The organism is Pseudomonas putida, from assembly GCF_028682175.1.
Lineage (GTDB): Bacteria > Pseudomonadota > Gammaproteobacteria > Pseudomonadales > Pseudomonadaceae > Aquipseudomonas > Aquipseudomonas putida_AD.
Window position 1 is genome coordinate 1 of record NZ_JANHKS010000037.1, and the last position, 56583, is coordinate 56583.

Here is a 56583-nt window from a genome sequence, read left to right on the forward strand (position 1 = left end):
CTCTTCCGATCTCGCCCCCGCCGGCAAGCCGTGCTGCTACGAGTTGTCAGGGGTACGTCAGGCAGTCAGGGCCTTGTCCAGCTGGCGCGCCACTTCGGACTCGATGGTGCTGCTCATCGCCGACAGGAAGAAATTCAGTTCGATGTTGACCCGCACCAGCGCTTCTTCCACCTGCACCGTGCCTTTGGCGCCCTTGCCTTCCAGCGACACGGTGTCGCCGTTCCAGCTGTGCTCGATGCCATATTTTTCGCCCAGCTTCTCGGCCAGCAATTCGGCCTTCTCGCGGGCCTTGTCCTTGCCCAGCGTGTGCGGGCGTTCCACGGTAATTCGGGCCATTGGCAGGCTCCTTCATCGAGGTAAATCGTCGGGCCACTATACCAGTGCCATCCCTTGAAGAAACTGTTCACCCTAACCCTTGTCAAGACAAAGCCAGCCCCGACGATTAGAATGGCCGCACTTTATTCCGGTGACAGCGATATGAACGATCCGCGCAAAGGCAGCGATGCCGAACCCACCACCCACTTCGGTTACAAAACCGTGGCCGAAAGCCAGAAGGCGGAGAAAGTCGCCGAAGTGTTCCACTCCGTTGCAGCCAAGTACGACCTGATGAACGACGTGCTGTCCGGTGGCATGCACCGCCTCTGGAAGCGCTTCACCATCGAGCTTTCCGGCGTTCGTACTGGCAACCGCGTGCTGGACATCGCAGGCGGCACGGGCGACCTTGCGAAGAAATTCTCCCACCTGGTCGGCCCTACCGGCGAAGTGGTACTGGCAGACATCAACGCCTCGATGCTCAAGGTCGGTCGCGACCGCCTGCTCGACCGCGGCGTGGCCGGCAACATCAAGTTCGTCCAGGCCGACGCTGAAAAGCTGCCGTTCCCGGACAACCACTTCGATTGCGTGACCATCGCCTTCGGCCTGCGCAACGTGACGCACAAGGAAGACGCCATCCGCTCCATGCTGCGCGTGCTCAAGCCGGGCGGCCGCCTGCTGGTGCTGGAGTTCTCCAAGCCGACCAACAAGGTCATGTCCAAGGTCTACGACGCCTACTCGTTCGCCTTCATGCCGCTGGCCGGCAAGCTGATCACCAATGACTCGGAAAGCTACCGTTACCTGGCCGAATCGATCCGCATGCACCCGGACCAGGAAACCCTGAAGTCGATGATGGTAGAGGCCGGTTTCGACCGCGTGACCTACCACAACATGACCTCCGGCATCGTCGCCCTGCATCGCGGTATCAAGCCCTGATGCTGATCAGCGGCTTGCTCGCCAGCGCCGAGCACGGCATCAATCGTGTGCTGCAGATGGACAGCACGGCGCTGCCACGCCTGGATCGCCTTAGTGGCAAGATCATCGCGGTGCAATGCACCAGCCCTGCGTTCGACCTGCACATCCTGCCCAGTGACGAAGGCCTGATGCTGGCCTCGACCTGGGAAGGCGGCGCCGACGTGACCCTGCGCGCACCGGCCGCCAGCCTGATGCGCCTTGCCACAAGCCGCGACAAGAATGCCGTACTGCACAGCCCCGAAGTCGAACTGGACGGTGAAAGCGCCGTGCTGCTGGAGCTGGTGGGCGTGTTGCAGGATCTCGATCTGGACTGGGAATACGAGCTGCAACGCTGGCTGGGCCCGGTGGCCACGCCGTTGATCGGCGGTCATCTGCGCAAAAGTGCGCGCATGACCCGCGACACGATCGCCAGCCTCTCCCACAACCTGGCCGAGTACCTGGCTGAAGAATCCCGCACACTGGTCGGCAAGCGCGAGGCTGAAGCGCGCTTCGCCGAACTGGATCAGACCAAACAAGACCTGGAACGCCTCGAAGCCCGCTTCGAGCGTCTGGCCCAATCTCTCAAACCCAGCGATAACGCATGAGCCTGCTTGCCGTCCGCCGCCTGTTTCGCATCCAGCGGGTCGTCATCCGCTACCGCCTGGATGACCTGCTGTTCGCCCTGCCCCTGCCCTGGTGGCTGCTCGCCGTCCGTTTCGTACTGCCCTGGCGCTGGTTCCCCAGGCGCAAGAGTGAACTGACCCGAGGCGCGCGCCTGCGCCTGGCACTTCAGGACCTGGGGCCGATCTTCATCAAGTTCGGCCAGTTGCTCTCGACCCGCCGGGACCTGTTGCCCGAAGACATCGCCGACGAGCTGATGCTCCTGCAGGATCGCGTGCCGCCGTTCGAGTCCGAGAAGGCCATCGCCCTGATCGAATCCCAGCTGGGGGCGAAGATCAGCGACGTGTTCAGCCGTTTCGACGTCGCGCCCCTGGCCTCGGCTTCGGTGGCGCAGGTACACGCCGCGCGCCTGAAGACCGGCGAGGAAGTGGTGGTCAAGGTCGTGCGTCCGGGGCTCAAGCCGATCATCGGTTCGGACCTGGCCTGGCTGTTCATCCTGGCCAGCATCGCCGAGCGCCTGTCCGCCGACGCCCGCCTGCTGCACCCGGTGGACGTGGTCGCCGACTACGAAAAGACCATCTACGACGAACTCGATCTGTTGCGCGAGGCGGCCAACTCCAGCCAGCTGCGACGCAACTTCGAAGGTTCGACCATGCTCTACGTGCCGCAGGTCTACTGGGACTGGTGCCGGCCGAAAGTGCTGGTCATGGAGCGCATCTACGGCGTACAGGTCACGGATCTCGCGACCCTGGCCGACCAGCGCACCGACATGAAAAAGCTCGCCGAGCGCGGCGTGGAGCTGTTCTTCACCCAGGTGTTCCGCGACAGCTTCTTTCACGCCGACATGCACCCCGGCAACATCTTCGTCAGCACCGTGGCACCCTGGGATCCGCAATACATCGCCATCGACTGCGGCATCGTCGGCAGCCTCACCCCGGAAGACCAGGATTACCTGGCGCGCAACCTGTTCGCCTTCTTCAAGCGCGACTATCGCCGTGTGGCGCAGTTGCACATCGATTCGGGCTGGGTGCCGGCAGAAACCAAGCTCAACGAATTCGAAGCGGCGATCCGCACCGTGTGCGAGCCGATCTTCGAGAAGCCGCTCAAGGACATTTCCTTCGGCCAGGTGCTGATGCGCCTGTTCCAGACGGCCCGCCGCTTCAACATGGAAGTGCAGCCGCAACTGGTGCTGTTGCAGAAAACCCTGCTCAACATCGAGGGCCTGGGCCGGCAGCTGTACCCCGAGCTGGACCTGTGGAGCACCGCGCAGCCGTTCCTGGAGCGCTGGATGCGCGAGCGCGTCAGCCCCAAAACGCTGATCGGAAACTTGCAGTCACAAGTTGAGCAGATCCCGCATCTGGCCAACATGACCCGCGATCTGCTGGAGCGTCTGTCCCAGCCGCACACCTCCGATCCACCGCCGCCCTACAGCCACAAGGGCGACCACTGGGCCCTGCGGCTGCTGGGCGCGTGCCTGCTGGCCGGTGGCGTAGTGCTGGCAACCGCCCATACTCAATCAGGTGGCGAGTTGATCGCGATGAGCGCCTGGCCTTCGGTGCTGATGCTGGTCGCGGGGCTCTATCTGGTTGTTCGCCGATAGCCAGCAGCGCCTGCCGCTGGCACACTAACCCCCTTCAACACAGCGGCCGGAGCCGACGATGAAAGACTGGCTGGACGAGATCAAGTGGGACAGCGACGGTTTGGTCCCGGCAATTGCCCAGGATCATAAAACCGGGCGTGTCCTGATGATGGCCTGGATGAACCGCGAAGCGCTGAGCCTGACCGCCGCCGAAAACCGCGCCATCTACTGGTCGCGTTCCCGTGGCAAACTGTGGCGCAAAGGCGAAGAATCGGGCCATGTGCAGAAGCTGCACGAGTTGCGCCTGGACTGCGACGCCGACGTCATCATCCTGATGGTCGAGCAGATCGGCGGCATCGCCTGCCACACCGGCCGCGAAAGCTGCTTCTATCGCGTCTATGACAACGCCGGCTGGAAGACTGTCGAGCCGGTGCTCAAGGACCCCGAAGCCATTTACCACGCAGGACACTGAACATGACTGATACCTTGTCTCGCCTGGCTCAGGTGCTCGAAGAGCGAAAGGGCGCGGCGGCGGACTCCTCCTACGTGGCCAGCCTCTATCACAAGGGGCTGAACAAGATTCTGGAGAAGGTCGGCGAAGAGTCGGTCGAAACCATCATTGCCGCCAAGGATGCCGCCGTCAGCGGTGACTGCAGCGATGTCATCTACGAAACAGCCGATTTGTGGTTCCATAGCATGGTCATGCTTTCAGCACTGGGCCAGCATCCACAAGCCGTACTCGATGAACTGGATCGCCGTTTCGGGTTATCGGGCCACGCCGAAAAAGCGGCGCGCCCTACTGAATAACGCGTCCGGCTGAATAAACCGAGGGCCAAGGGGCCCCGAATACCTTGTGAGGAACGCGTCATGGGCATTTTTGACTGGAAACACTGGATCGTCATCCTGGTTGTCGTGGTATTGGTCTTCGGCACCAAGAAACTCAAGAACCTGGGCACTGACGTCGGCGAGTCGATCAAGGGCTTTCGCAAGGCCATGAACGACGACGAAAAAGGCCCTGAGCAGCCGCCTGTGCAACCCCAGCAGACCGCGCAGCCAACCCCGCCGACCCAGCCGCTGCATCAGCCGCACACCATCGACGGCACTGCGCAGAAAGTCGAAGAGCCCATCCGCAAAGACTAGGTCCTGACGCATGTTTGGTATCAGCTTCTCTGAATTGCTGCTGGTCGGTCTCGTTGCCCTGCTGGTACTGGGCCCCGAGCGCCTGCCGGGAGCCGCGCGCACTGCCGGGCTTTGGGTCGGGCGTCTGAAACGCAGCTTCAATGCGATCAAACAGGAAGTTGAGCGCGAAATCGGTGCCGACGAGATTCGTCGTCAACTGCACAACGAGCACATTCTTTCGCTGGAAGAAGAAGCGCGCAAAATCATGCAGCCCCAGGCCCGCGCAGTTGCGCCGGAGCCTGCGCCTTCAGCGCTGGATGCAGCGCCGACACCCGAGGCGCAAAACGCCCCCGCGCCTGCTGCCGAACCGGCCCCGGTCAGCACCGGGGTGATCTCGGAGCCCGTGGTGGTCGAACCGGTTTCGCCGCCTGCAACGGCGCCCGCGCCTGTCGCGCCTGCTCCTGCCGCCGCTGTGCCGAGCACACCTTCCGCCAACGATTCGACACAGCCACCACGAGCCCCATGAGCGAAATCCCGGAAAATGACCAGCAGATGCCGCTGGTCTCGCACCTGACTGAACTGCGTTCGCGCCTGCTGCGTTGTGTGCTGGCGATCTTCGTGATCTTCGGCGCGCTGTTCTACTTCACGCAGAAGATCTACACCTTCGTCTCGGCGCCGCTGCGCAAATTCCTGCCCGAAGGCGCAACGATGATCGCCACCGACGTGGCTTCGCCGTTCCTGACGCCGTTCAAGCTGACGATGATGGTCGCGCTGTTTCTGGCGATGCCGGTGATCCTCTACCAGATCTGGGGTTTCATCGCGCCGGGCCTGTACAAGCACGAAAAGCGCGTGGCGGTGCCGCTGCTGATTTCCAGCATCATTCTGTTCTACGCCGGGATGGCCTTTGCCTATTTCCTGGTATTCCCGCTGATTTTCCACTTCTTCGCCAGCGTGACGCCCGAGGGCGTGTCGATGATGACGGACATTTCCAGTTACCTGGATTTCGTCATGACTCTGTTCCTGGCCTTTGGCGTGGCGTTCGAGATTCCCGTGGCCGTGGTGCTGCTGGTGTGGATCGGCATCGTCGACGTCAAATACCTGAAGAAGATTCGCCCCTATGTGGTGATCGGTTGCTTCGTGGTCGGCATGATCCTCACGCCGCCTGACATCTTCTCCCAGACGCTGCTGGCGGTGCCCATGTGGCTGCTGTTCGAAATCGGCGTGCTGTGCAGCTCGATGGTCACCAAGCGCGGTGACCACGAAGACGACGAGAACGCCGAAGACAAGCAAGACCAGCCGCCAGCGACCCAGCCGTGAACCTGCTGTTGCTGGAAGAGGCCGACTTCATTTCGGCCGACCGGGTGATCCTGCGCGACCGGCGCCTCAAGCACATGCAAGAGGTGCATCGCTCGGAAGTGGGCGACAGCCTGCGGGTCGGGCGCGTGGGTGGCCTGCTGGGCAGTGCCGAGCTGCTGCGCCTGGAGCCCCGCGAGGCGGAACTGTCCGTCAGCTTCGACCGTGAACCGCCGGCCAAACTGCCGCTGACGCTGGTGCTGGCCCTGCCCCGCCCGAAGATGCTGCGCCGGGTCTTCCAGACCGTGGCGACCATGGGCGTGCCCAGAGTCATTCTGGTCAACAGCTATCGCGTCGAGAAAAGCTTCTGGCAGACCCCGTTTCTCACACCTGCGTCGATTCGCGAAAACCTGATTCTGGGGCTTGAACAGGCCCGGGACAGCGTGCTGCCGGAAATCGTCATCGAGAAACGCTTCAAGCCGTTCGTCGAGGACCGGCTGCCAGCTATCGTGGACGGTACCCTGGGCCTGGTCGGCCATCCCGGCGACTTTCCCGCCTGTCCGCGTGCGGTCAAACAGCCGGTCACCCTGGCCATTGGCCCCGAAGGCGGCTGGATTCCCTACGAGGTCGAACTGCTGCGCGCATCGGGCCTGAACCCGGTGCAACTGGGCGAGCGCATCCTGCGCGTCGAAACCGCCGTCACCGCCCTCCTCGCCCGCCTGTTCTGATCCCGTAGCAGCACGGCTTGCCGGCGGGAGCGGTGTGTCAGTCAACCCATCCGTTACAGACACACCGCTCCCGCCGGCAAGCCGTGCTGCTACGGACAAACTAGACGGCTCCTGCGCCATTTCCGCCCAATGGCGTTGCAGTTCACATTTTGTGTGCCGATAACCCGGCATCGATAAAAACAACGCGCAAGGAATCCACATGTATCGCTGGTTTGCCCAACGTCTCGGGAACGTGAGTGTGAGTCGCAAACTCGCCATCGGCTTCGGCCTGGTGCTGTTGATGACGCTGGTCATTACTGCCACGGGCTGGTCTAGCCTGGGCTCGTTGATCGAGCGCGGCGACAAGCTGGCGAACATCTCGCAGATCAGCGAGCAGACCCTGGACCTGGGCACCGCGCGCATGCGCTACGAAGCCCAGTACAGCGCCGAAGCCGCGACGGGTGTCATGACCGCGCTGGACAAGCTCGACGGCTACCTCAAGAAAGCTCGCGGCAAGATCGTAAGCCCAGGCGACCTGCAACTCCTCGACGGCCAGATCCAGGCCGCCGCCGACTACCGCCGCGCCTTCGACGACATGACCCGCGCCATCGCCGCACGTGAAGCCAGCCGCACCAACCTGGGTGCGACAGCGGACGCTGCGGTCGAGGAAGTCAACAAGATCGAGGAAGCGCTGATCCAGCACGACAACATCCTGCAATTCAACAGCGCGGTGGGCGTCAGCAAGCAGATCCAGCAAGCACGCTTTCAGGTGCGCGGCTACACCTTCAGCGGCAATCCTGACTTCGAGAAGAACGCCAACGCCGCCATCGACGAAGCCATCGTCGGCGTGAACACACTGGCCGGCGACGTTTCTTCGCAGTACATCCCGCAACTGCAAAAAGCCAACCTGGCACTTAAGGGCTATCGCGCGGCCGTTGGGCAATACCGCGATGCGCAGCAGGTCAGCCGTCAGGCCATGGAAAAAATGGCCGGGCTGGGCCAGCAACTGCGCGACCTCAGCGACCAGCTGACCGCCTCGCAGAACGCCAAGCGCGACGCCGACAGCCAGCAGGCGCAGTCGATGCTCGGCATCGCGACCGTGATCGCCCTGCTGTTTGGCGTGCTGGCCGCATGGGCCATCACCCGCCAGATCACCCTGCCGTTGAAACAGACACTGATTGCCGTGGACCGCGTGGCATCCGGCGACCTGACGCACAACCTCAAGGTCGACCGCCGCGACGAACTGGGCCAGCTGCAAGGTGGCATGCAGCGCATGACCCTGAGCCTGCGCGAGTTGATCGGCGGCATCGGCGACAGCGTCACCCAGATCGCCAGCGCTGCCGAAGAGCTGTCGGCGGTGACCGAACAGACCAGCGCCGGGGTCAACAGCCAGAAGGTCGAGACCGATCAGGTCGCGACCGCCATGCATCAGATGACTGCAACCGTGCAGGAAGTGGCGCGCAACGCCGAGGAAGCCTCTGAGGCGGCTGTGGCGGCCGATCAGCAGGCCCGCGAGGGTGACAAGGTGGTCAACGAGGCCATCGCCCAGATCGAGCGCCTGGCTCGCGAGGTGGCTCATTCCACCGAGGCCATGGGCGAACTCAAGCGCGAGAGCGACAAGATTGGCAGCGTGCTGGACGTCATCAAGTCCGTGGCCCAGCAGACCAACCTGTTGGCGCTGAACGCCGCCATCGAAGCTGCTCGTGCTGGCGAAGCCGGTCGTGGTTTTGCGGTGGTGGCCGACGAAGTTCGCAGCCTGGCCCAGCGCACGCACAAATCCACCGAGGAGATCGAGGAGCTGATCCTGGGCCTGCAGAACGGCACGCAACAGGTGGCGTCGATCATGGACAGCAGCCGCGAACTGACGGCCAGCAGCGTGGACCTCACCCGCCGCGCCGGTGGCTCGCTGGAAAGCATTACCCAGACCGTGTCGGCGATCCAGGCCATGAACCAGCAGATCGCTGCGGCCGCCGAGCAACAGAGCGCCACCGCCGAAGAGATCAACCGCAGCGTGCTGAACGTGCGCGACGTGTCTGAACAGACCTCGGCGGCCAGCGAAGAAACCGCGGCGTCGAGCGTGGAGCTGGCGCGGCTGGGCACGCACCTTCAAGGGCTGGTAGGCAAGTTCCGGATCTAACCCCGCCCCGTAGCAGCACGGCTTGCCGGCGGGAGCGGTGTGTCATTATACATTTTGGTGGCTGACACACTGTGGTCGCGGGCAAGCGCGCTCCTACAGGGCGTTTCTGTCAGAGATGGGTTGATTGACACACCGCTCCCGCCGGCAAGCCGTGCTGCTACGAAAGCTTTTGTGAACTGCCTCACCCCCTTCCTCGCTTCGGAAATCTCCTACACCCTCCTCAGGTCATGAGCCCGGCCACCCTGCCGATGCGCGTTTATCGCCCATCCGCAGGAGACGCATCATGCTGCAAGGAATCAACCAGGCGCTGGCCAACAGCAGCGTCAAGCTCAAGCTCTCGCTGGGTTTCGGCCTGGTGCTGGTACTCACACTGGCGATCACGGTGACCGGCTGGCTCGGGCTGGACACCATGATCGTGCGCTCCGAATCCCTCAGCGCCATCGCCCAGCTCAGCGCCCTGACCAAGGACCTGCGGGCCGAGCGGATCATCTTTCGCATCGAAAACACGCCCGAGAGCGCAAGCCGGGTTTCCGCGCGCATCAGTGAAATCGAAGCGCACCTCAAGGGTCTGCGGGACGATGACAATCCCGCCGACGTGCTGCAGATGCTCAACAAGCAGAGCGAAGACGCACGCTCCCTGGGCAGCACGTTCGCCAATCTGGGGCAGTTGCTGCAGAGCCGGGATGACTCACGGGTGCAGATGAAAAGCCTGTCGGAAACTGTCATCGCCGCAGTCGATCAGGTCGAGGCCGATGTGCTCAAGGCCGTCAGCGAGGAACAGGGCAACACAGAGAAGCTCGACGAGTTCACCAATATCCTGCAACTGCGTCGGTACATGCAGGCGGCCCTTTCCGCCTCCCAGGCGTACCTGTACAGCGGCCAGGAGACGTTCGAGGCAGCCGCCGTCAAGGCCACCGAAGGGGCGCTGGCGGAGATCCAGGAGATCGTCTCAAGCCCCTCCAATACCAGCGCCTCCATTCTGGACACTGCGCGCAAGGCGATCGAGGACTACCGCAACCAGCTCAACCAGCTCAAGGCATTGCAAATCAAGACAGAAGCGGCCCATGAGTCGATGGAAGCGATGGGCGACAGCCTGCTCACCTCCACGGCCGACACCAGCACCCTGCAAACCCAGCGCAGGGACGGCGAAGCAGACCGGTCGCGGCAGATGCTGATCGGCGTGGCCATGCTGGCGATCGTACTGGGGCTGCTGGCTGCCTGGCTCATCACGCGGCAGATCATCGTTCCGCTGCAACAGACCCTGCAAGCCGCGCAGCGCATTGCCAAGGGCGACTTGAGCGTGGACATCGACATCAGGCGCCATGACGAGATGGGCCGCCTGCAACACAGCATGCAAGACATGACTGTTAGCCTGCGAACGCTGATTTCCGGGATTGGCGACGGCGTGACGCAAATCGCCAGCGCCGCCGCGCAGTTGTCTGCGGTCACCGAGCAGACCAGCACAGGGGTCAACAATCAGAAAAGCGAAACCGATCAGGTCGCCACCGCCATGAATCAGATGACCTCGACGGTCATGGAGGTGGCGCGCAATGCCGAGGAAGCCAGCGAAGCCGCCCGGCAGGCCGACCTGCAGGCAAGGGAAGGCGACCGGGTGGTGGCCGATGCCATCGGTCAGATCGAGCGCCTGGCGGTGGAGGTGCACAACTCGACCCGGGCCATGGGCGATCTGAAGCAGGAGAGCGACAAGATCGGCGGCGTGCTGGATGTCATCAAGTCCGTGGCGCAGCAGACCAACCTGCTGGCGCTCAATGCCGCCATCGAGGCGGCACGGGCCGGCGAGGCCGGGCGCGGCTTTGCTGTGGTGGCCGACGAAGTGCGGGGCCTGGCCAAGCGCACCCAGGAATCGACCGAGGAGATCGAAGTATTGATTGCCGCCCTGCAGAACGGCACCCAACAGGTGGTCAGTACGCTGGATGCCAGCCGCAACCTGACCGACAGCAGCGTGGAACTCAGCCGCCGCGCGGGTAGCTCGCTGGAGAGCATCACCCGTACGGTGTCGACGATCCAGAGCATGAACCAGCAGATAGCCACGGCGGGAGAGGAACAGACGGTGGTGGCCGAGCAGATCAACCGCAGCGTGCTCAATGTGCGCGACATCTCCGAACAGACCGCCGCCGCCAGCGACCAGACCGCAGCATCAAGCGCCGAACTCGCCCGCCTCGGCGCGCAGTTGCAGGAGCTGGTGGGCCGGTTCCGGGTGTAACACGCCCCGTAGCAGCACGGCTTGCCGGCGGGAGCGGTGTGTCAGTTATAGATGATCTGACTGAAACACCGCTCCCGCCGGCAAGCCGTGCTGCTACGGGGTGGAGGGTGGTGATAAACAAAAACGCCGCCAGAGATTGCTCTCTGGCGGCGTTCTTGTTTCAGCGGATCACTCAGGCATTGGCCAGCGATGGCGCAGTCAGGTGCGTTGCCGGCTGCAATGGCAGCAGCGGCGCATGGGGATCGGCTTTCACCGAGGCCCGCCAGGCGTCCAGCCACGCGGCATTGCCTTCGGCCCACACCAACTCGTGCAGCCGCGCCAGGGCAACCGGGTCGCTCAGCAGTTGCAGGCGCTCGTGGTTGCTCAGGTGCTCAGGCCCGCCCTTGATCGCATGACGTACGCGTTCGATACGCATCCACTCGATCGGCTCGGCCTCACGGTGACGCGAAGTCGCCAGCGCGCACGCCAGGGCGTTCTGCTGCGGATCGACCACTGCCCGCACGAAGCCGTCGTTCAGCGCATGCCAACGGTTTTCGTGGGTGTACTGATCGGTAGACACCAGCTCTTGCGGCGGCGTGTGCTCTTCCGGAATCAGGAACAGGTTCTCGTCGCGCGCTTTGAGACCCAGGTTGGTGCGGCTGGAGATCACCGAAACCGGGATCGACAGGATCAGCGAACCAACGATAGGCGTCAGCCACCACAGGAAGCTCGGATTCAGCCAGGCCACCAGCGCAGCCCAGGCAAAGCCCAGCAGGGTCTGCGGACCATGACGCTTGACGGCTTCGCTCCACGGCGTGGAGTCGTCATCACGTTGCGGCGAGTTCCAGGTCGCGGCCCAGCCCAGGAACGCGGCCAGAACGAAACGGGTGTGGAAAATCATCCGCACCGGCGCCAGCAGCATGGAGAACAGCATCTCCATCAGCATCGACAAGGTGACCTTGATCCGGCCACCGTAGCCGGTCGCACCCTTGGCCCAGATCAGAATGATACTGAGCAGCTTGGGCAGGAACAGCAGGACGATGGTGGTCGAGAACAGCGCGACGGCTTTTTCCGGGTGCCACTGCGGCCACAACGGATACAGCTGGCGAGGCTCCAGGAAGTAAGTCGGCTCCATCAGCGTGTTGACCGCCAGCAGCGCCGTCGACAACACCAGGAACAGGAACCACAACGGCGCCGACAGGTACGACATCACGCCCGTGAGGAACACCGCGCGGTGAACCGGGTGCATACCCTTGACCAGGAACAGGCGGAAGTTCATCAGGTTACCGTGGCACCAGCGACGGTCACGCTTGAGTTCGTCCAGGAGGTTCGGCGGCAGTTCTTCATAGCTGCCCGGCAAGTCGTAGGCAATCCACACGCCCCAGCCTGCACGGCGCATCAGCGCTGCTTCAACGAAGTCGTGGGACAGGATCGCACCGGCGAATGCGCCTTTACCGGGCAACGGCGCCAGGGCGCAGTGCTCGATGAACGGCTTCATCCGGATGATCGCGTTGTGACCCCAGTAGTGGGATTCACCCAGCTGCCAGAAGTGCAGGCCTGCGGTGAACAGCGGGCCGTAGACGCGGGTGGCGAACTGCTGCATGCGCGCATACAGGGTGTCCATGCCCGAGGCTTTTGGCGCGGTCTGGATGATACCGGCGTCTGGCGTGGCCTCCATCAGGCGTACCAGACTGGTCAGGCACTCGCCGCTCATCACGGAGTCGGCGTCCAGCACGACCATGTAGCGGTAGTCCCCGCCCCAGCGACGGCAGAAGTCGTCGAGGTTGCCGCTTTTGCGTTTTACGCGACGGCGGCGGCGACGGTAGAAGATCTTGCCGAAACCACTGGTCTCGCGGCACACGTCCAGCCACGCCTGTTGCTCGGCAACGGCGATGTCGGTTTCGTTGGTGTCGCTGAGCACGAAGAAGTCGAAGCGATCCAGATCACCGGTGGCCGCAACGGATTCGAAGGTGGCGCGCAGACCTGCGAACACCCGAGGCACGTCTTCGTTGCAGATCGGCATCACCAGCGCGGTGCGGGCACCGGCTTCGATGGGCTCGTTGCCGGCGCTGGCACCGGAAATGCGGTATTTGTCGCGACCGGTCAGCAGCTCCAGGAAGCCCATCAGCGCGGTCCAGAAACCGGCCGACACCCAGCAGAACAGAATCCCGAACATCAACAGAATGCTGGTTTGCAGTGCGTAGGGCATCACTTGGACAGCGGTCTGCCACAGGGTCTGGTGGCTGATTTCGTCGAACGAGACCAGCGACCAGCCCTGGTACGGCAGGATGCCTTTCATGTAGAAGCCGGCGACGATGGTCTGGCCCAGCATCAGGATTAGCAGGATGTAACGGCGGATCGAACCGACGGTGCGCCAGCGCGACTTGGGCAAGTCACGGGGCAGATCGTCCTTGGTCGGCTTGGGCGGGTTGGTTTTCCCGGTCAGGCGACGCCAGCCGCGGTGCAGCACGTTGGTGCGCCACGGCTCGGGCACGACCTTGGTGCGACGGATCGGCGGCGCAGCCTTGAGGCACACGCGACCGCTGGCGTCCACGGCGAGCATTTCAGCCTCGTGCAGCTCGTCAGCGGTAGTCAGCGTCAGGCGACGGCCCACCGAAGCCTGGGCGGCCTCGGCAGGATCGGTGACGGTTTGCGCCGAAAGGCGCTCATGCAGCTCGGCGAACGAGGTGCAGCTGGCAAGTTCTGCCCGCTGCTCGTCGCTCATGGGTAGATGTGCCAGGTACTCGCTGAGCGATTCTGTCGAAGATCCTGGCACCGCGTGTGAATTACTCATCGGCTGGCAACTGGTAGCTCCAGGTCTCGGTCAGGATCTGTTGATTCATGGCCGGGCCCTGTTGGGTGGATGCAGCCGCTGCAGCTGGCTGCTGGGTTTCTTTACTGCCTTTGTTGGCCTTGGCGGCGTCGCCCAGGGCGGCTTCAGGACGCGAAGCTTCGTCGGACCTGGCTTCGGCTACCTTGGCGGCATCCGCAGGCTTGGCGGCGTCGGCCTTGTCAGCCTTGGCGTCTACCTTGGTGTCCGCTTTCGCATCGGCCTTGGCGACCTTGGCGTCTTTCGGGTCCTTGGCATCACCGGCCTTCACGGCGTCGGTCTTGACGATTTCGGCCTTCTCATCCTTCGGCGCGGCAGCTGCGACAGCGGCCTTGGCGTCGGCTTTTTTCTCAGGCTTCTTGTCTGATTTGTCAGCAGTAATCAGCGCAGGTTCCTTGCCAGGTTCGACCGGGGTCTCGCGCAGCAGGTAAGCGCGCAGTTCCACGTTCTTGCTGGTGTCCTTGACCTTCAGGCGCAGCGTCAGGCGCCAGCCTTTGGTGACAGGGTTGTAGCGCAGGTTGTTTTCCACCAGGTCGGTGTTGTCGTCAGTGGTGACCTGGCTGCGGATGGCCGGGTCTTCACCCAGTTTGGCCAGGGTCGGGCCGACGAAATCGACTAGGTAGGCCACGCTGCCGTCTGGCTGGCGGATCAGGTTGGACTGCTTCACGTCACCGGTCGAGCGCAGGGTCTGCTTGACCCAGCCCAGATCAGGCGAGTGGATGGAGTCTTCGTCCATGGTCCAGTGCAGGCGATAGTTGAAATCGACGGACTGGCCCGGCTCTGGCTGGGTTTCAGGCTTCCAGAAGGCAACGATGTTGTCGTTGGTTTCGTCGGCGGTCGGAATCTCGACCAGGTCTACAGTGCCCTTGCCCCAATCGCCTTTAGGCTCGATCCAGGCGCTTGGACGCTTGTCGTAGCGGTCATCCAGATCTTCGTAATGGCTGAAGTTGCGGCCGCGTTGCAGCAGGCCGAAACCACGCGGGTTTTCCACCGAGAAGCTGCTGACAGCCAGGTGTTTAGGGTTGTTCAGCGGACGCCAGATCCACTCGCCATTGGCTGCCTGGATCGACAGACCGCTGGAGTCGTGCAGCTCGCGACGGTAGTTGAGGACTTTCGACGGCTGGTTGGCGCCGAACAGGTACATGCTGGTCAGCGGCGCAACGCCCAGTTTGCCGACCTTGTCACGCAGGAACATGCGCGACTGCACGTCGACCAGGGTGTTGGTGCCCGGACGCAGGGTCAGCTTGTAGGCGCCAGTGGCGCGCGGGGAGTCGAGCAGCGCGAAGATCACCAGGTGGTTTTCATCGGCGTTCGGCTTCTCGATCCAGAACTCGGTGAAACGCGGGAATTCTTCACCCGACGGCATCGCAGTGTCGATGGCCATGCCACGAGCGGACAGGCCGTAGACCTGACCTTTGCCGATGACGCGGAAGTAGCTCGCGCCCAGCATGGTCATGATTTCGTCCTGCTTGTCATCCTTGTTGATCGGGTAGGTGACACGGAAGCCGGCCCAGCCGAGGTTTTCGGTCGCTTTAGGGTCGAACTTCACGCCGCCGAAATCGAAACGGTTGGGGTCGTACTTGATTTCATTGACGGTGGTCGCGGTCACTTCGTTGATCTTCACCGGGGTGTCGAAGTGCATGCCCTGGTGATAGAACGAAATCTTGAAGGGGGTACGGTCGGCGGCCCACTCGGCCTTGTCCTGCAGAAAACGGATTTTCTGGTAGTCGGCAAACTTCATGTCGCGGAATTCCGCTGGAAGGTTGCTTTTCGGAGCGACGAACTTCTGCCCGGCCAGATCTTTGGCCTTTGTCGCCACGTCGTCCAGATCAAATGCCCAAAGCTGACCGGCGCCGAACAGACAAAACAAAGCCGACCCGGCCAACAAGGCGCTGCGCAGGCGCTTGCCAGAGGTCTTTGGTGCATTACATGGACTAACAATCACGAGCAACCCTCGCCGAAAACAGATGAAGAAACCAACGGCCAGCTATCAAATGCCGGGTTGGCGAGCATTGTTCCGACTGCGAAAGGGGCCAATGATTCCCCAAACGTTGTCGGACCAGTTTGCGTTTGTACTGATTGGACGGGCATTTACCCATCTTTGTAGCGCGCGATTATCTAGCAGCCTGCGTTACAACGCATCAGGGGAAACAAAGTATTTATGGCTTTTTGCCTAATAAATTCGGGTCCCCCGGGCAAAATCGCGGATTTAGCTTTCCAGCAAAAATGTCACAGGGCCATCATTGACCAAATGGACCTGCATATCCGCACCAAATTGGCCCGCGGCGACCTTCTCGTGCGTGGTTTTAGCCTTTTCCAGCAAATAGTCAAACAATTCAGCACCAAGGGCCGGTGGCGCCGCTTTCGAGAAGCTGGGGCGCATGCCGCTTTTGGTATCGGCCGCCAGGGTGAACTGTGAAACCAGCAGCAAACCGCCGCCCACATCGCTCAACGACAGGTTCATCTTGCCGTCAGCGTCGCTGAACACCCGATAGTTAAGCAGCTTGTGCAGCAATTTGTCGGCGCTGGTACGGGTGTCATGGGGCTCGACGCCGACCAGCACCAGCAGACCTTGGTCAATGGCGCCGACGGTGGCGCCCGAAACATCAACGCGCGCACTGCTGACGCGTTGCAGTAAGCCTTTCATTCAAACCCTCACTCAGAAACGCAACGGACCCCGTAGCAGCACGGCTTGCCGGCGGGAGCGGTGTGTCAGTCGACTCATATGTGACAGATACACCGCTCCCGCCGGCAAGCCGTGCTGCTACGGGGCAACTGTATTTATGCCTCTTCAGGCGGCAGATCGAGCAAACGCCGCGCCACCTGGGACGCTGCGCGCACCAGCGCGTCGGTAATGCCCGGCTCGGACGCCGCATGACCGGCATCGCGAATCACCTGCAACTCGCTGTTCGGCCAGGCCTGATGCAGCTCCCAGGCGTTGTCCAGCGGGCAGATCACGTCGTAGCGGCCGTGCACGATGATGCCCGGCAGGTGGGCGATCTTTGGCATGTCGCGGATCAGCTGGTTTTCTTCAAGGAACGCATTGTTGGTGAAGTAATGGCACTCGATGCGGGCGATGGACAACGCGCGCTGAGGCTCGGAGAAGCGATCGACCACCAGCGGATTCGGACGCAGCGTCGCGGTGCGGCCCTCCCAGGTGGACCAGGCCTTGGCGGCGTGCATCTGGGCGATCTGGTCGCTGCCGACCAGGCGCTTGTGGAACGCAGTCAGCAGATCGCCGCGCTCGTCCTGAGGGATCGGCGCCAGGTAATCCTGCCAGTAGTCAGGGAACAGACGGCTCGCGCCTTCCTGATAGAACCATTTGATCTCCTGCGGGCGGCACAGAAAGATGCCGCGCAGGATCAGCGCATGAACCCGGTCGGGGTGGGTCTGGGCGTAGGCCAGCGACAGCGTCGAGCCCCACGAGCCGCCGAACAGCACCCATTTGTCGATGCCCAGGTGCTTGCGAATGCGCTCCAGGTCTTCGACCAGGTGCCACGTGGTGTTGTTTTCAAGATTGGCGTGGGGCGTGGAACGGCCGCAGCCGCGCTGGTCGAAAGTAATGATGCGGTACAGGTTCGGATCAAAATAGCGACGGCTCTGCGCATCGCATCCCGCCCCCGGCCCGCCGTGAATGAACACCACCGGCAAACCCTCGGGCGAACCGCTTTCATCGACATACAGCACATGCGGCTCTTCCACTGCCAGATCGTGCCGGGCATAGGGTTTGATCTGCGGGTACAAAGTCTGCATAGGTGCTCCATAAGTCCAATTCAGGGGCTTCTATCTATCTGCCGTCGGGCATCATAAACCCGATTCGGTCAATCGGCATGCTTGCCTGTTTCTGCCGGCCTGTCACCCCTGATTTGATGAACAGGCACACGAGCACCGATCAGTGTAGGAGCGCGCTTGCCCGCGACGAACTTATGACGCGGCCATTCTGTAACACCCTGTTGTCACCATCGCGGGCAAGCGCGCTCCTACAACCGTTCAGCGAAACTGGAACGATCAATGCAAGCGTTCAGGCATTGCCCGGCGAGGTGAATCCTCTGCGAACCTGAGCGCCGTACCCGAGTCGAACCGTGGGTCGTGCAACCGGATATTTACTGTCATACGCAGGAAATAACCGGCAGCACACCCTACAGTCAATCAACCCCATTTAATCGTCCAACCAACTTGAGGTCGTACCCGATGTCTCCGGAACCCAACGTTCGTGACGCTGAAGTGGCAGCCTTTCGTGAAGCTGTGCTGAACAAGCTCGAGTATGCCGTCGGCAAGGACGCCGACCATGCGTTCGACCATGACTGGTTCATGGCCATTGCCCTGGCCACCCGCGACAAGATGGCCGAGCGCTGGATGAACCACACGCGCTACATCTATCGCCAGGAACGAAAACGCGTCTATTACCTTTCACTCGAGTTCCTGATCGGACGCCTGATGTTCGACAGCCTGAGCAACCTCGGCATCCTGGAAACCGCCCGTGAAGCACTCAAGGGCCTGAACGTCGATCTGGAAAGAATCCGCTCGCTCGAACCCGATGCCGCGCTGGGCAACGGTGGTCTGGGGCGTCTGGCGGCCTGCTTCATGGAAAGCATGTCGACCTTGGGTATCGCTGGGCACGGCTATGGCATTCGCTACGAGCACGGCCTGTTCCGCCAGGCCATCGTCGATGGCTGGCAGCAGGAACAGACCGAGAACTGGCTGGATTTCGGCAACCCGTGGGAGTTCGAACGTCCGGAAGTGATTTACCAGATCGGTTTTGGCGGCAGCGTGCAGCCGGTGCTCGACGTGACCGGTGCGCCGGTGCTGGATGCCTCGGGTGAAACACGCCAGAGCTGGACCGCCGGTGAAACCGTGCGGGCGATTGCCTATGACACCCCGGTGGTCGGCTGGCGCGGCAAGGCGGTGAACACCCTGCGCCTGTGGCGTGCCCGGGCCGTGGAAGACCTGCACCTGGAGCGCTTCAACGCCGGCGACCACGTGGGTGCGGTGGCGGAAGTCGTGCGCGCCGAGAGTATTTCCCGCGTGCTGTACCCCAACGACAGCACCGAAGCCGGCCAGGAACTGCGCCTGCGCCAGGAATATTTCTTCGTCTCGGCCTCGCTGCAAGACCTGCTGCGCAGGCACAAGAACATGGGCTACGAGATCAACAGCCTGCCGGAACACGCGGCGATCCAGATGAACGACACGCACCCCTCGATTGCCGTGGCCGAGCTGATGCGCATCCTGATCGACCTGTACGACGTGGAGTGGGACGAAGCCTGGCGCATCACCGTCGGCACCCTGGCGTACACCAACCACACCCTGCTGCCCGAGGCGCTGGAGACCTGGTCCGTTGGCCTGATGGAGCGGATGCTGCCGCGCCACATGCAGATCATCTACATGATCAACGCCCAGCACATCGACGAAGTGCGCGTGGAGCACAAGGACGACCCGGACCTGTTCGGCCTGCTGCGCTCGGTGTCGCTGATCGAAGAAGAGAACGGCCGCCGCGTGCGCATGGGTAACCTGGCGTTCCTGGGCTCCCACAGCGTCAACGGCGTATCGGCGCTGCACACCCAACTGATGCGCAAGACGGTGTTCGCGCAACTGCACAAGCTCTATCCCGAGCGCATCAACAACAAGACCAACGGCATCACCTTCCGCCGCTGGCTGTTCCAGTCCAACCCGACACTGACCGCCATGCTGGTCAAGGAACTGGGCGAGCAGGTGCTCGACAACCACGAAACCGGCTTGCTCAAACTCGAACCGCTGGCCGACAAGCCTGCCTTCCAGAAAGAATTCGCCGCCCAGCGCCTGCACAGCAAGAAGGCTCTGGCGGCCATCGTTCAGGAACGCATGGGCATCACGCTCAACCCTGAAGCGCTGTTCGATGTGCAGGTCAAACGGATTCACGAGTACAAGCGCCAGTTGCTCAACCTGTTCCACACCGTGGCGCTGTATCAGGCCATGCGCGCTGACCCGAGCACCAACTGGGTGCCGCGGGTGAAGATCTTCGCGGGCAAGGCGGCGGCCAGTTATCACTCGGCCAAGCTGATCATCAAGCTGACCAACGACATCGCCCGTACGGTGAACAACGACCCGACCCTGCGCGGGAGGCTCAAGGTGGTGTTCCTGCCCAACTACAACGTCAGTCTGGCCGAAAGCATCATTCCAGCGGCCGACCTGTCGGAGCAGATTTCCACGGCGGGGCTGGAGGCGTCCGGCACCAGTAACATGAAGTTCGGCCTCAACGGCGCGCTGACCATCGGCACCCTGGACGGCGCCAACGTGGAGATGAGCGAGCAGGTCGGGCTTGAGCACATGTTCATATTCGGCATGACCGCGCAGGAAGTCGAAGCGCGCAAGCACGCCGGGGAATTCAACGCCCATAACGACATTGCCAGCTCCGCGCGCCTGAACGATGTGCTGCAAGCGATTCGCGGCGGGGTGTTCTCCCCGGATGATCCGTACCGGTACGTGGGGTTGATCGAGCAGTTGATCAACTACGACCGGTTCTTCGTCTGCGCGGACTTCGAGTCCTATTGGGCTGCGCAGGCCAGGGTCGAGGCGCGCTGGCACGACAGCAAGGAATGGTGGCGTTCGGCGGTGCTCAACACCGCGCGCATGGGCTGGTTCTCCTCGGACCGGACCATTCGCGAGTACGCCAACGATATCTGGCAGGCGCTGGATTGATCGAAACGTAGCAGCCCGGCGGGGCTGCTACGGATTAATATCCGATCGGTATCCTGTAGGAGTGAGCTTGCTCGCGATGCGTTCGCTCAGACGCTACACATGCGTCTGGAAGGCCGTCATCGCGAGCAAGCTCACTCCTACAGGTTTTGCGGTGATCGCTGTCCTATACAAAATGTTTCGTCTTCTCCCGCGCCCGATATACTCCTGACCATCGCCGTTCAACGGCTGGGAAGGGATGTCGTCGCGTGCAATGGATTCTTTTGCTGGCCGGGCTTTTCATTGGTGCGGTGCTTGATGAATCGCTGATGGGCGGTGCCGTGGGTGCGGTCATCGGACTGGCGCTGGGCCTGAGCTTTCGCCTGTCTTCTGTCACCCGCGATGCGGCTGTGCAAAAGGCCGAACTGGCCAAGACACGCGACGCGCTTCAAACCATCGAACGACGCCTGAGCCAACTGGATTCGGCCGCCGTGCAGATGCCGGACGCCCCCGTTCCTGCCCCGCTCGACATCCAGCCTGTCGCAGACACCGGCCCCGAACTGCTCTGGGACCTGCCCGACCTGGAGCCCGCACCGGCCCAGACCACCGGCGACTCCGAATGGCGCCAGCCTCCACATACCCCAACCCCCAAGGCCCCCGTTCCCGCCGCCCCCAACCTGTTCGACAGCACCCTGCTGCGTGCGAAAAACTGGCTGCTGGGTGGCAATACCGTGCTGCGCGTGGGCGTAGTGCTGCTGTTCCTCGGTTTAGCCTTTCTGCTGCGCTACGCCACCGAAGGCATGGTCATCCCCATCGAGGCGCGCTACGCCGGGGTCGCGGCGGCTGCGCTGGCGTTGCTGGGCCTGGGCTGGTGGCTGCGCCGGCGCAATGAGTCCTTCGCCCTGATGCTGCAGGGCACCGGTGTGGCGGTGCTGTACCTCACGGTGTTCGCGGCGATGAAGGTGCATACCCTGCTGGCGCCGGGCATGGCGTTCGGCTTGCTGGTGGCGGTCACGGTGTTCTCGGCCATCCTGGCGCTGACGCAAAACTCCCTGGCGCTGGCCTGCGTGGCGGCGCTTGGCGGATTCGCCGCGCCGCTGCTGACCTCCTCCGGCGAAGGCAGCCACGTCGCACTTTTCAGCTATTTCGCCTTGCTCAACACAGGCATTTTCGCAATTGCCTGGTTCAAGGCCTGGCGCCCGCTGAACCTGATCGGCTTCGTCGGCACGTTCGGTATCGGCTTCGCCTGGGGCCTGAACGACTACACGCCGGAGCTGTTCTGGAGCACTGAACCGTTCCTGGTGCTGTTCTTCCTGATGTACCTGGCCATCGGCCTGCTGTTCGCCCGGCGCAAGTTGCAGGAACACGCCACCGGCCCCGAAGACGACAGCCGCGAGGCGATGCTGCGCTGGTCGGCCCGGCAGAGCCACTACGTAGATGGCAGCCTGTTGTTCGGCACGCCCATTGCCGGCTTCGGCCTGCAATACGCGCTGGTCCGGCACATCGAGTTCGGCGCGGCATTCAGTGCGCTGGTGCTTGGCCTCCTTTATATGGGCATCGCGCGGCTTCTGGCCGGGCGTGCATCGGAGCGCTCGGCACTGCTGGTGGAAACCTGCCTGTCACTGGGCGTGGTGTTCGCAACTTTGGCGATTCCGCTGGGCCTGAGCGCGCAATGGACAACAGTCGCCTGGGGGGTCGAAGGCGCGGCGGTGTTCTGGCTCGGCATGCGCCAGAACCGGCTGCTGGCACGCTTTTTCGGACTGCTTTTGCAACTGGGCGCAGGCTTTGCGTTCATCGGCATCGTGGGACGCTGGTATTCGCCTGGCTTCAATCACGGAGATTTCTGGACGCCGCTGATTATCTCGCTGGCCGGCCTGGTCAGTGCCTTCACTGTCGAGCGAATCGGTACGCTGCGCCTTGGCATCAGCGAGCGCGTGTTGCAGCCCGCCCTGTTGATCTGGAGCGCGGTGTGGTGGTCGGTGGCGCTGTGCGTCAGTACCCATTACGTGCCGGGCGCCCGGGAAGTGCCGACGCTATTGCTGCTGGGCGCCATGACTGTCGGCCTGTGGACTCTTGCCTCGCTGCGCCTGAAGTGGCCAGGTCTTGCGCAACTGTGCGTCCTGCTGACACCTGCCAGCTTCGCCCTGCTGGGGCTGATGCTGTTCAATCCCTATTACAACCCGGCTGCCGACTGGGGCTGGCTGGGCTGGCTTGCGGTGTTCGCCGTTCACCTGCTGTCGCTCAGGCAACTGGACGCCGTGCTGATCCCGCGTCTGCGCAGCGCCGCTCACGTACTCGGTTGCTGGCTGATCGTTGGCGTGCTGTCGCTGCAAATTCGCTACGGCCTGCTGACGCTGTCCGAGTCCTACAACGCCTGGCGCTGGCTGGGTTGGGCGCTGCTGCCGAGCCTGTACCTGCTGGCGATAACGGCACCGCGCAAATGGCCATGGCCGATAGATGCCTACCCTCGCGAATACCGCGTGTGGGCCGCCGCGCCGCTGGCGGTATTGATGCTCGCCTGGTTCTGGCTGGCCAACGGGTTCAGCGACGGCAACGCCGATCCGCTGCCCTATATCCCGCTGATAAACCCGCTGGAGCTGGGCTTGCTGATCGCCCTGACCGGCATCTTCAGTTGGACGCGCAACCGGCTGCCACAACTGGGTGTGAGCGCCGAGTACGCACGCAAAACCGCGCTGGTGATTGCCGGGGCTTCGATATTTGCGCTGGTCACCGCGATGGTCATGCGCAGCGCTCACCATTGGGCCGGGGTGGCGTGGCACACCGAGGCGCTGTTCGAATCGATGCGCGTGCAGGCGGGGCTGTCCATCGTCTGGACCCTGATGGCGCTGGCGCTGATGATCGGCGGACACCTTCGCTCGCGCCGCGACATGTGGATCGTCGGCGCGGCCTTGATCGGCATCGTGGTCGCCAAGCTGTTCTTCGTCGAACTGAGCAATCGCGGCGGACTTGAGCGAATCGTCTCGTTTATCGGCGTTGGCATTCTGTTGCTGGTAGTGGGATATTTCGCCCCATTACCGCCGAAAATCCCTACACGCAGTCAGGCTTCAACTGACGCCGCACCCACGGATTCGGCACCGCAATGAAGTACAGGAGTCAGTCGTTGAGTCGTCAGTCCATCGCCAAGGCCGCTGTTTTCGGCGCTCTGCTGTGCGCGGCATTCCTGGCTCAGGCCGAAGATCTGCCAGATGATTTCACCAGCCACACGCCTCTGACCCTCAGCGGCGAGGGCCCTTGGTATCGCCTTGAACTGCCGCTGGCCGCGCAACTGAACGCCCGCCAGGGCACGCTCGACGATGTGCGTGTGTTCAACTCCGACGGCCAGGCCCAGCCTTACGCCCTGACCCTGGGCGAACCCCAGCGTGCCGAGGATGAAACCGCCGTCGCGGTGAAGTGGTTCCCGCTCTACAACAGCGACGACGCCAGGGACGCAGAGCCGAAAATCCGCGTCCAGCGCACCACCAGCGGCACCCTCGTGGAAGTCCAGCCGCAGGGCGAAATCGAGGCGGGCGAGGAAATCCTGCGCGGCTGGCTGCTCGACACCAGCGCCCTGAACGCCCCGCTCGACCAACTGATTATCGACTGGAGCACCGAGCGCGAAGGCTTCCAGCGCTTCAGCATCGAAGCCAGCGACGACCTGCAACACTGGAAGCGCTGGGGCGAAGGCCAAGTGGCGCGGCTCTCGTTCGCCGATGAGCTGGTCGAGCAACGCGTCGTCACCCTTCCCGGTCGCACGGCCCGCTATTTGCGGCTGCTGTGGAACGTCCCGCAAACGGCTCCGACCCTGACCGCCGCGCAGGTGGTGAGCACCCGCCCTGGCGTGCTGCCGCTGAGCTGGTCGCCGGCCATCGCTGGCAGCGTCGAGAAGCCTGGCGTGTACATCTGGCAACTGCCGGTGGCCCTGCCCCTTGAACGCATGAAGGTCGAGATTGCCCAGGCTAACAGCCTCGCCCCTGCCACTTTGTTTGGCCGCCGCGACAGCAATGCGCCGTGGCGCCAGATCGACAGCGGCTTGCTGTATCGCCTGACCCAGAACGGTCAGGACGTGGTGCAGGACGAGATGGAACTGCCCGGCGAAGTGGTGCAACAACTCAAACTGGAAGTCGACGACCGCGGCGGCGGTCTTGGCAAGGACGCGCCGAAATTGAGCTTCGCCGTGCGCGCCACGCAGTTGGTGTTCCTCGCTCGGGGCGCCGCGCCTTACAGCCTGGCCATCGGCAACGCGACCATCAAGGGCGCAAACCTGCCAATGTCGACGCTGATCCCCGGCGTGACACCCGAAAAGCTCGCCACCCTGGGCAGCGCGACACTGGCGACGCCGCCCAAGGCCACCGCGCCCGCATTGCCAGTGGCAAGCGGCCCGGACTGGAAGCGCATCGGCCTGTGGGCCGTATTGGTGCTGGGGGTGTTGCTGCTGGGCGCGATGGCGCTGAGTACGCTGCGCAGCGCCCGGACAAAATAAATCAGGCAACCCGTACACAACCCGGGAGCGGCGCTGAACCGATCCCGCAGTGAAAAAAATGCGCGAGATAGACCTCAACTTGTCATTGATGAACGCCTACGCTCATGTAGCCCGTGAACTCATTCACTACCAAGTCGGTCTGACAGGCAGTATTAAGTCCTGACTCGCGCTAAACTGTGCGCGTTTTTTCTTCCCCACCTTCGGAGCTATCCATGTCCCGCGTTACCCTGAGTCGCTATCTGATTGAGCAGACCCGCAGCAACAACACTCCTGCCGATCTGCGCTTCCTTATCGAAGTGGTGGCGCGTGCGTGCAAGGAAATCAGCCATGCCGTATCCAAGGGCGCCCTGGGTGGCGTGCTGGGCAGCATGGGCACTGAAAACGTCCAGGGCGAAGTGCAGAAGAAGCTGGACGTGATGTCCAACGAAATCCTGCTGGAAGCCAACGAATGGGGCGGTCACCTGGCCGGCATGGCGTCCGAGGAAATGGACAACGCCTACCAGATCCCGGGCAAATACCCGAAGGGCGCATACCTGCTGGTATTCGACCCGCTGGACGGCTCGTCGAACATCGACATCAACGCCCCGGTCGGCACCATCTTCTCGGTACTGCGCTGCCCGAATGAATACCTGAGCCAGAACGAAGCCCTGAACGAAAAGGCCTTCCTGCAGCCAGGCACCCAACAGGTCGCCGCCGGCTACGCGATCTACGGTCCACAGACCATGCTGGTGCTGACCCTGGGCGACGGCGTAAAAGGCTTCACCCTGGACCGCGAAATGGGCAGCTTCGTGCTCAGCCACGAAGACATCAAGATCCCGGAATCCACCCAGGAATTCGCGATCAACATGTCCAACCAGCGCCACTGGGAAGCTCCGGTCAAGCGTTACGTCGAAGAGCTGCTGGCTGGCGAAGAAGGCCCGCTGAAGAAGAATTACAACATGCGCTGGGTTGCGGCGATGGTTGCCGACGTGCACCGCATCCTGACCCGTGGCGGTCTGTTCATGTACCCACGTGACGCCCGCGAGCCTTCCAAGCCGGGCAAACTGCGCCTGATGTACGAAGCCAACCCGATGTCGTTCCTGGTGGAACAGGCCGGCGGCGCGTCCACCGACGGCCACCAGCGCATCCTCGACATCCAGCCTGAAGGCCTGCACCAGCGTGTCGCGGTGTTCCTGGGTTCGAAGGAAGAAGTCGAACGCGCTACCTCGTACCACAAGGCGTAACACGCCCGATGAGCACGCCCTGGTCGCCTCTGCTGCACTGGTGGTTCGGTTCTGCCGAATCACCGAGCGAGGTCGCCAGGGAAAAGAACGGGCTCTGGTTCGGCAAGAAACAATCCCAGGACGCCGACGCGCAACAGCGCTTCGGTGATCTGGTGGATCAGGCGCTGGCAGGCGGGTTGGCCGACTGGACCGACTCCCCGCAGGGCTGGCTGGCACTGGTGCTGTTGCTCGACCAGCTGCCGCGCATGATCTTCCGCGACACCCCCCAATCCTTTTCCGGCGACAACCGTGCCCGGCAAGTGGTCAGCGATGGCCTCAAGCGCGAACACGACTTGGCGCTGTCCCCGCTGCAACGCACCTTCATCTACCTGGTGCTTGAACACACCGAAAGCCTTCAGGCTCAGGACGAAGCCATCCGCCGTTTCACGTCACTGATACCCCTTGTGCCCGAAAGCGAACGCGGCTACCTGACCCAGACCCTGGACTACGCGAAGAAACACCGTGTGGTGATCGAGCAATTTGGCAGGTTTCCTCATCGCAATGAGGTGCTGGGACGGGAATCGACCCAGGAGGAAGTGGCGTTTCTGAAAAAGCCCGGCTCGCGGTTCTAATTGACCCACAGCTTTCGTAGCAGCACGGCTTGCCGGCGGGGCGGTGTGTCAGGCAGACACTTCTCGACCGATACACCGCTCCCGCCGGCAAGCCGTGCTGCTACGGGGCCGGCGTTTATCAGTGGGCCTCACGGAACCAGATCCGGCTTTTTCTCTTCTAAGCTTTCGGTATCACGCCCCGCGGCGTAGCCCCCTTTCGATCCAGGAGCTTCATCCATGTCTTTGCGCTCTCTCGCGTTGTTGTCGTTCTGCGTGTTGCTGGCCGCGTGCAGCAAGATCAATCAGGAAAACTATTCGAAAATCTCGGCGGGCATGTCCAAGGCAGAAATCGAGCAGCTTCTCGGCAGCCCGACTGAATGCTCGGGCGCGCTGGGGATGTCCAGTTGCACCTGGGGCGACCAGAAGACGTTCATCAGCGTGCAGTACGCCGCTGACAAGGTCGTGTTGTATTCGGGTCAGGGGCTCAAATGAGCCTGCGCCGCTTGATGTGTGTCGGCGCGTTGACGATGGCGACGTGCTGGCTTGCCGCCTGCGCAGAAACCCCGCAAGGCGAGTCGATGGCGCCACGAACCGAAGATCACGTGGACCTCAAACGCTATCAGGGCACCTGGTATGAGCTGGCACGCATGCCGATGTTCTTCCAGCGCAACTGCGCGCAGTCCGAAGCGCACTACAAGCTCAAGCCTGATGGCAACATCGGCGTGACCAACCGCTGCCGCACCACCGAAGGCAAGTGGGAGGAAGCCACCGGCACGGCCTCGCCGCAGGTCGAGGGCAAGACCGACAAACTGTGGGTGGTGTTCGACAACTGGTTCTCGCGCCTGCTGCCGGGCGTTGCCAAGGGCAACTACTGGGTGCTGTACGTCAGCGACGACTACAAGCAGGCCATCGTCGGCAACCCGAACCGCAAGTACCTGTGGCTGCTGTCGCGCACCGCCCATGTGAGCGAGTCGATCCGCAATGAGATGCTGATGAAAGCCCAGCAGCAAGGCTACGACACGACTCGGCTGATCTGGCGGGTGGAGGACTCGAAGATCGCTGCGCCGCAGTGATCATCGCTGTAGGAGCGCGCTTGCCCGCGATGGCGGTGTGTCAGACCTGATGTAATACCTGACACACCGCTGTCGCGGGCAAGCGCGCTCCTACAGATCGGGCTAACCCAACAACTCGCGCAACACCTGCGCGAACGCCTGGCGGCTTTGTTCTTCGTCGGCGTGGCGCCCTTCACGGATCACCCAGCGTCCGTTGACCATCACTTCACGCACCTGACGATCACCGCCGGCAAACAGCCAGCGGTTGAGGATCGCATCCCCCGACGCCGTGGCCAGGTACGGATCGTTGCCGTCGAGCACCAGCCAGTCCGCGCGTTTGCCAATTTCCAGCGCACCGATCGGCTGGCCCATGGCCTGAGCACCGCCGAGCAAGGCGGCGTCATACAGTGTGCGGCCGACCATCGGCTGATCGGCGCGATACAGCCGGTTGCGGCGCTCATCGCGCAGGCGCTGGCCGTATTCCAGCCAGCGCAGTTCTTCGACGACACTCAAGGAAACGTGGCTGTCCGAGCCGATCCCCCAGCGTCCGCCCTGGGCGATGTAATCCACCGCTGGGAAGATGCCGTCACCCAGGTTGGCCTCGGTGGTCAGGCACAGGCCCGCCACCGCGCGGCTCCTGGCCATGGCCGCGACTTCATCGGGTTCGGCGTGAGTCGCGTGCACAAGACACCAGCGCTCGTCGACATCGACGTTCTGGTAAAGCCACTGCAATGGACGCAGGCCGCTCCAGGCCAGGCAGTCGTCCACTTCCTTCTGCTGTTCGGCAATGTGGATGTGCACCGGGCACTGCTTGTCGCTAGCGGCCAGCACTTCGCTGATCTGCTGCGGGGTCACGGCGCGCAGCGAATGCAGGCACAGGCCCAGCGCCTGGGCCGGTTGCGCGGCGACAAGCGGCTTGAGGCGCGATTGCAGTTCCAGGTAACTCTCGGTGCTGTTGATGAACCGACGCTGCCCTTCGTTCGGCGCCAGCCCGCCAAAGCCCGAGTGGGTGTAGAGCACCGGCAGCAGGGTCATGCCGATTCCGACCGAACTGGCGGCCTGGCTGACCTGCAGCGCCAGCTCCGCCGGGTTCGCGTAGGGCTTGCCGCTGGTGTCGTGATGCACATAGTGGAACTCGGCCACCGAGGTGAACCCGCCCTTGAGCATCTCGATGTACAGCTGCCGGGCGATCACGCCCAGTTGCTGCGGGCTGATCTGCCCGACCAGGCGGTACATCAGGTCGCGCCAGGTCCAGAAGCTGTCGTTCGGGTTACCCGCCACTTCGGCCAGCCCCGCCATCGCCCGCTGGAATGCGTGGGAGTGCAAGTTGGGCATGCCCGGCACCACCGGACCGTTCATCAGTTCGGCGCCCTGACGCTCGGCATCGGCCTGGACTTTGGTCAGCAGGCCATCGGCGCCGACCTCAAAACGTACGTTGTTGGCCCAGCCAGCAGGCAGTAACGCACGTTCGGCAAAAAAAACGGACATAACCTCGCACCCCTCGCGTGAAATTGTCTATACATATACAGACGTTTGCCTGCCCGGTAAACTGCTCCACGCTTGTCGGCACCCGCATTAATGGTTAGCGTGGTGCCTGTTCGTACTTCGTTACCTTTGATTCATCACGTCAAAACAAGGATTTTTCTGTGCCGACTCCGCCTGCCTCCTCTCCGCTGGCCGCCCAGATGGGTGAAAGTCCGGCGCCGTTGTACGCCAGGGTGAAGCAAATGATCACCCAGCAGATCCAGAACGGTACCTGGCCGCCACACCACCGCGTACCGTCCGAAAGCGAGCTGGTGACCCAGCTTGGCTTCAGCCGCATGACCATCAACCGCGCCCTGCGTGAAATGACCGCAGAAGGCCTTTTGGTGCGCATGCAAGGTGTAGGCACATTCGTCGCCGAGCCCAAGACTCAATCCGCGCTGTTTGAAGTCCACAACATCGCCGACGAAATTTCCGCTCGCGGTCACACCCACACCTGCCAGGTGATTACCCTCTGCGAAGAGGCCGCAGGCTCCGAGCGCGCCCTGGCGCTGGACATGCGCGAGGGCCAGCGGGTGTTTCATTCGCTGATCGTGCATTTCGAGAACGGCCTTCCCGTGCAAATCGAGGACCGCTTCGTCAACGCACTGGTCGCCCCGGAATACTTGCAACAGGATTTCACCAAGCAGACGCCCTACGCCTACCTCAACCAGGTGGCGCCGCTGACCGAAGGTGAGCACGTGGTCGAGGCGATTCTTGCCGAAGACGACGAATGCAAGCTGCTGCAGATCGAAAAGGGCGAACCCTGCCTGCTGATCCGTCGCCGCACCTGGTCGGGCCGTCAGCCCGTGACCGCCGCCCGCCTGATTCACCCCGGCTCACGCCATCGCCTGGAAGGACGTTTCACCAAATGACCCAACTGACTCTGCTGCGCGCCGTCAATTACCCACGCATGCCCTGGAAGAACGGTGGCGGCAGCACCGAGGAAATCACCCGCGACGCGGGAGAAGGCCTGGACGGTTTCGGCTGGCGCCTGTCGATTGCCGATATCGGTGAGTCGGGCGGGTTTTCTGTGTTCGACGGTTACTTGCGCATCATCACCGTGCTGCAGGGCGCGGGCATGACGCTGAACATCGACGGCCAGGACAGTGAGGCGCTGCTGCCTTCCGATCCGTTTGCGTTCAGCGGTGACAGCCAGGTGTCGTGCACCCTGCTCGACGGTCCGATCCGCGACTTCAACCTGATCTACTCCCCGGCCCGCTACCGAGCCCGGTTGCAGTGGATCGATGTGATGCAGCCGCAGCGTTTCTTCAGTTCGGCCAATGTGTTCCTGGTGTTCAGCGCCGCTGAGCAGATGGCCGCCAACGTGGCTGAACACCCGCCGCAGTTGCTGGACCGCCATGATTGCCTGCAACTGGACAATGCCGAGGGGTCGTTGCTGGAAGTGGTGCTGTATGCGCCCCGGGCGAGCCGCTGCTGCGTGATCGAACTGACCGCAGTCTAACGAACGGACGCCGCTCCGGTTTCTGCCCGAAGGGCGTAGGAGCGTAGCTTGCTCGCGATCTGGCGCGCAGCGGCAGTAGAGGCTGCTGATGCGGTGGATCAGATGTAACCGGTTCTCTGGTTCTGCTGCCGGTTCCCGGCAGATCGCGAGCAAGCTACGCTCCTACGCCTTCGGCAGAAGCAGTCAGCGATAGCCCGCTGGCATCTGTGTTAATTTGCGCCCTTTGCCACGCTCACAAGGACGCGCATGACAACGCCCATCAACAACACCGAAACCCCGCGCGCCCTCGCCATCCTGACCCGTTTCCTCGCTTCGGAATCCGCTGGCGGCATCGTGCTGATGGGGGCGGCGTTGGCGGCGATCATCGTTGCCAACTCGCCTATGGCGCCCTTCTACTTCGCGGCGTTGCACAGCGTGTGGGGTGGTTTGTCGGTCGAGTTGTGGATCAACGACGGGCTGATGGCGATCTTCTTCCTGATGGTCGGACTGGAAATCAAACGCGAAGTGCTGGCCGGCGGCCTTTCCAGTTGGGGTCAGCGCGCCTTGCCCGGTTTCGCGGCAGCAGGCGGGATGCTGGTGCCGGCATTGATCTATGTCGCGATCAATTCAGGTCATGCCGAAACCCTCAGTGGCTGGGCGATCCCGGCCGCCACTGACATCGCCTTTGCCCTGGGCGTGCTGTCGTTGCTGGGCAAACGCGTGCCGACCTCGCTGAAAGTCTTCCTCGCCGCACTGGCGATTCTCGACGACCTGGGCGCCGTGTCCATCATCGCGCTGTTCTACAGCACCGGCCTGAACCTGCCGATGCTCGGCGCATCCTTCGCCACCCTTGCAGTGCTGGTGATCCTCAACCGCAGCGGCGTTCAGCGCCTATTGCCGTACCTGGTGCTGGGCCTGTTGCTGTGGTTCTTCGTATTGCAATCGGGGGTACACGCAACACTGGCCGGCGTGGCGCTGGCGCTGTGCATTCCGCTGGGCACCCGCCAGGAAGAGGCGCGGTCGCCGCTGCTGTTCCTCGAAGAAAAGATGCACTACTGGGTGGCCTTCGCCGTGGTCCCGGTGTTCGGCTTTGCCAACGCGGGCGTCTCGCTCTCGGGCATCACGCTGGGCAATCTGGTGGATCCGGTGCCGCTGGGCGTCGCCCTCGGGCTGTTCATCGGCAAGCAGGTCGGGGTGTTCCTCGCTGCGGCCCTGGCGATCCGCTCGGGCCTGGCGACGCTGCCCGAGAACAGCAACTGGACGCAGATGTACGGCGTGGCGCTGCTGTGCGGCATCGGCTTCACCATGAGCCTGTTCATCGGCAACCTGGCCTTCCCGGGCGCGCCGCATCTGATCGACGAAGTGAAAGTCGGCGTGTTGCTGGGTTCGATCCTTTCGGCCATCGCCGGGGTGTTGTTGTTGCGTAGCCGGTTCACCTGACCCGCCTCGACGCACCCCAACCTGACGGGCGCCGCCCCGTAGCAGCACGGCTTGCCGGCGGGAGCGGTGTATCTGTCACGGATGTGTCGACTGACACACCGCTCCCGCCGGCAAGCCGCGCTGCTACAAGAGCAGAGATGCGGCCTACCGCCCAATGACCTCCCGTGCGTCGTATCCAAGTGTTTGATCCTTGTACGGCCAGCTATTCTCATCCCCAGACGAGACAAAAAACCGGGCGCCATTGCTACCAGTGAGTTCCCGGATCAAGCGCGGCGCGGTCGCGCTCTGGGGATGCAGCGCATGAACAAGAAATCAGACATCACACCCGAACACGACGTGCAGATCCTGGCGGGTGAGTACGTATTGGGCACGCTCTCGCCCGAACGCCGGGCCGAGGTGCAGCAACGCATGACTCAGGACCCGGCACTGCGCCGGGCCATTCAGGGTTGGGAAGCGCGCCTGCTGGCCATGACCGATGTGGCAGCCGAACCACCGGAGCCCTCGCCTGCCTTGTGGCAACGCCTCGGCAGCCTGACCCGCGCGCCACGAGGCAAACGCAAGAAGGGCGCACGCTGGCACAGCAGCCTCGGCTTCTGGCGCAAACTGGCGATCTGCGCTTCCATTGCCGCGATCCTCTTCGGGACTCAGTTACTCACCCAGGTGACCCCGACCGCCAAACCGTCCTGGGTGGCGCTTCTTTCCACCCCCGAAGAAAAAACGCCCGGCTGGGTGATCCAGATCAGCGATGCCCGTGAGGTGCAGCTCATTCCGCTGGGCGCCACTCAAATTCCTGAAGACAAGCTGCTGCAATTCTGGACCGACACCGGCGATCAACGCGGGCTCGTCTCCCTGGGCCGGGTGAAACCGGGCGAAGTGTTGAAAGTCAGGCTGAACAACTTGCCTGCGCTGCATCCCGATCAGGTGTTCGAGCTGACGCTGGAAAATGCCGGCGGCCCGATTGCGGCCAAACCGAGCGGGCCGATCCAGTTCATCGGGCGCACGGTGAAGGTAATCTGACCCCATGGCCGGTGGACCCACACCGGCCAGTTCCAGCAGTTGTTACCAATTGCACCGCCGTGGGGCGCGCGCACCCAAAAGTAACAATTCCCGTCTCCGTGTAACGCCTCTCGAAACACTTCCTGCCCGGACTGACATTTTCCCAAGCCCCACCCCGCAAGGCCTCGAAAGCTTTTGCACGGTCTGCCCGACGAGTTGGCCCCTTGGTTGCATATGCTTGTATGTACAAGTAAATATGAGTATGCAAGAGTATGTCAGTGCCCCGTTTCGATTCATGGACAACGGCGCCTGATCTGCCACACCCATATTCCGCCTGTTCGACACAGGCACCGTCAGCCCAGTGCCTGGGCCGGATTGACTACCGAGGATCGTTACGTGACTACTGACAACAAAACCCCAGCTCAGCAATGGACCAAACGCCGCGATGTGGAAATCCGCGCTGCCCGTGGCACCACACTCACCGCCAAAAGCTGGCTGACCGAAGCGCCGCTGCGGATGCTGATGAACAACCTGGACCCGGAAGTCGCGGAAAACCCGAACGAGCTGGTGGTCTACGGTGGTATCGGTCGCGCCGCACGTAACTGGGAGTGCTACGACAAGATCGTCGAAAGCCTGACCAACCTGAACGAAGACGAGACCCTGCTGGTGCAATCCGGCAAGCCGGTCGGCGTGTTCAAGACCCACAGCAACGCCCCGCGCGTGCTGATCGCCAACTCCAACCTGGTGCCGCACTGGGCCAACTGGGAACACTTCAACGAACTGGACGCCAAGGGCCTGGCCATGTACGGCCAGATGACCGCCGGCAGCTGGATCTACATCGGCAGCCAGGGCATCGTCCAGGGCACCTACGAAACCTTCGTCGAAGCCGGTCGCCAGCACTATGACGGCAACCTGAAAGGCCGCTGGGTACTGACCGCAGGCCTGGGTGGCATGGGTGGCGCGCAACCACTGGCCGCAACCCTGGCCGGCGCCTGCTCGCTGAACATCGAGTGCCAGCAGAGCCGCATCGACTTCCGCCTGAAAAGCCGTTACGTCGACGAGCAGGCAACCGACCTGGATGACGCCCTGGCGCGCATCGCCAAGTACACCGCCGAAGGCAAGGCCATCTCCATCGCCCTGCTGGGCAACGCCGCTGAAATCCTTCCGGAACTGGTCCGTCGTGGCGTGCGCCCGGATATGGTCACCGACCAGACCAGCGCCCACGACCCGCTCAACGGCTACCTGCCAAAAGGCTGGACCTGGGAGCAGTACCGCGACCGCGCTGTCACCGAGCCTGCTGCCGTGGTCAAGGCCGCCAAGCAGTCGATGGCCGAGCACGTCGAAGCCATGCTGGCGTTCCAGAAACAAGGCATCCCGACCTTCGACTACGGCAACAACATCCGTCAGATGGCTAAAGAAGAAGGCGTCAAAAACGCATTCGACTTCCCAGGCTTCGTACCCGCCTACATCCGTCCGCTGTTCTGCCGTGGCATCGGCCCGTTCCGCTGGGCAGCGCTGTCGGGCAACGCCGAGGACATCTACAAGACCGACGCCAAGGTCAAGGAACTGATCCCGGACGACGCGCACCTGCACAACTGGCTGGACATGGCCCGCGAGCGCATCAGCTTCCAGGGTCTGCCGGCACGTATCTGCTGGGTCGGTCTGGGCCAGCGCGCCAAGCTGGGCTTGGCGTTCAACGAAATGGTCCGTCGCGGCGAGCTGTCGGCGCCGGTGGTGATCGGCCGTGACCACCTGGACTCGGGTTCGGTATCCAGCCCGAACCGCGAAACCGAATCCATGCAGGATGGCTCGGACGCCGTGTCCGACTGGCCACTGCTCAACGCCCTGCTCAACACCGCGAGCGGCGCGACCTGGGTTTCGCTGCACCACGGTGGCGGCGTCGGCATGGGCTTCTCGCAGCACTCGGGGATGGTGATTGTCTGTGACGGTACTGACGAAGCCGCCGAACGCATCGCCCGCGTCCTGCACAACGACCCTGCGACCGGCGTCATGCGCCACGCCGATGCCGGTTACCAGATCGCCATCGACTGCGCCAAAGAGCAGGGTTTGAACCTGCCGATGATCAACAAGTAAGGCTCCAGCGGCAACTCTGCTGAACCCTGTGGGAGCGAGCTTGCTCGCGAAGAGGCCTGCTCAGACGCTGCATCTGTGACGTCTGTAAATCCGCCTTCGCGGGCAAGCCCGCTCCCACAGGTGAGATGCGAGATTCGCAGAAACACGCACCAACACACGCTTTAGGGGAAGGTTTGAGATGGCTGTTCCAGATGATCGTGTTGCAAATGCTTCGGTGATCGAAAGGCGTTCGATCGACTACATTCCTGACGCGGAAAGACATGGTCGTCTGTTCAGTCAATTCACCCTGTGGCTAGGTGCCAACCTGCAGATCACTGCCATCGTCACCGGGGCCCTGGCCGTGGTGCTGGGCGGTGACGTGTTCTGGTCGCTGATCGGGCTGTTCGTCGGTCAGTTGCTGGGCGGTGGCGTGATGGCGCTGCACGCGGCGCAAGGGCCGAAGCTGGGCTTGCCGCAGATGATTTCCAGCCGGGTGCAGTTCGGCGTCTACGGGGCCGTTATCCCCCTGGTGCTGGTGTGCCTGATGTACATCGGTTTTTCCGCCAGCGGCTCGTTGCTGGCCGGGCAAGCCGTCGCTCAACTGATTCAGATTCCCGACTGGCAAGGCATCGTGCTGTTCGCCGCCGCCATCGTGATCCTGACCATCTTCGGCTACCGGGTCATCCACATGATCGGCCGGGTCGCCAGCATCATCGGCGTGATCGCCTTCGTCTACCTGTTCGGCGCTCTGCTGGCCGGTAACGATGTCGGCGCGCTGCTGGGCAACAAGCACTTCTCGCTGAGCAGCTTTCTGCTGGCGATCTCCCTGTCGGCGTCCTGGCAGATCGCGTTCGGCCCGTATGTCGCGGACTACTCGCGCTACCTGCCGCGCAGCACCTCGGCCCGCAGCACCTTCTGGGCCGTTGGCCTGGGCGCGGTGATCGGCGCACAGGTGTCGATGGTCTTCGGCGTGTTCGCCGCCGCACTGGCCGGCAAGAACTTCGCCCACCACGAAGTGCAGTTCATCGTAAGCCTGGGCGGTACCGGGATCGTCGCCGCGCTGCTGTACTTCAGCATCGCCTTCGGCAAGGTCACCGTGACCACCCTCAACGCCTACGGCAGCTTCATGTCGATTGCCACCATCGTCAGCGGCTTCAAGGGCAACCGGCACATTTCCAGCACCCTGCGCCTGACCTACATTTTCGCCATGGTCGGCATCGCCACCGCACTGGCATTGGCCGGCAAGGACTCGTTCCTCAAGGACTTCTCGGCGTTCATCCTGTTCCTGCTGGCGTTCTTCACGCCCTGGAGCGCGATCAACCTGGTGGATTTCTACTGCATCACCAAGGAACGATATGACATCCCCGCGCTGTCCAACCCTGACGGTCGTTATGGTCGCTGGAACTGGATCGGCATCGGTATCTACGTGATCGGCGTGCTGATCCAGATGCCATTCATCTCCACCCACTTCTACACTGGCCCGTTGGTGGCAGCGCTGGACGACACCGATGTCTCGTGGATCATCGGCCTGGTGGTGCCTGCCGCGCTGTATTACATGGCTGCGAAGAAGTGGCCCGGCAAGATTGCCGACCGGCTGATTCTGCCGACCGAGCAAGCTGTGCCAGAAAACATCCCCTTCAATACCCGGAGCGTCACACAATGAAAACGAAAAAGGCCCTGCTCTCCACGTTTCTAACCGTCGGCGTGCTCGCCAGTGGCGCCAGTCAGGCCGCGGGTTGGTGTGAATCCGGCAAGCCTGTGAAGTTCGCAGGTCTGAACTGGGAAAGCGCCATGCTGCTGACCGACATCCTGCAAGTGGTGCTGGACAAGGGCTACGGCTGCAAGACCGACAGCCTGCCGGGTAACTCCATCACCATGGAAAACGCCCTGGGCACCAACGATATCCAGGTCTTCTCCGAGGAATGGGTAGGCCGCAGCGAAGTGTGGAACAAGGCCGAGAAGGCCGGCAAAGTGGTCGGCGTCGGGGCGCCGGTCAAGGGCGCAGTCGAAGGCTGGTACGTGCCGCGCTACGTGATCGAAGGCGACGCCAAGCGCAAGCTGGAAGCCAAGGCACCGGACCTCAAGTCCATCGCCGATCTGGGCAAATACTCCGCCCTGTTCAAGGACGCCGAAGAGCCAAGCAAGGGCCGCTTCTACAACTGCCCGGCCGGGTGGACCTGCGAGCTTGAAAACAGCGAAATGCTGAAAAGCTACGGCCTGGAAGACAAGTACACCAACTTCCGCCCAGGCACAGGCCCTGCGCTGGATGCCGCGATTCTCTCCAGCTACAAGCGTGGCGAGCCGATCCTGGCCTACTACTGGTCGCCTACCCCGCTGATGGGCCAGGTCGACATGGTGCGCCTGGAAGAGAAAGCCGGCGTGAACAAGACCATCGACATCAAGGTCGGCCTGTCCAAGACCTTCCACGACGAGGCGCCTGAGCTGGTGGCCGTAATGGAGAAGGTCAATATCCCGATCGACCTGCTGAACCAGAACCTGGCGCGCATGACCAAGGACCGCATCGAGTCGCCGAAGCTGGCGAAGATGTTCCTCAAGGAGCACCCTGAAGTCTGGCATCAATGGGTCAGCGAAGATGCTGCCAAGAAGGTTGATGCTTCGTTGTAAAGCGTTGATGGGGGTGCCGCGCGATCTCGCGGCACACCCGAACCTGTAGGAGTGAGCTTGCTCGCGATAGCGTGGTGTCAGGCACAACCGATGTTGAATGTGCCGACGCCATCGCGAGCAAGCTCACTCCTACAGGGGACGAGCACCCTCTACTAGACCGAGATAAACCTATGTTCCCCGAAAGCTTCACGTTCTCCATCGCCAACTGGGTCAACGACTGGGTCGACAAACTGGTCACCAACTATGGCGATGTGTTCCGGCACATTTCCGACACCCTGCTGTGGGCCATCGTCCAGCTTGAAGGCCTGTTGCGCGTGGCGCCGTGGTGGGTGTTGCTGGCCATCGTCGGCGGCATCGCCTGGCACTCGACCCGCAAGATCACTACCACAGCCGTGATCGTCGGCTTGCTGTTCCTGGTCGGCGCCGTCGGCCTGTGGGACAAACTGATGCAGACCCTGGCACTGATGCTGGTCGCCACCTTCATTTCGGTGATCATCGGCGTGCCGCTGGGCATTCTGTCGGCCCGCAGCAACCGCCTGCGCTCGGTGCTGATGCCGCTGCTGGACATCATGCAGACCATGCCCAGCTTCGTTTACCTGATTCCGGTGCTGATGCTGTTCGGCCTGGGCAAGGTCCCGGCGATCTTCGCCACCGTCATCTACGCCGCACCGCCGCTGATTCGCCTGACCGACCTTGGCATCCGCCAGGTTGACGGCGAAGTCATGGAGGCGATCAATGCCTTTGGCGCCAACCGCTGGCAGCAACTGTTCGGCGTGCAACTGCCGCTGGCCCTGCCAAGCATCATGGCCGGGATCAACCAGACCACCATGATGGCCCTGTCGATGGTGGTGATCGCCTCGATGATCGGCGCCCGCGGTCTGGGCGAGGACGTGCTGGTGGGCATTCAGACCCTCAACGTCGGCCGCGGCCTGGAAGCGGGTCTGGCCATCGTCATCCTGGCGGTCGTGATCGACCGCATCACACAGGCCTATGGCCGTCCACGGCATGAGGCGAACAAATAATGAGCGTCGAATCGATCAAAACCGCCGACAAGATTGTCGTCAAAAACGTCTACAAGATCTTCGGCAGCCGCGCCAAAGAGGCGCTGGCCATGGTTCAGCAGAGCCAGAGCAAGGATCAGGTGCTGTCGCAGACCGGCTGCGTGGTCGGCGTGAACGACCTGTCGCTGTCCATTGGCAGCGGCGAGATCTTCGTCATCATGGGCCTGTCCGGTTCCGGCAAATCGACCCTGGTGCGCCACTTCAACCGCCTGATCGATCCCACCAGCGGCGAGATCCTGGTCGATGGCGAGAACATCCTGGCCTATGACACCGAAGCCCTGCGCGACTTCCGCCGCCGCAAGATCAGCATGGTGTTCCAGAGCTTCGGCCTGCTGCCCCACAAGACCGTGACCGAAAACGTCGCCTACGGCCTGACCATTCGCGGCGAGAGCAAGGCCCAGTGCGCCGAGCGCGCGCAGCACTGGATCACCACCGTGGGTCTGAAGGGCTACGAGAAGAAATACCCGCACCAGTTGTCCGGCGGCATGCGTCAGCGCGTCGGCCTGGCCCGCGCCCTGGCGGCCGACACCGACATCATCCTGATGGACGAGGCCTTCAGCGCCCTCGACCCGCTGATCCGCGCCGAGATGCAGGACCAGTTGCTGGAGCTGCAATCGACCCTGCACAAGACCATCGTGTTCATCACCCACGACCTGGACGAAGCCGTGCGCATCGGCAACCGGATCGCCATCCTCAAGGACGGCAAGCTGATCCAGGTGGGAACACCGAAAGAAATCCTCTACCAGCCCGCTGATGAATACGTCGATCGTTTCGTCCAGCGGCGCGTGGCGACCCTTTAAGGACGGCAGTACTCATGTCGCGAGCAGAACAGATCATCATCGGCGATGCACCGGTCACCTGGCGGGACATCACCGCCGTGGCCCGCCACGGCGCACACCTGGCCCTGTCGGACGGTGCCTGGGCACGCATCGACAACGCCCAGGCCATCGTGCAGCGCATCGTCACCAGCGGTGAACGCGCCTATGGCGTGAACACCGGGCTTGGCGCGCTGTGCAACGTGTCGCTGGAGCGCGAGCAGTTGAGCCGCCTTTCGCGCAACACCCTGCTCAGCCATGCCTGCGGCGTAGGCCCCGTGCTGCCCGATGAACAGACTCGCGCGATCACCTGCGCCGCCATCGTCAACTACACCCAGGGCAAGTCCGGCATTCACCGCCAGGTGGTGCAGGCGCTGCTGGACCTGCTCAACCATCGCATCACGCCGCAGGTGCCGTCCCAGGGCTCGGTGGGTTACCTGACCCACATGGCCCACGTCGGCGTCGCGCTGCTGGGCGTCGGTCAGGTCAGCTACCGTGGCCAGGTGGTGTCGGCCTTGCAGGCGCTGAACGAAGAAGGCCTCTCGCCAGTTGAACTGGGTGCCAAGGACGGGCTGTGCCTGGTCAACGGCACGCCGTGCATGACCGGCCTCGGCTGCCTGGCCATCGCCGACGTGAACCGCCTGATGCAATGGGCAGACGTCATCAGTGCCATGACCTTCGAGGGTCTTCGCGGCCAGCTCGACGCATTCGACGAAACCATCATCGCCCTCAAGCCGCACCCTGGCATGCAGCAGGTGGGCAAGAACCTGCGCGGGCTTTTGGCAGGCAGCGAAGTGCTCGCCAACAGCCAGGGCATTCGCACCCAGGACGCCTTGAGCATCCGTTCGATTCCGCAGGTCCACGGCGCCACCCGCGACCAGCTTTCCCACGCCACGCGGCAGATCGAAACCGAGCTCAACTCGGCCACCGACAACCCGCTGCTGCTGGGCACGCCCGAGGCGTATCGCGTGGTGTCCCAGGCCAACCCCCACGGCCAGTCCGTGGCGATGGCCGCCGACCTGCTGGCGATTGCCATGGCCGAGCTGGGTTCGATTGCCGAGCGCCGCCTGGATCGCCTGATCAACCCTACCGTCAGTGGCCTGCCGGCGTTTCTGGTCAGCCAGCCGGGGGTCAACTCCGGGATGATGATCGTGCAGTACGTCGCCGCCTCCCTGTGCGCGGAAAATCGCCAGATGGCGCAGCCGGCGGTCATCGACAATTACGTGACCTCGGGCCTGCAGGAAGATCACCTGAGCATGGGCACCAGCGCCGCCCTCAAGCTGCACAAGGTGCTGGAGAACGTCACGCAGATCCTCGCCATCGAGTACCTGCTGGCTGCCCAGGCGTTCGAATTCTTCAAGGGCCCGCGCTTCGGCGTCGGCACCGAGGCCGCGTGGCGCCTGCTGCGCGAGCGCGTGCCGGCCTATGACGAAGACCGCTGGCTGGCCCCCGACATTGCCAGCAGCGTGACCCTGCTCAAGAACGAAGAATCGCTGGAAACCGTCTTTCAGGTCTGCCGCGATTACGCGGCAACCCATAACAGCAACAGTCGCAGTCCGAGCGCCACAAGCGCGGAACAGGCAGGAGCCGGTTCAAGGCACGCGACAGCCATCAACGAAGGAGTAGCAGCATCGTGACCGATACCCAAAAGGCGACCCCGCTGAACCTGATCCCCGGCCAGTTGACCCTGGCGCAACTGCGCGCGATCTATCAGCAACCCGTGACCCTGACGCTGGACGCCAGCGCCGACCAGCAGATCGAAAACAGCGTGGCCTGCGTCGAGCAGATCCTGGCCGAGAACCGCACCGCCTACGGCATCAACACCGGTTTCGGCCTGCTGGCATCGACCCGCATCGCCAGCGCTGATCTGGAAAACCTGCAGCGCTCGCTGGTGCTGTCCCATGCCGCCGGTGTCGGCGAGCCGATCAGCGATGCACTGGTGCGCCTGATCATGGTGCTCAAGGTCAACAGCCTGAGCCGTGGTTTCTCCGGCATTCGCCGCCAGGTCATCGACGGCCTGATCGCGCTGATCAACGCCGAGGTCTACCCGCACATTCCGCTCAAGGGTTCGGTCGGCGCGTCCGGCGACCTGGCTCCGCTGGCGCACATGTCGCTGGTGCTGCTGGGCGAAGGCAAGGCGCGGCACAAGGGCCAGTGGCTCAACGCCGTGGAAGCACTGGCTGTGGCCGGCCTCACACCGCTGACCCTGGCGGCCAAGGAAGGTCTGGCGCTGCTCAACGGCACCCAGGTGTCCACCGCCTATGCCCTGCGCGGCCTGTTCGAAGGCGAAGATCTGTTCGCCGGTGCCTTGAGCTGCGGCGCCCTGACCGTCGAGGCGGTGCTGGGCTCGCGTTCGCCATTCGATGCGCGCATCCATGCCGCTCGCGGCCAGCGCGGGCAGATCGATTCCGCTGCTGCTTATCGCGACCTGCTGGGCGACGCCAGCCAGGTGTCCGAATCCCACCGCGACTGCGACAAGGTGCAGGACCCCTACTCCCTGCGTTGCCAGCCACAAGTCATGGGCGCCTGCCTGACTCAACTGCGCCAGGCGTCCGAAGTGCTGGCCATCGAAGCCAACGCCGTGTCGGACAACCCGCTGGTGTTCGCCGCCGAAGGCGAAGTGATCTCGGGCGGCAACTTCCACGCAGAACCTGTGGCCATGGCCGCCGACAACATCGCCCTGGCCATTGCCGAGATCGGCTCGCTGAGCGAACGCCGCATCTCGCTGATGATGGACAAGCACATGTCGCAGTTGCCGCCGTTCCTGGTGGCCAACGGCGGCGTCAACTCCGGCTTCATGATCGCCCAGGTGACCGCTGCGGCGCTGGCGAGCGAGAACAAGGCCCTGTCCCATCCGCACAGCGTCGACAGCCTGCCGACCTCCGCCAACCAGGAAGACCATGTGTCCATGGCGCCGGCTGCCGGCAAGCGCCTGTGGGAAATGGCGGAAAACACCCGTGGCGTTCTGGCTGTAGAATGGCTGGCTGCGTGTCAGGGTCTGGATCTGCGCAATGGTCTGAAGACCTCGGAAAAACTGGAAATCGCTCGCATGACCTTGCGTGGCAAGGTTCCGTTCTATGAGAAAGACCGCTTCTTCGCCCCTGACATCGAGGCCGCCACCGCGCTTCTGGCATCCAGTTGCCTGAGCGAACTGGTGTCCGCTGACCTGCTGCCGAGCTTCTGATCGGGACAGGCCAGGGACGGCCTGTCATTGAAATGAAGGTGGGAGCGCTTTTGGCGTTTGGCCACCGTCCTGTAGGAGTGAGCTTGCTCGCGATGACGGTTCATCAGGCGCTAATTGCGTGTCTGACAAACCGCTATCGCGAGCAAGCTCACTCCTACAGGATTGGGTTCCCACTTTCATTTCAGCAAAAGAACTACCAGGAAAAGCGTGAGATGAAACCGCAAAACGCAACAGATCTTAAACGCGGGCTCAGCGCCCGGCACATTCGCTTCATGGCGCTGGGCTCGGCGATCGGCACAGGGCTGTTCTATGGCTCGGCATCCGCCATCAAACTGGCCGGCCCCGCCGTGCTGCTGGTCTACCTCATCGCGGGCGCCGCGGTGTACATGGTCATGCGCGCCCTGGGCGAGATGGCCGTGCGCAATCCTGTGGCAGGCTCGTTCAGCGAGTACGCCACGCAATACCTGGGCCCCATGGCAGGTTTCGTCCTGGGCTGGACCTACGCATTCGAAATGATCATCGTCTGCCTGGCCGACGTCACGGCGTTCGGGATCTACATGGGTTTCTGGTTCCCCGAAGTGCCCCGCTGGATCTGGGTGCTCGGCATCGTTTTCGTGATTGGCGCGCTCAACCTGTGCAGCGTCAAAGTGTTTGGCGAGACTGAATTCTGGCTGTCGCTGCTCAAGGTCGGCGCGATCATCGCCATGATTCTCGCAGGGTTCGGCATCCTGCTGTTCGGCATCGGCTCATCGGCCGGCGACAGCGTCAGCCACGTGAGCAACCTCTGGACCCAGGGCGGCTTCATGCCCAACGGCGTCAGTGGCCTGGTCGCGGCGCTGGCCGTGGTGATGTTTGCCTTCGGCGGCATTGAAATCATCGGCGTGGCCGCAGGCGAAGCGCGCGACCCCGAGCGCGTGATTCCCCGCGCGATCAATGCCGTGCCGCTGCGCATCCTGCTGTTTTACGTACTGACGCTGTTCGTATTGATGTCGCTCTACCCGTGGCAGGAAATCGGCAGCCAGGGCAGCCCCTTCGTGCAGATTTTCGAGAAACTGGGGATTCCGTCTGCGGCGATCATCCTCAATATCGTGGTGATCTCGGCGGCCGTTTCGGCGATCAACAGCGACATCTTCGGCGCGGGCCGCATGATGTACGGCCTGGCGCGGCAAGGCCAGGCGCCCAAGGGTTTCGCACAGCTTTCCGGCGCAGGCGTGCCGTGGATGACCGTGCTGGTGATGGGCGGCGCGCTGCTGGTCGGCGTGGTGCTGAACTACCTGATTCCGGAAAACGTGTTCCTGCTGATCGCGTCCATCGCCACCTTCGCCACCGTCTGGGTGTGGCTGATGATTCTGGTGACGCAGATCGCCATGCGCCGCTCGATGAGCAAGGACGAAGTCGCACAACTGAAATTCCCGGTCCCGTTCTGGCCCGCCGCGCCCATCGCCGCCACCGCGTTCATGGTGTTCGTGTTCGCCGTGCTGGGTTACTTCCCGGACACGCAGGCGGCCCTGGTGGTCGGCGCGGTGTGGATCGTGTTGCTGGTGGTTGCATACCGGGTGTGGGTCAAGCCTGGACAGAACCTGATCAAAAACCGGTCTACCGGATGACACAAAACCTGTAGGAGTGAGCTTGCTCGCGATTGCCATGGATCAGACATGGATAGGCTGCCTGACACACTGCCATCGCGAGCAAGCTCACTCCTACAGGCTCTCTATCGATTTCTTGTGGAGGCACTGATGAAAACGCTCTGGCACAACTGTCACGCAGCAAGCATGGCGAACGGCACTTACTCGATCATCGAGGACGCGGCCATCGTCACCGACGGCGCGCATATCGCCTGGATCGGCCCGCGTGCTGAATTGCCAGAGCAAGGCGAGTTGCAATCGGTGGACCTGGCCGGTGCCTGGGTCACCCCCGGCCTGATCGACTGCCACACCCACACCGTGTTCGGCGGCAACCGCAGCGGTGAATTCGAGCAGCGCCTGCAAGGCGTGAGCTACGCCGAAATCGCAGCCGCCGGTGGTGGTATCGCCAGCACCGTGCGCGCCACCCGCGCAGCCAGCGAAGAACAGTTGTACGCCAGCGCCGAGCGCCGTCTGCTGCACCTGATGAAAGACGGCGTGACCACGGTCGAGATCAAGTCCGGCTACGGCCTGGACCTGGCCAACGAGCGCAAGATGCTGCGCGTCGCCCGGCAACTGGGCGAGAAACTCCCGGTCACCGTGCGCAGCACCTGCCTGGCCGCCCACGCCCTGCCGCCGGAATACAAAGATCAGTCCGACGCCTACATCTCGCACATCTGCAGCGAGATGCTGCCGGCGCTGGCAGCCGAAGACCTGGTGGACGCCGTCGATGCCTTCTGCGAATACCTGGCGTTTTCCCCCGCGCAGGTCGAGCAGGTGTTCATCACCGCAGGCGAGCTGGGATTGCCGGTCAAGCTGCACGCCGAGCAACTGTCGTCGCTGCACGGTTCGAGCCTGGCGGCGCGCTATCAGGCGCTGTCGGCCGACCATCTGGAATTCATGACCGAGGAAGACGCCATCGCCATGGCCGCCTCGGGCACCGTCGCGGTGCTGCTTCCAGGGGCCTTTTACTTCCTGCGCGAAACCCAGTTGCCGCCGATGGATGCCTTGCGCAAGCACGGCGTGAAGATCGCCATCGCCACCGACCTCAACCCTGGCACCTCGCCGGGCCTGTCCCTGCGCCTGATGCTGAACATGGCCTGCACCCTGTTCCGCATGACGCCGGAAGAAGCCCTGGCCGGCGCCACGATCCATGCCGCCCAGGCGCTGGGCATGGCTGACACCCATGGCTCGCTGGAAGTGGGCAAGGTCGCCGACTTCGTGGCCTGGAACATCGAACGCCCGGCGGACCTGGCCTATTGGCTGGGCGGGGATCTGGACAAGCGCGTCGTGCGTCACGGCGTGGAAAGTCGTTTCTAATCAGGAGAACATTGTGGATAAGGTTCTGAGTTTCACTCGCGGTCGTGTACCGCTGCTCATCAGCATGCCGCATCCGGGGCTGAACCTGACGCCGGTGGTGCGCGACGGCCTGGTGGACGAGGCGGTCAGCCTGCCGGACACCGACTGGCACATCCCGCGCCTGTACGACTTCGCCCACGATCTGGGTGCCAGCGTACTGAGCGCCGAATACTCGCGCTTCGTCATCGACCTCAACCGTCCCTCCGACGACAAGCCGCTGTACGCCGGCGCGACCACCGGGCTGTTCCCTTCGACGCTGTTCGAAGGCGACTCTCTCTTCAAGCAAGGCCAAGAGCCGAGCAAGGAAGAGCGCGCGACTTATCTCGCGAAAATCTGGACGCCGTACCACGACACCCTGCGCAATGAGCTGGAGCGCCTGCGCGACGAGTTCGGCTACGCGCTGCTGTTCGACGCCCACTCGATTCGCGGGCACATCCCGCACCTGTTCGATGGCCGCCTGCCGGACTTCAACCTGGGCACTTTCAATGGCGCAAGCTGCGATGAAGCCCTGGCCAAACGCCTGGAAGCCACCTGCGCCGCCGCCAAGGACTACAGCCATGTGCTCAACGGCAGGTTCAAGGGCGGCCACATCACCCGCCACTACGGCAACCCGGCCGAACATATACATGCCGTGCAGCTGGAGCTGGCGCAGAGCAACTACATGGACGAGTTCGTGCCCTTCCACTACCGCCCGGACCTGGCCGACCCGACGCGGGTGGTGTTGAAGCAGTTGTTGCAGCAGATGATCGATTGGGGCCGCGAGACTTACGGCAAGTAAGCAAGGTTCTCGTGGGAGCGCGCTTGCCCGCGACTGCGGTGTGTCAGGTACGAATGTGTGTACTGACACACTGCGGTCGCGGGCAAGCGCGCTCCTACAGAGTTGTGGCGTCTATTTGCGAAGCAACCGCAACCCGTTGAACACCACCAGCAGACTCACGCCCATGTCGGCGAATACCGCCATCCACATGGTCGCCATCCCTGCAAAGGTCACCACCAGAAAGATCGCCTTGATCACCAGCGCCAGCGCGATGTTCTGTTTGAGCACCGCGGCGGTATCCCGAGACAGACGGATGAACGCCGGGATCTTGCGCAAGTTGTCGTCCATCAACGCCACGTCAGCTGTCTCGATGGCGGTGTCGGTTCCCGCCGCTGCCATGGCGAATCCGATCTCGGCCCGGGCCAGCGCCGGGGCGTCGTTGATGCCGTCGCCGACCATGCCCACGCGATGCTTCTGCACATACAACGCTTCGATGGCCTGCAGCTTGTCGGTGGGCAGCAGATCGCCCTTCGCCTGATCAATGCCCACCTGAGCGGCAATCGCCCTGGCCGTGTGCGGATTATCGCCGGTCAGCATCAGGGTTTTCACCCCCAGTGCATGCAATTGCGCGATGGCATCCCGGCTGGTTTCCTTGACCGTATCGGCCACGGCGAACAACGCCAGCGCGCCGCTCGTATCGAACAGCAGCACCACCGTCTTGCCTTGGGCTTCCAGCGCCTCAAGGCGCGCTTCAAGTGCCGGCGAGCACAGCCCCGACTCGTGCACCAGCCGATGGTTGCCCAGGTGATACAGGCGCCCTTCGATCTCGCCTCTTACACCCCGACCGCCCAGCGCCTCGAACGCTTCCACCGGCAAATGCCCATCCGGCCCGAACGCCTTGGCGATGGCTTGGGAAACCGGGTGATCGGAACGCCCTGCAAGGCTTGCAGAGATGGCCAAGGCCCGCTCGCCAAACGCCTCATCGAGCAGCACGTAATCGGTCTGCACCGGCTTGCCGTGGGTGATGGTGCCGGTCTTGTCCAGCGCCAGATAATCGAGCTTGTGGCCCATTTCCAGATAGACGCCGCCCTTGACCAGAATCCCCTTGCGCGCCGCCGCAGCCAGGCCGCTGACGATGCTCACCGGCGTGGAAATCACCAGCGCACAGGGGCAGGCCACCACCAGCAATACCAGCGCGCGATAGATCCAGTCGAACCACGCTGCGCCCATGAACAGCGGCGGGATGACCGCCACCGCCAGGGCCAGAACGAACACCGCCGGGGTGTAGACCTTCGAAAAGCTGTCGACGAAGCGCTGGGTCGGCGCCCGCGCGCCTTGCGCCGCTTCGACTGCATGGATGATCCGCGCCAGGGTCGAGTCATTCGCTGCTGCGGTCACCCGGTATTCCAGGGAGCCTGCCTGATTGATGGTGCCGGCGAACACCTTGTCACCGATGTTCTTCTCCACCGGCAGACTTTCGCCGGTGATGGGCGCCTGGTCGATGGTCGAATGCCCGGCCACCACTTCGCCGTCCAGCCCGATGCGTTCGCCCGGTTTGACCCGCACCACGCTGCCCAGCACGATCTGTTTGGCCTCGGCTTCGACCCACTGGCCGTCCTGCTGCACGGTGACCAGTTGCGGGGTCAGTTTCATCAAGCCGCTGATCGCGTTGCGGGCACGGTCCAGGGAGCGGGCCTCGATCAACTCGGCCACGGTAAACAGAAACATTACCATCGCCGCTTCCGGCCACTGCCCGATCAGCACGGCGCCAGTCACCGCGATGCTCATCAGCGCGTTGATGTTGAGGTTGAAGTTCTTCAGGGCGATCCAGCCCTTTTTGTAGGTGGTCAGGCCGCAGCTGACAATCGCCACCAGGGCAACCAGCGCTACCACCCAGTTGGGTGCCGCATTGGTGAAATGAATGACCTCGGCCGCCATCGCCGCAACGCCGGACAGCGCCAACGGCCACCAGGCTTTCTTTGCCGCAGGAGCAACGGTTGTCTCGCTATCGCCGCCGGCCTCGATCAGGTCGGCCTGCATGCCTAATGTACCGATGGCCTCGCGAATCGGCTCGGCAGAAGGCAGCTCGTGCCACACGCCCAGCACGCGGTTGATCAGGTTGAATTCCAGCTTCTGGATGCCCGCCATCTTGCCCAGCTTGTTCTGGATGAGCGTCTGTTCGGTGGGGCAGTCCATGGCTTCGATGCGGAACTGGCTCAGGCGCCCGTCTTCAGTGGCCGTGCCGACAGTGACACTTGCTGGCGCGCTGTCATGGGAGCAGCAGGAATGGGCGTGATGCTCGTGCTTGCCCACCGGGGTGAACTTGCCCGGCGCAGCGTCATGGGAGGCATGGCCGTGGCCGTGATGGTCATGACCTGCGTGATCGTTTGGCGAATGCTTGTGTACAGAGTCACTCATAAGTCGAGTCTCTAAGTGTGCTTGTTGCCAAGTGAACACCCTGTAGCCACTATAGGGTCAAGCCACAAAACGGGATCGGGCCTCATGAAAGCGTCTTTCAAGATTGGCGAACTGGCAAAACTCACTGACTGCGCCGTGGAAACCATCCGCTATTACGAGCGCGAGGGCCTGTTGTCCGAGCCTGCGCGCAGCGAGGGCAACTACCGGCTGTACACCCAGGAGCATGTCGAGCGGCTGACCTTCATTCGCAACTGCCGCAGCCTGGACATGACCCTCGACGAAATCCGCAGCCTGCTGACCTTGCGTGACAGCCCCCAGGATCAGTGCCAGAGCGTCAACTCGCTGATCGACGAGCACATCCAGCACGTCAGCGCCCGCATCGTCAGCCTGCAGGCCTTGCAGGCACAGCTGGTCGACCTGCGCCAGCGTTGCAGCGAAGGGGCACCGGATCATTGCGGGATTCTGGATCGGCTGGAAGTCAGCGGCAGCGTGGTTACGCCGGAAGTCGAGCATTCCCACGTAGGCCGCAGCCACGGCCATTGAGCCGTCTTACTACTTCCCTGTAGGAGTGAGCTTGCTCGCGATAGCGGTGGGTCAGCTCCAAATGTGGAGCTGACCCACCGCTATCGCGAGCAAGCTCACTCCTACAGGCCGGTGGTGCCTGGGCTGCCAACGACAAAGCCCCCACCCTGTCGTCAGAGTGGGGGCCTTTTGTTTCAGCGTGAGATCAACCGTGGTGAATACGCTCCACCGCCTCGGTCACGCCCGCGCCGTACGCCGGGTCCGCCAGGCCACAGTGCTTGATGTGCAGCGCGATCACCGGCGCCGACACGCCGCGCAGGGCGCGTGCGGTGTTGTCGAACAGCGACTGTTGCTCTTTCGGGCTCATGTTGCGGAACAGGTTACCCGCCTGGGAGAAGTAGTCATCGTCCACACGGTGGTTCCAGTGCCCCGCCGCGCCTTCGATGGACAGCGGCGGCTCGCGGAAATCAGGCTGCTCCTGGAACGCGCCCTTGGTGTTGGGCTCGTAGGAAGTCATGCCGCCACGGTTGCCGTCGATGCGCATCAGGCCATCGCGGTGGTAGCTGTTCACGTGCAGCGCGGCCTTGGGCGAGTTCACCGGGATCTGGTGGTAGTTGACGCTCAAGCGGTAGCGCTGGGCATCGCCGTAGGAGAACAGGCGGCCTTGCAGCATCTTGTCCGGCGAGAAGCTGATACCCGGCACCACGTTGGACGGCGCGAACGCTGACTGCTCGACATCGGCAAAGTGGTTGTCGGCATTGCGGTTCAGCTCGAAGTAGCCCACCTCAATCAGCGGGTAGTCCGCCTTCGGCCAGACTTTGGTCAGGTCGAACGGGTTGATGTGGTACGAGCCCGCTTCCTTCTCCGGCATGATCTGCACGAACAGCTTCCAGCGCGGGAAGTTGTTCTGCTCGATGCTGTCGTAGAGGTCGCGCATGTGGGATTCGCGATCCGCACCGGCCACCGCTTGCGCCTCGGCGTCACTCAGGTTGGCGATGCCCTGCTGGGACACGAAGTGGAACTTGACCCAGAAGCGCTCATGCTGCGCGTTGAGGAAGCTGTAAGTGTGGCTGCCGAACCCGTGCATCTCGCGGAAGCTGCGCGGAATGCCGCGTTCACTCATCACAATAGTGACCTGGTGGAACGACTCGGGCAGTTGGGTCCAGAAGTCCCAGTTGTTTTCCGCGCTGCGCATGCCGGTGCGCGGGTCGCGCTTCACGGCGTGGTTCAGGTCGGGGAATTTCAGTGGGTCACGCAGGAAGAACACCGGCGTGTTGTTGCCCACCAGGTCCCAGTTGCCTTCTTCGGTGTAGAACTTCAGGGCGAAGCCGCGAATGTCGCGCTCGGCATCGGCTGCACCGCGCTCACCGGCCACGGTGGAGAAGCGGGCGAACATTTCAGTCTGCTTGCCGACCTGGGAGAAGATCTTGGCCCGGGTAAAGCGGGTGATGTCGTGGGTCACGGTGAAGGTGCCGAACGCGCCCGAGCCCTTGGCGTGCATGCGGCGCTCCGGGATCACTTCACGGTCGAAATGCGCCAGTTTTTCCAGGAACCAGACGTCTTGCAGCAACGCCGGACCATGAGGGCCTGCGGTCTGGATGTTCTGGTTATCGGCTACCGGGGCGCCGAAAGCGGTGGTCAGTTTGTTGCTCATGATCGTTTCTCCACAGGTCGCGTGTCTTGTTCGATGTGGAGAACGATAAGCAAATGCGGGCCGGGAAGCTCATTGGGAGTCCGCACTGGGTTGATAGAGACGATTAATAGAAAATCGATTGATCGATAGCAAAGAACGACGAACGGAAAACCTGTAGGAGTGAGCTTGCTCGCGATGGCGGTTCACCAGGCGCTAATTGCGTGTCTGACAAACCGCTATCGCGAGCAAGCTGACTCCTACAGGGTATGGGCGCAATCTAGATCTGGCTGCGATGGTAACCGTGCGGCACGCCGCCTTTGGACAACACCCACTGCCACAACTGGATATCCCGGGCGCGGAAGGCGCCGGCGCAGGACAACAGGTAATAACGCCACATACGATAGAAGCGGTTGCCCAGTTGCGCCTCGAACTGCGGCCAGGCCTTCATGAAGTTGTCGTGCCAGGCCATCAGTGTCTTGTCGTAGTCCGAACCGAAGTTGTGCAAGTCTTCCACGACAAACAACCCGTCCATGGCATCGCCCATCTGGCCGATGGAGGGCAGGTCGCCGTTGGGGAATATATATTTGTCGATCCACGGGTCAGGATAAGAGTTGCGCTGGTTCTTGCCGATGGTATGCAACAGGAACAACCCGCCAGGCTTCAAACAGCGATGGGCCAGTTCCATGTATTCGCGGTGGTTCTTGCGGCCCACGTGTTCGAACATACCCACACTGGCGATGGCATCGAACTGTTCATCCAGTTCGCGGTAGTCCTGGAAACGAAACTCCAGGGGCAAGCCTTTGTAGCGTTCCTTGGCCCAGGCAATCTGCTCTTTGGAGATACTCACCCCGACGGCCTCGACACCGTAATGCTCGGCGGCGTAGCTCATGAAACTGCCCCAGCCACAGCCGATGTCCAGCACGCGCATGCCTGGTTTTAGCTGCAGTTTGCGGCAGATCAGGTCCAGCTTGGCGGCCTGGGCCTCTTCCAGCGTGGTCGCGTTTTCCCAATAGCCGCAGGTGTAGGTCATGCGCGAGTCGAGCATCTTCGAGTAGAACTCGTTGCCCAGGTCGTAGTGCACCTCGCCCACGGTCTTGGAGCGCTTGATGTTCTGCCGGTTCATGAACTTGGCCATGAGCGCGTAGAACACCAGCCGAAGTGGCTTCACGTCATCGGTCATGCCGGTTTTCAGCAGGCGATGAAAGAATTCATCCAGATGCTCGCTGTCCCACTGGCCATCCATGTAGGCCTCGCCCAACCCCAGATTCCCCTGCGCAAACGCCCTTTCAATCACCCCGGGGCCGTTGAAACGGATGTCCGAAGGGGCAGATCCGTTGATCTGGATACCGGCTTCATTGAGGATCCGTGCAGCGGTGCGATAGAGACCGGAGGTGTGGTCGGAGTAGGTGTCAGTGCTGAAGTTCGTCGTGGTCATGGATGGTTATTTCCAAACGCGTGTCAGGCTAAAGACTTATTGGTAGACCTCGACTATATGTCAAACAAACCATGAAATTAAACGCAATAGTCTCAATATATAGATTGAAAATATCTATCGCGTTCATTTTATTTACAACCGTGTAAAACACTTATTACGTAACTGCAACAATACGAACTTCAATTAACCCTACATATGAAACAGCTATTGAGGGTTTAACCGGTTCGAACATAGGGAGATAGTTGCCAACGGTATGGAGGATGTCGCACCCCCCCGTAGCAGCACGGCTTGCCGGCGGGGGCGATTGTGAGGACGCCCCCGCCGGCAAGCCGTGCTGCTACGTGTTGATAATCAGACGGCCACAGGCGCCTTGATGCTTGGGTCGGCGTCGTAGCCAACGATCTCGAAATCCTCGAAACGGTAATCGTAGATGCTGTCCGGGCGGCGGTTGATCTTCAACTGAGGCAGCGCCTTCGGCGTGCGGGTCAGTTGCGTGGCGATCTGCTCTTCGTGGTTCGAATAGGCGTGGGTGTCACCCAGGCTGACGATGATCTCGTGCGGGATCAGGTCGCACTGCTGCGCCAGCATGTGGGTCAACAGCGCCAGGGCAGCGATGTTGTACGGCAGGCCCAGGAATACATCGGAGCTGCGAATGTACAACTGCATCGACAGCTTGCCGTCAGCGACGAACGCCTGATACAGCAAATGGCAGACCGCCAGGGCCTGGCGCCCGGCCTTGACGTTTTCCTGGGGCGAGAGCTTCTCGTCCGGCAGGTACTCGGTGTTCCAGCCGTGAAACAGGATGCGGCGGCTGTTAGGGTTGTTCTTCAGGCAGTCGACCATGTAGTCGATCTGGTTGATCTTGCCGCCGTCCTTGGTTGGCCAGCCGGTCCACTGCGCGCCGTACACCGGGCCCAGGTCGCCCTCTTCGGTGGCCCACTCGTCCCAGATGGTCACGCCGTTTTCGTTGAGCCATTTGGTGTTGGTGTTGCCGCTGAGCATCCAGATCAGCTCGTTGGCGATGCTCTTGAAGTGCAGCTTCTTGGTGGTCAGCAGCGGGAAGCCATCGGCCAGGTTGTGGCGGATCTGACGGCCAAACACCGCGGTGGTGCCAGTACCGGTGCGGTCGCCCTTGCGGGTGCCGTTGGCGATGACGTCCTGTAACAGCTCAAGGTATTGCTTCATGCCCTAAGGCCCTCTGTATCGGTGAACCGGCCGGGCGCACGGGCCCGGCGATTCGAAATCAAACGGCTGCCTTGTCGGCAACAGGCGCGCGGTGATAGGCCAGCCAGATCAGCACCAGGCCGCCGATAATCATCGGCAGGCTGAGGATCTGGCCCATGGTGACCCAGCCCCAGGCCAGGTAGCCCAACTGGGCGTCCGGCACGCGAACGAACTCCACGACGAAGCGGAAAATGCCGTAGAACAGCGCGAACATGCCGGAAACGGCCATGGTCGGGCGTGGCTTGCGCGAGAAGAAGTAAAGAATGGCGAACAGTGCCACACCTTCCAGCGCGAACTGATACAGCTGCGACGGATGGCGCGGCAACTGCGCAGGATCGCTGAACGGCGGGAAGACCATCGCCCACGGCAGATCGGTCGGCTTGCCCCACAGCTCGCCATTGATGAAGTTGCCGATGCGCCCGGCACCCAGGCCGATCGGCACCATCGGCGCGATGAAGTCCATCAGTTGGAAGAACGACTTGCCATTGCGCTTGCCGAACCAGTAGGTCGCGATCATCACGCCGATGAACCCGCCGTGGAACGCCATGCCGCCCTTCCATACCTCGAAAATGAGCAGGGGGTTGGCGATGTAGTTGGGCAGGTCATAGAACAGCACGTAGCCCAGCCGCCCGCCGACGATCACGCCCATGGCGACCCAGAAGATCATGTCCGAGAGTTTTTCCTTGGTCCATGTCGGGTCGAACTTGTTCAGGCGGCGCGAGGCCAGGAACCAGGCACTGCCGATGCCGACCAGGTACATCAGGCCGTACCAGTGAATTTGCAGCGGACCGATGGCCACGGCTACCGGGTCAATCTGCGGGTAAGGCAGCATTGCGACTCCTCAGGTTGGTGTGCTCACAGAGCGACGAATCAAATCAGAAAACTGGTACCCACGACCACCAGCAACAGGGCGAACAGTCGTTTCAGCATCCTGGGTGACAGCTTGTGGGCCAGCTTCGCGCCGAAACGGGCGAAAAACATGCTGGTGACCGCAATGCCAATCAGGGCTGGCAGGTAAACAAAACCGAGACTATGCGATGGCAACAACGGATCGTGCCACCCAAGAATCATGAAACTTATCGCACTGGCCACCGCGATGGGAAAGCCACAGGCCGATGAGGTCGCCACGGCCTGCTGCATGGTCAGACTGCGCCAGGTCAGAAAAGGCACGGTCAGCGAGCCGCCGCCGATGCCGAAAATCGCCGAGGCCCAGCCAATCACCACGCCAGCGGCGGTCAGCCCGCCCTTGCCGGGCACGCCACGGCTGGCCTTGGGCTTGACGTCCAGCGCCATCTGGATGGCGACCAGAATGGCGAATACGCCGATGATCTTCTGCAGGTTCGGCCCGGCAATGTAGCTGGCGGTGAGCGAACCCAGCCCCGCGCCGATCAGGATCCCCACGGTCATCCACCCAAAGACCGCCCACTGCACCGCGCCCATGCGATGGTGGGCGCGGACCGACAGCGTCGAGGTGAAGACGATGGTCGCAAGCGAGGTGCCCACGGCCAGGTGCGTCAGGACCGAACTGTCGAAACCTTGCAGGGTGAAACTGAACACCAGCACCGGAACGATGATGATGCCGCCGCCGACGCCAAACAGTCCGGCCAGCACCCCGGCGCACGCGCCCAGGGCCAGATACAGAAGAAATTCCATGGGACTCTCCGAAAATCAGAGCGGCATGTTACCGGAGCAGGCCATCGCGCTCTAGCGGTGAGCGATGGATGCCAATCGCGGGTATGCGTAAAGTGACCGAAAAAAGGAGGCCACATGTGCCTGATCGTCTTCGCCTGGCGCCCTGCCCACCCTCAGCCATTGATTCTAGCGGCTAACCGCGACGAGTTTTACGCCCGCCCCACCTTGCCGCTGGCGCAGTGGGAACATGCCCCTGGCGTCTATGCCGGGCGGGATCTGGAAGCAGGCGGCACCTGGCTTGGGGTCAGTGCCGAGGGCCGGTTTGCGGCGCTGACCAACATCCGCGATCCGGGCAGGCCGCTGGGACGGCGCTCGCGGGGGGAGCTGGTTGCTCATTTTTTGAGCGGATCGATGTCGATTGAGGATTATCTGCGGGAGGTCGCAGGAAGAGCGGCGGAATATGGCGGCTTCAACCTGCTGGTGGGCGATCGGCAGGAGCTGCATTTTCTCAACGCCGCGCAGCCCGTGCCCCGGCGGCTGGAGGCGGGGGTGTACGGGGTTTCCAATGCCGGGCTCGATACGCCTTGGCCCAAGCTGGTCAGAGCCCGAGCGGCGCTGGCCGGGCACCTGGATACGCCGGAGCCGGAAGCGCTGTTCAGCTTCCTCGCCGACCCAGAACCCGCCAGTGAAGCCGAACTGCCGAATACCGGCGTGGGCCATGCGACGGAGAAGCTGCTGTCCAGTGTCTTCATCGCCAGCCCTAACTACGGAACACGGGCGAGCACCGTGCTGATTGTCTCGGCCGATGGCGGGCGCAGGATGGTGGAGCGCAGTTTCGGGCCGTATGGCGGGAGACTGGGCGAGGTGGATCTAGAGATTTGAGGGGCACACCACCGATGCACCCGTAGCAGCATGGCTTGCCAGCGGGAGCGATCTTGAGGACGTCCCCGCCGGCAAGCCGTGCTGCTACGAATCAGAAGCCAGACGCGAAGCCGCGAACACCCCAATCTCCCGTAGCAGTCCGGCTTGCCGGCGACGGCGTCCGTGAGATCGCTGTCGCCAGATCGGAAG

46 protein-coding genes and 1 pseudogene are annotated in these 56583 nt (G+C 62.6%); 35 read left to right on the top strand and 12 right to left on the bottom strand.

The window, feature by feature from the left end:
- Positions 1-57 precede the first annotated feature (57 nt).
- Positions 58-336 (bottom strand): polyhydroxyalkanoic acid system family protein, encoded by a 279-nt coding sequence (locus NPS29_RS21420; RefSeq protein ID WP_274134939.1) that lies wholly within the window; start codon positions 334-336, stop codon positions 58-60.
- A 141-nt stretch (positions 337-477) separates the two neighbouring features.
- On the opposite strand from NPS29_RS21420, the gene ubiE reads away from it, so the two are divergent.
- The 12 genes and pseudogenes from ubiE to NPS29_RS28960 all read left to right on the top strand — a co-directional run bounded on the left by ubiE (position 478) and on the right by NPS29_RS28960 (position 10946).
- Entirely contained in the window at positions 478-1248 is a 771-nt protein-coding gene (gene ubiE / locus NPS29_RS21425) for a bifunctional demethylmenaquinone methyltransferase/2-methoxy-6-polyprenyl-1,4-benzoquinol methylase UbiE (protein ID WP_110951120.1), read from the top strand.
- Complete coding sequence (locus NPS29_RS21430; RefSeq protein WP_274134940.1) at positions 1248-1871, top strand: ubiquinone biosynthesis accessory factor UbiJ; 624 nt, start codon at positions 1248-1250, stop codon at positions 1869-1871. The genes ubiE and NPS29_RS21430 overlap by 1 nt, the downstream gene beginning before the upstream one ends.
- Positions 1868-3487: a ubiquinone biosynthesis regulatory protein kinase UbiB gene (gene ubiB, locus NPS29_RS21435; protein ID WP_274134941.1), complete on the top strand. Its 1620-nt coding sequence runs from the start codon at positions 1868-1870 to the stop codon at positions 3485-3487. Before NPS29_RS21430 ends, ubiB begins: the two co-directional genes overlap by 4 nt.
- A 58-nt stretch (positions 3488-3545) precedes the next feature.
- Entirely contained in the window at positions 3546-3938 is a 393-nt protein-coding gene (hisI, locus tag NPS29_RS21440) for a phosphoribosyl-AMP cyclohydrolase (protein WP_274134942.1), read from the top strand.
- 2 nt (positions 3939-3940) lie between these two features.
- A complete protein-coding gene (locus NPS29_RS21445; RefSeq protein WP_274134943.1) occupies positions 3941-4273 on the top strand; it encodes a phosphoribosyl-ATP diphosphatase in 333 nt (110 codons plus the stop codon).
- A gap of 60 nt (positions 4274-4333) precedes the next feature.
- Complete coding sequence (locus NPS29_RS21450; protein ID WP_274134944.1) at positions 4334-4606, top strand: twin-arginine translocase TatA/TatE family subunit; 273 nt, start codon at positions 4334-4336, stop codon at positions 4604-4606.
- A gap of 10 nt (positions 4607-4616) precedes the next feature.
- Positions 4617-5111 carry a Sec-independent protein translocase protein TatB gene (gene tatB / locus NPS29_RS21455; protein ID WP_274134945.1) on the top strand — a complete coding sequence of 165 codons (495 nt, stop codon included), beginning with the start codon at positions 4617-4619 and terminating at the stop codon, positions 5109-5111.
- Entirely contained in the window at positions 5108-5902 is a 795-nt protein-coding gene (gene tatC / locus NPS29_RS21460) for a twin-arginine translocase subunit TatC (protein WP_274134946.1), read from the top strand. Before tatB ends, tatC begins: the two co-directional genes overlap by 4 nt.
- Positions 5899-6606 carry a 16S rRNA (uracil(1498)-N(3))-methyltransferase gene (locus NPS29_RS21465; protein WP_274134948.1) on the top strand — a complete coding sequence of 236 codons (708 nt, stop codon included), beginning with the start codon at positions 5899-5901 and terminating at the stop codon, positions 6604-6606. The genes tatC and NPS29_RS21465 overlap by 4 nt, the downstream gene beginning before the upstream one ends.
- 280 nt (positions 6607-6886) lie before the next feature.
- Positions 6887-8722: a methyl-accepting chemotaxis protein gene (locus tag NPS29_RS21470; RefSeq protein WP_400606342.1), complete on the top strand. Its 1836-nt coding sequence runs from the start codon at positions 6887-6889 to the stop codon at positions 8720-8722.
- A gap of 283 nt (positions 8723-9005) precedes the next feature.
- A pseudogene (locus NPS29_RS28955) lies at positions 9006-10088 on the top strand (methyl-accepting chemotaxis protein); the annotation flags it as partial.
- Positions 10083-10946, top strand: a complete 864-nt coding sequence (locus tag NPS29_RS28960; protein ID WP_425312546.1) for a methyl-accepting chemotaxis protein — start codon at positions 10083-10085, stop codon at positions 10944-10946. The pseudogene NPS29_RS28955 and the gene NPS29_RS28960, both read left to right, overlap by 6 nt.
- A gap of 172 nt (positions 10947-11118) precedes the next feature.
- On the opposite strand, the gene mdoH is transcribed toward NPS29_RS28960, so the two are convergent.
- The 4 genes from mdoH to pip form a co-directional block, all read right to left on the bottom strand.
- Positions 11119-13719 (bottom strand): glucans biosynthesis glucosyltransferase MdoH, encoded by a 2601-nt coding sequence (gene mdoH / locus NPS29_RS21480; protein WP_274134954.1) that lies wholly within the window; start codon positions 13717-13719, stop codon positions 11119-11121.
- Positions 13712-15706 (bottom strand): glucan biosynthesis protein G, encoded by a 1995-nt coding sequence (locus tag NPS29_RS21485; RefSeq protein WP_274134956.1) that lies wholly within the window; start codon positions 15704-15706, stop codon positions 13712-13714. Before NPS29_RS21485 ends, mdoH begins: the two co-directional genes overlap by 8 nt.
- 258 nt (positions 15707-15964) lie before the next feature.
- A complete protein-coding gene (dtd, locus tag NPS29_RS21490) occupies positions 15965-16402 on the bottom strand; it encodes a D-aminoacyl-tRNA deacylase (protein ID WP_274134957.1) in 438 nt (145 codons plus the stop codon).
- A 134-nt stretch (positions 16403-16536) separates the two neighbouring features.
- Positions 16537-17508 carry a prolyl aminopeptidase gene (pip, locus tag NPS29_RS21495; protein WP_274134958.1) on the bottom strand — a complete coding sequence of 324 codons (972 nt, stop codon included), beginning with the start codon at positions 17506-17508 and terminating at the stop codon, positions 16537-16539.
- Positions 17509-17946: 438 nt separating this feature from the next.
- On the opposite strand from pip, the gene NPS29_RS21500 reads away from it, so the two are divergent.
- From NPS29_RS21500 to NPS29_RS21530, 7 genes are all read left to right on the top strand, one after another.
- Positions 17947-20430, top strand: a complete 2484-nt coding sequence (locus NPS29_RS21500) for a glycogen/starch/alpha-glucan phosphorylase (RefSeq protein WP_274134959.1) — start codon at positions 17947-17949, stop codon at positions 20428-20430.
- A gap of 245 nt (positions 20431-20675) precedes the next feature.
- Positions 20676-23510, top strand: a complete 2835-nt coding sequence (locus NPS29_RS21505) for a DUF2339 domain-containing protein (protein ID WP_274134961.1) — start codon at positions 20676-20678, stop codon at positions 23508-23510.
- Positions 23507-24886 carry a DUF3999 domain-containing protein gene (locus NPS29_RS21510; RefSeq protein WP_425312544.1) on the top strand — a complete coding sequence of 460 codons (1380 nt, stop codon included), beginning with the start codon at positions 23507-23509 and terminating at the stop codon, positions 24884-24886. Before NPS29_RS21505 ends, NPS29_RS21510 begins: the two co-directional genes overlap by 4 nt.
- A 212-nt stretch (positions 24887-25098) precedes the next feature.
- Positions 25099-26109, top strand: a complete 1011-nt coding sequence (locus tag NPS29_RS21515; protein WP_274134965.1) for a class 1 fructose-bisphosphatase — start codon at positions 25099-25101, stop codon at positions 26107-26109.
- 8 nt (positions 26110-26117) lie between these two features.
- A complete protein-coding gene (locus NPS29_RS21520) occupies positions 26118-26720 on the top strand; it encodes a DUF924 family protein (protein WP_274134967.1) in 603 nt (200 codons plus the stop codon).
- A gap of 216 nt (positions 26721-26936) precedes the next feature.
- On the top strand, positions 26937-27191 hold the full coding sequence (bamE, locus tag NPS29_RS21525) for an outer membrane protein assembly factor BamE domain-containing protein (protein WP_274134969.1): 255 nt from the start codon (positions 26937-26939) through the stop codon (positions 27189-27191).
- 35 nt (positions 27192-27226) lie between these two features.
- Entirely contained in the window at positions 27227-27772 is a 546-nt protein-coding gene (locus NPS29_RS21530; protein WP_274134999.1) for a lipocalin family protein, read from the top strand.
- 102 nt (positions 27773-27874) lie between these two features.
- Here the strand turns inward: NPS29_RS21530 and NPS29_RS21535 are convergent, their stop codons facing one another.
- Positions 27875-29239, bottom strand: coding sequence for a formimidoylglutamate deiminase (locus tag NPS29_RS21535; RefSeq protein WP_274134971.1), 1365 nt, complete (start codon positions 29237-29239; stop codon positions 27875-27877).
- A gap of 197 nt (positions 29240-29436) precedes the next feature.
- On the opposite strand from NPS29_RS21535, the gene hutC reads away from it, so the two are divergent.
- The 14 genes from hutC to hutG all read left to right on the top strand — a co-directional run bounded on the left by hutC (position 29437) and on the right by hutG (position 46669).
- Complete coding sequence (gene hutC / locus NPS29_RS21540; RefSeq protein WP_274135000.1) at positions 29437-30147, top strand: histidine utilization repressor; 711 nt, start codon at positions 29437-29439, stop codon at positions 30145-30147.
- Entirely contained in the window at positions 30144-30737 is a 594-nt protein-coding gene (locus NPS29_RS21545) for a HutD/Ves family protein (RefSeq protein ID WP_274134973.1), read from the top strand. Before hutC ends, NPS29_RS21545 begins: the two co-directional genes overlap by 4 nt.
- Positions 30738-30983: 246 nt before the next feature.
- Positions 30984-32156, top strand: coding sequence for a Na+/H+ antiporter NhaA (gene nhaA / locus NPS29_RS21550; protein ID WP_274134975.1), 1173 nt, complete (start codon positions 30984-30986; stop codon positions 32154-32156).
- Between the two features lie 300 nt (positions 32157-32456).
- The gene (locus tag NPS29_RS21555) at positions 32457-33173 is read left to right on the top strand and encodes an anti-sigma factor (RefSeq protein WP_274134977.1); all 717 of its coding nucleotides are present in this window, start codon (positions 32457-32459) and stop codon (positions 33171-33173) included.
- Positions 33174-33548: 375 nt separating this feature from the next.
- Positions 33549-35246: a urocanate hydratase gene (hutU, locus tag NPS29_RS21560; protein ID WP_274134978.1), complete on the top strand. Its 1698-nt coding sequence runs from the start codon at positions 33549-33551 to the stop codon at positions 35244-35246.
- A gap of 178 nt (positions 35247-35424) precedes the next feature.
- A complete protein-coding gene (locus tag NPS29_RS21565) occupies positions 35425-36888 on the top strand; it encodes a purine-cytosine permease family protein (RefSeq protein ID WP_274134979.1) in 1464 nt (487 codons plus the stop codon).
- Positions 36885-37850 carry an ABC transporter substrate-binding protein gene (locus NPS29_RS21570; protein WP_274134980.1) on the top strand — a complete coding sequence of 322 codons (966 nt, stop codon included), beginning with the start codon at positions 36885-36887 and terminating at the stop codon, positions 37848-37850. The genes NPS29_RS21565 and NPS29_RS21570 overlap by 4 nt, the downstream gene beginning before the upstream one ends.
- A 170-nt stretch (positions 37851-38020) precedes the next feature.
- Complete coding sequence (locus NPS29_RS21575) at positions 38021-38872, top strand: ABC transporter permease (protein ID WP_274134981.1); 852 nt, start codon at positions 38021-38023, stop codon at positions 38870-38872.
- A complete protein-coding gene (locus NPS29_RS21580) occupies positions 38872-39711 on the top strand; it encodes a quaternary amine ABC transporter ATP-binding protein (RefSeq protein WP_274134983.1) in 840 nt (279 codons plus the stop codon). The genes NPS29_RS21575 and NPS29_RS21580 overlap by 1 nt, the downstream gene beginning before the upstream one ends.
- 14 nt (positions 39712-39725) lie before the next feature.
- Positions 39726-41363, top strand: a complete 1638-nt coding sequence (locus NPS29_RS21585; RefSeq protein ID WP_274134984.1) for an HAL/PAL/TAL family ammonia-lyase — start codon at positions 39726-39728, stop codon at positions 41361-41363.
- Positions 41360-42910: a histidine ammonia-lyase gene (gene hutH, locus NPS29_RS21590; protein ID WP_425312545.1), complete on the top strand. Its 1551-nt coding sequence runs from the start codon at positions 41360-41362 to the stop codon at positions 42908-42910. Before NPS29_RS21585 ends, hutH begins: the two co-directional genes overlap by 4 nt.
- A 212-nt stretch (positions 42911-43122) precedes the next feature.
- Complete coding sequence (locus tag NPS29_RS21595) at positions 43123-44517, top strand: amino acid permease (protein WP_274134985.1); 1395 nt, start codon at positions 43123-43125, stop codon at positions 44515-44517.
- 129 nt (positions 44518-44646) lie between these two features.
- On the top strand, positions 44647-45852 hold the full coding sequence (gene hutI, locus NPS29_RS21600) for an imidazolonepropionase (protein ID WP_274134986.1): 1206 nt from the start codon (positions 44647-44649) through the stop codon (positions 45850-45852).
- A gap of 13 nt (positions 45853-45865) precedes the next feature.
- The gene (gene hutG, locus NPS29_RS21605; RefSeq protein ID WP_274134987.1) at positions 45866-46669 is read left to right on the top strand and encodes an N-formylglutamate deformylase; all 804 of its coding nucleotides are present in this window, start codon (positions 45866-45868) and stop codon (positions 46667-46669) included.
- Positions 46670-46780: 111 nt separating this feature from the next.
- Here the strand turns inward: hutG and NPS29_RS21610 are convergent, their stop codons facing one another.
- Entirely contained in the window at positions 46781-49066 is a 2286-nt protein-coding gene (locus NPS29_RS21610; RefSeq protein WP_274134988.1) for a heavy metal translocating P-type ATPase, read from the bottom strand.
- An 84-nt stretch (positions 49067-49150) separates the two neighbouring features.
- On the opposite strand from NPS29_RS21610, the gene cadR reads away from it, so the two are divergent.
- Complete coding sequence (gene cadR / locus NPS29_RS21615) at positions 49151-49609, top strand: Cd(II)/Pb(II)-responsive transcriptional regulator (RefSeq protein WP_274134989.1); 459 nt, start codon at positions 49151-49153, stop codon at positions 49607-49609.
- 184 nt (positions 49610-49793) lie between these two features.
- On the opposite strand, the gene NPS29_RS21620 is transcribed toward cadR, so the two are convergent.
- From NPS29_RS21620 to NPS29_RS21640, 5 genes are all read right to left on the bottom strand, one after another.
- Positions 49794-51242, bottom strand: coding sequence for a catalase (locus NPS29_RS21620; protein WP_274134990.1), 1449 nt, complete (start codon positions 51240-51242; stop codon positions 49794-49796).
- Between the two features lie 256 nt (positions 51243-51498).
- Positions 51499-52656, bottom strand: a complete 1158-nt coding sequence (cfa, locus tag NPS29_RS21625; RefSeq protein ID WP_274134991.1) for a cyclopropane fatty acyl phospholipid synthase — start codon at positions 52654-52656, stop codon at positions 51499-51501.
- A 351-nt stretch (positions 52657-53007) separates the two neighbouring features.
- Complete coding sequence (locus tag NPS29_RS21630; RefSeq protein ID WP_274134993.1) at positions 53008-53841, bottom strand: thymidylate synthase; 834 nt, start codon at positions 53839-53841, stop codon at positions 53008-53010.
- Between the two features lie 58 nt (positions 53842-53899).
- Entirely contained in the window at positions 53900-54712 is an 813-nt protein-coding gene (gene lgt / locus NPS29_RS21635; RefSeq protein WP_274134994.1) for a prolipoprotein diacylglyceryl transferase, read from the bottom strand.
- Between the two features lie 38 nt (positions 54713-54750).
- On the bottom strand, positions 54751-55533 hold the full coding sequence (locus NPS29_RS21640) for a sulfite exporter TauE/SafE family protein (RefSeq protein ID WP_274134996.1): 783 nt from the start codon (positions 55531-55533) through the stop codon (positions 54751-54753).
- Between the two features lie 114 nt (positions 55534-55647).
- On the opposite strand from NPS29_RS21640, the gene NPS29_RS21645 reads away from it, so the two are divergent.
- Positions 55648-56394, top strand: coding sequence for an NRDE family protein (locus NPS29_RS21645; RefSeq protein WP_274134997.1), 747 nt, complete (start codon positions 55648-55650; stop codon positions 56392-56394).
- The last annotated feature ends 189 nt before the right edge of the window (positions 56395-56583 follow it).

Bases quoted from the DNA above. Each gene is read 5' to 3' on its own strand.
- NPS29_RS21585 (WP_274134984.1), top strand. From the start codon at position 39,726: ATGTCGCGAGCAGAACAGATCATCATCGGCGATGCACCGGTCACCTGG.
- NPS29_RS21430 (WP_274134940.1), top strand. From the start codon at position 1,248: ATGCTGATCAGCGGCTTGCTCGCCAGCGCCGAGCACGGCATCAATCGT.
- pip (WP_274134958.1), bottom strand. From the start codon at position 17,508: ATGCAGACTTTGTACCCGCAGATCAAACCCTATGCCCGGCACGATCTG.
- NPS29_RS21595 (WP_274134985.1), top strand. From the start codon at position 43,123: ATGAAACCGCAAAACGCAACAGATCTTAAACGCGGGCTCAGCGCCCGG.
- NPS29_RS21610 (WP_274134988.1), bottom strand. From the start codon at position 49,066: ATGAGTGACTCTGTACACAAGCATTCGCCAAACGATCACGCAGGTCAT.
- mdoH (WP_274134954.1), bottom strand. From the start codon at position 13,719: ATGAGTAATTCACACGCGGTGCCAGGATCTTCGACAGAATCGCTCAGC.
- bamE (WP_274134969.1), top strand. From the start codon at position 26,937: ATGTCTTTGCGCTCTCTCGCGTTGTTGTCGTTCTGCGTGTTGCTGGCC.
- NPS29_RS21450 (WP_274134944.1), top strand. From the start codon at position 4,334: ATGGGCATTTTTGACTGGAAACACTGGATCGTCATCCTGGTTGTCGTG.
- hisI (WP_274134942.1), top strand. From the start codon at position 3,546: ATGAAAGACTGGCTGGACGAGATCAAGTGGGACAGCGACGGTTTGGTC.
- NPS29_RS21570 (WP_274134980.1), top strand. From the start codon at position 36,885: ATGAAAACGAAAAAGGCCCTGCTCTCCACGTTTCTAACCGTCGGCGTG.
- NPS29_RS21630 (WP_274134993.1), bottom strand. From the start codon at position 53,841: ATGAAGCAATACCTTGAGCTGTTACAGGACGTCATCGCCAACGGCACC.
- hutI (WP_274134986.1), top strand. From the start codon at position 44,647: ATGAAAACGCTCTGGCACAACTGTCACGCAGCAAGCATGGCGAACGGC.
- hutC (WP_274135000.1), top strand. From the start codon at position 29,437: ATGGGTGAAAGTCCGGCGCCGTTGTACGCCAGGGTGAAGCAAATGATC.
- nhaA (WP_274134975.1), top strand. From the start codon at position 30,984: ATGACAACGCCCATCAACAACACCGAAACCCCGCGCGCCCTCGCCATC.
- cadR (WP_274134989.1), top strand. From the start codon at position 49,151: ATGAAAGCGTCTTTCAAGATTGGCGAACTGGCAAAACTCACTGACTGC.
- tatB (WP_274134945.1), top strand. From the start codon at position 4,617: ATGTTTGGTATCAGCTTCTCTGAATTGCTGCTGGTCGGTCTCGTTGCC.
- NPS29_RS21575 (WP_274134981.1), top strand. From the start codon at position 38,021: ATGTTCCCCGAAAGCTTCACGTTCTCCATCGCCAACTGGGTCAACGAC.
- tatC (WP_274134946.1), top strand. From the start codon at position 5,108: ATGAGCGAAATCCCGGAAAATGACCAGCAGATGCCGCTGGTCTCGCAC.
- NPS29_RS21580 (WP_274134983.1), top strand. From the start codon at position 38,872: ATGAGCGTCGAATCGATCAAAACCGCCGACAAGATTGTCGTCAAAAAC.
- NPS29_RS21445 (WP_274134943.1), top strand. From the start codon at position 3,941: ATGACTGATACCTTGTCTCGCCTGGCTCAGGTGCTCGAAGAGCGAAAG.
- lgt (WP_274134994.1), bottom strand. From the start codon at position 54,712: ATGCTGCCTTACCCGCAGATTGACCCGGTAGCCGTGGCCATCGGTCCG.
- ubiB (WP_274134941.1), top strand. From the start codon at position 1,868: ATGAGCCTGCTTGCCGTCCGCCGCCTGTTTCGCATCCAGCGGGTCGTC.
- NPS29_RS21535 (WP_274134971.1), bottom strand. From the start codon at position 29,239: ATGTCCGTTTTTTTTGCCGAACGTGCGTTACTGCCTGCTGGCTGGGCC.
- NPS29_RS21470 (WP_400606342.1), top strand. From the start codon at position 6,887: ATGACGCTGGTCATTACTGCCACGGGCTGGTCTAGCCTGGGCTCGTTG.
- dtd (WP_274134957.1), bottom strand. From the start codon at position 16,402: ATGAAAGGCTTACTGCAACGCGTCAGCAGTGCGCGCGTTGATGTTTCG.
- NPS29_RS21520 (WP_274134967.1), top strand. From the start codon at position 26,118: ATGAGCACGCCCTGGTCGCCTCTGCTGCACTGGTGGTTCGGTTCTGCC.
- NPS29_RS21645 (WP_274134997.1), top strand. From the start codon at position 55,648: ATGTGCCTGATCGTCTTCGCCTGGCGCCCTGCCCACCCTCAGCCATTG.
- NPS29_RS21640 (WP_274134996.1), bottom strand. From the start codon at position 55,533: ATGGAATTTCTTCTGTATCTGGCCCTGGGCGCGTGCGCCGGGGTGCTG.
- NPS29_RS21530 (WP_274134999.1), top strand. From the start codon at position 27,227: ATGGCGACGTGCTGGCTTGCCGCCTGCGCAGAAACCCCGCAAGGCGAG.
- NPS29_RS21500 (WP_274134959.1), top strand. From the start codon at position 17,947: ATGTCTCCGGAACCCAACGTTCGTGACGCTGAAGTGGCAGCCTTTCGT.
- NPS29_RS21515 (WP_274134965.1), top strand. From the start codon at position 25,099: ATGTCCCGCGTTACCCTGAGTCGCTATCTGATTGAGCAGACCCGCAGC.
- NPS29_RS28960 (WP_425312546.1), top strand. From the start codon at position 10,083: ATGACTGTTAGCCTGCGAACGCTGATTTCCGGGATTGGCGACGGCGTG.
- NPS29_RS21620 (WP_274134990.1), bottom strand. From the start codon at position 51,242: ATGAGCAACAAACTGACCACCGCTTTCGGCGCCCCGGTAGCCGATAAC.
- ubiE (WP_110951120.1), top strand. From the start codon at position 478: ATGAACGATCCGCGCAAAGGCAGCGATGCCGAACCCACCACCCACTTC.
- NPS29_RS21510 (WP_425312544.1), top strand. From the start codon at position 23,507: ATGAAGTACAGGAGTCAGTCGTTGAGTCGTCAGTCCATCGCCAAGGCC.
- NPS29_RS21555 (WP_274134977.1), top strand. From the start codon at position 32,457: ATGAACAAGAAATCAGACATCACACCCGAACACGACGTGCAGATCCTG.
- NPS29_RS21565 (WP_274134979.1), top strand. From the start codon at position 35,425: ATGGCTGTTCCAGATGATCGTGTTGCAAATGCTTCGGTGATCGAAAGG.
- NPS29_RS21420 (WP_274134939.1), bottom strand. From the start codon at position 336: ATGGCCCGAATTACCGTGGAACGCCCGCACACGCTGGGCAAGGACAAG.
- NPS29_RS21545 (WP_274134973.1), top strand. From the start codon at position 30,144: ATGACCCAACTGACTCTGCTGCGCGCCGTCAATTACCCACGCATGCCC.
- cfa (WP_274134991.1), bottom strand. From the start codon at position 52,656: ATGACCACGACGAACTTCAGCACTGACACCTACTCCGACCACACCTCC.